The sequence below is a fragment of the Blastocatellia bacterium genome (assembly GCA_016713405.1).
Lineage (GTDB): Bacteria > Acidobacteriota > Blastocatellia > Chloracidobacteriales > JADJPF01 > JADJPF01.
The window spans coordinates 519042-576712 of the sequence record JADJPF010000020.1; the positions used below are offsets into that span (position 1 = coordinate 519042).

Annotated in this window: 51 protein-coding genes, 2 tRNA genes and 1 pseudogene (1 of these 54 only partly in view); 26 read left to right on the forward strand and 28 right to left on the reverse strand. The window is 34.0% G+C overall.

What is annotated here, in order from left to right:
* Nucleotides 1–38: 38 nt before the first annotated feature.
* Nucleotides 39–296 carry a hypothetical protein gene (locus IPK14_20565; protein ID MBK7995679.1) on the forward strand — a complete coding sequence of 86 codons (258 nt, stop codon included), beginning with the start codon at nucleotides 39–41 and terminating at the stop codon, nucleotides 294–296.
* Between the two features lie 85 nt (nucleotides 297–381).
* Here the strand turns inward: IPK14_20565 and IPK14_20570 are convergent, their stop codons facing one another.
* From IPK14_20570 to IPK14_20605, 8 genes are all read right to left on the reverse strand, one after another.
* Nucleotides 382–1086, reverse strand: a complete 705-nt coding sequence (locus IPK14_20570) for a lipid-binding SYLF domain-containing protein (protein MBK7995680.1) — start codon at nucleotides 1084–1086, stop codon at nucleotides 382–384.
* Between the two features lie 157 nt (nucleotides 1087–1243).
* Complete coding sequence (locus IPK14_20575) at nucleotides 1244–1795, reverse strand: HEAT repeat domain-containing protein (protein MBK7995681.1); 552 nt, start codon at nucleotides 1793–1795, stop codon at nucleotides 1244–1246.
* 22 nt (nucleotides 1796–1817) lie between these two features.
* Nucleotides 1818–2639, reverse strand: a complete 822-nt coding sequence (locus IPK14_20580) for a HEAT repeat domain-containing protein (protein MBK7995682.1) — start codon at nucleotides 2637–2639, stop codon at nucleotides 1818–1820.
* Nucleotides 2640–2641: 2 nt separating this feature from the next.
* Nucleotides 2642–4459, reverse strand: a complete 1818-nt coding sequence (locus IPK14_20585) for a protein kinase (GenBank protein MBK7995683.1) — start codon at nucleotides 4457–4459, stop codon at nucleotides 2642–2644.
* A gap of 147 nt (nucleotides 4460–4606) precedes the next feature.
* Nucleotides 4607–4840, reverse strand: a complete 234-nt coding sequence (locus IPK14_20590; protein ID MBK7995684.1) for a hypothetical protein — start codon at nucleotides 4838–4840, stop codon at nucleotides 4607–4609.
* 124 nt (nucleotides 4841–4964) lie between these two features.
* A complete protein-coding gene (locus tag IPK14_20595; GenBank protein ID MBK7995685.1) occupies nucleotides 4965–5555 on the reverse strand; it encodes a TlpA family protein disulfide reductase in 591 nt (196 codons plus the stop codon).
* A gap of 68 nt (nucleotides 5556–5623) precedes the next feature.
* Nucleotides 5624–6769: a hypothetical protein gene (locus tag IPK14_20600; protein ID MBK7995686.1), complete on the reverse strand. Its 1146-nt coding sequence runs from the start codon at nucleotides 6767–6769 to the stop codon at nucleotides 5624–5626.
* Between the two features lie 56 nt (nucleotides 6770–6825).
* Nucleotides 6826–10194 carry a protein kinase gene (locus tag IPK14_20605; protein MBK7995687.1) on the reverse strand — a complete coding sequence of 1123 codons (3369 nt, stop codon included), beginning with the start codon at nucleotides 10192–10194 and terminating at the stop codon, nucleotides 6826–6828.
* A gap of 171 nt (nucleotides 10195–10365) precedes the next feature.
* On the opposite strand from IPK14_20605, the gene IPK14_20610 reads away from it, so the two are divergent.
* Genes IPK14_20610 through clpA form a run of 3 tightly spaced genes read left to right on the forward strand, consistent with a single transcriptional unit; the run spans nucleotide 10366 to nucleotide 13353 of the window.
* Nucleotides 10366–10686 carry an ATP-dependent Clp protease adaptor ClpS gene (locus tag IPK14_20610; GenBank protein ID MBK7995688.1) on the forward strand — a complete coding sequence of 107 codons (321 nt, stop codon included), beginning with the start codon at nucleotides 10366–10368 and terminating at the stop codon, nucleotides 10684–10686.
* Nucleotides 10687–10688: 2 nt separating this feature from the next.
* A complete protein-coding gene (locus IPK14_20615; protein MBK7995689.1) occupies nucleotides 10689–10973 on the forward strand; it encodes an ATP-dependent Clp protease adaptor ClpS in 285 nt (94 codons plus the stop codon).
* Nucleotides 10974–11025: 52 nt separating this feature from the next.
* Complete coding sequence (clpA, locus tag IPK14_20620) at nucleotides 11026–13353, forward strand: ATP-dependent Clp protease ATP-binding subunit ClpA (GenBank protein MBK7995690.1); 2328 nt, start codon at nucleotides 11026–11028, stop codon at nucleotides 13351–13353.
* A 2-nt stretch (nucleotides 13354–13355) separates the two neighbouring features.
* Here the strand turns inward: clpA and IPK14_20625 are convergent, their stop codons facing one another.
* The gene (locus tag IPK14_20625; protein ID MBK7995691.1) at nucleotides 13356–14057 is read right to left on the reverse strand and encodes a hypothetical protein; all 702 of its coding nucleotides are present in this window, start codon (nucleotides 14055–14057) and stop codon (nucleotides 13356–13358) included.
* 94 nt (nucleotides 14058–14151) lie between these two features.
* Here IPK14_20625 and IPK14_20630 point away from each other — a divergent pair, with 94 nt between their 5' ends.
* Nucleotides 14152–15210 carry a substrate-binding domain-containing protein gene (locus IPK14_20630; protein MBK7995692.1) on the forward strand — a complete coding sequence of 353 codons (1059 nt, stop codon included), beginning with the start codon at nucleotides 14152–14154 and terminating at the stop codon, nucleotides 15208–15210.
* Nucleotides 15211–15268: 58 nt separating this feature from the next.
* On the opposite strand, the gene IPK14_20635 is transcribed toward IPK14_20630, so the two are convergent.
* The 7 genes from IPK14_20635 to hpt all read right to left on the reverse strand — a co-directional run bounded on the left by IPK14_20635 (nucleotide 15269) and on the right by hpt (nucleotide 20541).
* Nucleotides 15269–15637, reverse strand: a complete 369-nt coding sequence (locus IPK14_20635) for a hypothetical protein (protein ID MBK7995693.1) — start codon at nucleotides 15635–15637, stop codon at nucleotides 15269–15271.
* Nucleotides 15638–15681: 44 nt separating this feature from the next.
* Nucleotides 15682–16068: a tetratricopeptide repeat protein gene (locus IPK14_20640; protein ID MBK7995694.1), complete on the reverse strand. Its 387-nt coding sequence runs from the start codon at nucleotides 16066–16068 to the stop codon at nucleotides 15682–15684.
* 25 nt (nucleotides 16069–16093) lie between these two features.
* Nucleotides 16094–16459: a hypothetical protein gene (locus IPK14_20645; protein MBK7995695.1), complete on the reverse strand. Its 366-nt coding sequence runs from the start codon at nucleotides 16457–16459 to the stop codon at nucleotides 16094–16096.
* A gap of 133 nt (nucleotides 16460–16592) precedes the next feature.
* Nucleotides 16593–16910: a hypothetical protein gene (locus IPK14_20650; protein MBK7995696.1), complete on the reverse strand. Its 318-nt coding sequence runs from the start codon at nucleotides 16908–16910 to the stop codon at nucleotides 16593–16595.
* An 88-nt stretch (nucleotides 16911–16998) separates the two neighbouring features.
* Nucleotides 16999–18615, reverse strand: coding sequence for a hypothetical protein (locus tag IPK14_20655; GenBank protein MBK7995697.1), 1617 nt, complete (start codon nucleotides 18613–18615; stop codon nucleotides 16999–17001).
* Between the two features lie 106 nt (nucleotides 18616–18721).
* A complete protein-coding gene (locus IPK14_20660) occupies nucleotides 18722–19816 on the reverse strand; it encodes a hypothetical protein (GenBank protein ID MBK7995698.1) in 1095 nt (364 codons plus the stop codon).
* A 161-nt stretch (nucleotides 19817–19977) separates the two neighbouring features.
* Nucleotides 19978–20541 (reverse strand): hypoxanthine phosphoribosyltransferase, encoded by a 564-nt coding sequence (hpt, locus tag IPK14_20665; protein ID MBK7995699.1) that lies wholly within the window; start codon nucleotides 20539–20541, stop codon nucleotides 19978–19980.
* A 134-nt stretch (nucleotides 20542–20675) separates the two neighbouring features.
* Here hpt and IPK14_20670 point away from each other — a divergent pair, with 134 nt between their 5' ends.
* From IPK14_20670 to IPK14_20685, 4 genes are all read left to right on the forward strand, one after another.
* Entirely contained in the window at nucleotides 20676–21296 is a 621-nt protein-coding gene (locus IPK14_20670; GenBank protein ID MBK7995700.1) for an RpiB/LacA/LacB family sugar-phosphate isomerase, read from the forward strand.
* A 130-nt stretch (nucleotides 21297–21426) separates the two neighbouring features.
* Nucleotides 21427–22167 (forward strand): deoxyribose-phosphate aldolase, encoded by a 741-nt coding sequence (gene deoC / locus IPK14_20675; protein MBK7995701.1) that lies wholly within the window; start codon nucleotides 21427–21429, stop codon nucleotides 22165–22167.
* Nucleotides 22168–22397: 230 nt separating this feature from the next.
* On the forward strand, nucleotides 22398–23762 hold the full coding sequence (locus IPK14_20680; GenBank protein ID MBK7995702.1) for a M20/M25/M40 family metallo-hydrolase: 1365 nt from the start codon (nucleotides 22398–22400) through the stop codon (nucleotides 23760–23762).
* 199 nt (nucleotides 23763–23961) lie between these two features.
* Entirely contained in the window at nucleotides 23962–24330 is a 369-nt protein-coding gene (locus IPK14_20685) for a hypothetical protein (GenBank protein MBK7995703.1), read from the forward strand.
* 244 nt (nucleotides 24331–24574) lie between these two features.
* Here the strand turns inward: IPK14_20685 and gyrA are convergent, their stop codons facing one another.
* The 4 genes from gyrA to IPK14_20705 all read right to left on the reverse strand — a co-directional run bounded on the left by gyrA (nucleotide 24575) and on the right by IPK14_20705 (nucleotide 30252).
* The gene (gyrA, locus tag IPK14_20690) at nucleotides 24575–27031 is read right to left on the reverse strand and encodes a DNA gyrase subunit A (GenBank protein MBK7995704.1); all 2457 of its coding nucleotides are present in this window, start codon (nucleotides 27029–27031) and stop codon (nucleotides 24575–24577) included.
* Between the two features lie 151 nt (nucleotides 27032–27182).
* Nucleotides 27183–27872 (reverse strand): BON domain-containing protein, encoded by a 690-nt coding sequence (locus tag IPK14_20695; GenBank protein ID MBK7995705.1) that lies wholly within the window; start codon nucleotides 27870–27872, stop codon nucleotides 27183–27185.
* 205 nt (nucleotides 27873–28077) lie between these two features.
* The gene (locus IPK14_20700) at nucleotides 28078–28506 is read right to left on the reverse strand and encodes a CBS domain-containing protein (protein MBK7995706.1); all 429 of its coding nucleotides are present in this window, start codon (nucleotides 28504–28506) and stop codon (nucleotides 28078–28080) included.
* A 321-nt stretch (nucleotides 28507–28827) separates the two neighbouring features.
* Nucleotides 28828–30252 (reverse strand): aldehyde dehydrogenase family protein, encoded by a 1425-nt coding sequence (locus IPK14_20705; protein ID MBK7995707.1) that lies wholly within the window; start codon nucleotides 30250–30252, stop codon nucleotides 28828–28830.
* A 237-nt stretch (nucleotides 30253–30489) separates the two neighbouring features.
* Between IPK14_20705 and IPK14_20710 the strand changes: the two genes are divergently transcribed.
* The 6 genes from IPK14_20710 to IPK14_20735 all read left to right on the forward strand — a co-directional run bounded on the left by IPK14_20710 (nucleotide 30490) and on the right by IPK14_20735 (nucleotide 37312).
* Nucleotides 30490–31938, forward strand: a complete 1449-nt coding sequence (locus IPK14_20710; GenBank protein ID MBK7995708.1) for an SEC-C domain-containing protein — start codon at nucleotides 30490–30492, stop codon at nucleotides 31936–31938.
* A gap of 166 nt (nucleotides 31939–32104) precedes the next feature.
* The gene (locus IPK14_20715) at nucleotides 32105–32731 is read left to right on the forward strand and encodes an RNA polymerase sigma factor (protein MBK7995709.1); all 627 of its coding nucleotides are present in this window, start codon (nucleotides 32105–32107) and stop codon (nucleotides 32729–32731) included.
* Between the two features lie 34 nt (nucleotides 32732–32765).
* Complete coding sequence (locus tag IPK14_20720) at nucleotides 32766–33200, forward strand: hypothetical protein (GenBank protein ID MBK7995710.1); 435 nt, start codon at nucleotides 32766–32768, stop codon at nucleotides 33198–33200.
* Nucleotides 33193–33588 carry a hypothetical protein gene (locus tag IPK14_20725; protein ID MBK7995711.1) on the forward strand — a complete coding sequence of 132 codons (396 nt, stop codon included), beginning with the start codon at nucleotides 33193–33195 and terminating at the stop codon, nucleotides 33586–33588. Before IPK14_20720 ends, IPK14_20725 begins: the two co-directional genes overlap by 8 nt.
* A 282-nt stretch (nucleotides 33589–33870) precedes the next feature.
* Complete coding sequence (locus IPK14_20730) at nucleotides 33871–34443, forward strand: sigma-70 family RNA polymerase sigma factor (GenBank protein MBK7995712.1); 573 nt, start codon at nucleotides 33871–33873, stop codon at nucleotides 34441–34443.
* 58 nt (nucleotides 34444–34501) lie between these two features.
* The gene (locus IPK14_20735) at nucleotides 34502–37312 is read left to right on the forward strand and encodes a protein kinase (protein MBK7995713.1); all 2811 of its coding nucleotides are present in this window, start codon (nucleotides 34502–34504) and stop codon (nucleotides 37310–37312) included.
* Nucleotides 37313–37414: 102 nt separating this feature from the next.
* On the opposite strand, the pseudogene IPK14_20740 reads toward IPK14_20735, so the two are convergent.
* Nucleotides 37415–39434 (reverse strand): annotated as a pseudogene (locus IPK14_20740) (LON peptidase substrate-binding domain-containing protein).
* Between the two features lie 284 nt (nucleotides 39435–39718).
* Between IPK14_20740 and IPK14_20745 the strand changes: the two are divergent.
* The 4 genes from IPK14_20745 (at nucleotide 39719) to hisH (ending at nucleotide 44106) form a co-directional block, all read left to right on the forward strand.
* Nucleotides 39719–40153, forward strand: a complete 435-nt coding sequence (locus IPK14_20745) for an Hsp20/alpha crystallin family protein (GenBank protein ID MBK7995714.1) — start codon at nucleotides 39719–39721, stop codon at nucleotides 40151–40153.
* 46 nt (nucleotides 40154–40199) lie between these two features.
* Nucleotides 40200–40646 (forward strand): Hsp20/alpha crystallin family protein, encoded by a 447-nt coding sequence (locus IPK14_20750; protein ID MBK7995715.1) that lies wholly within the window; start codon nucleotides 40200–40202, stop codon nucleotides 40644–40646.
* A 58-nt stretch (nucleotides 40647–40704) separates the two neighbouring features.
* Nucleotides 40705–43362 (forward strand): ATP-dependent chaperone ClpB, encoded by a 2658-nt coding sequence (gene clpB / locus IPK14_20755; protein ID MBK7995716.1) that lies wholly within the window; start codon nucleotides 40705–40707, stop codon nucleotides 43360–43362.
* Nucleotides 43363–43497: 135 nt separating this feature from the next.
* Nucleotides 43498–44106, forward strand: a complete 609-nt coding sequence (hisH, locus tag IPK14_20760) for an imidazole glycerol phosphate synthase subunit HisH (protein ID MBK7995717.1) — start codon at nucleotides 43498–43500, stop codon at nucleotides 44104–44106.
* A 291-nt stretch (nucleotides 44107–44397) separates the two neighbouring features.
* On the opposite strand, the gene IPK14_20765 is transcribed toward hisH, so the two are convergent.
* From IPK14_20765 to IPK14_20795, 7 genes are all read right to left on the reverse strand, one after another.
* Nucleotides 44398–44973 (reverse strand): Uma2 family endonuclease, encoded by a 576-nt coding sequence (locus IPK14_20765; protein MBK7995718.1) that lies wholly within the window; start codon nucleotides 44971–44973, stop codon nucleotides 44398–44400.
* 73 nt (nucleotides 44974–45046) lie between these two features.
* Nucleotides 45047–45484: a flippase-like domain-containing protein gene (locus tag IPK14_20770; GenBank protein MBK7995719.1), complete on the reverse strand. Its 438-nt coding sequence runs from the start codon at nucleotides 45482–45484 to the stop codon at nucleotides 45047–45049.
* Nucleotides 45426–45959 (reverse strand): flippase-like domain-containing protein, encoded by a 534-nt coding sequence (locus IPK14_20775; GenBank protein MBK7995720.1) that lies wholly within the window; start codon nucleotides 45957–45959, stop codon nucleotides 45426–45428. The genes IPK14_20770 and IPK14_20775 overlap by 59 nt, the downstream gene beginning before the upstream one ends.
* Nucleotides 45960–45975: 16 nt before the next feature.
* Nucleotides 45976–47016, reverse strand: coding sequence for a glycosyltransferase family 2 protein (locus tag IPK14_20780; GenBank protein ID MBK7995721.1), 1041 nt, complete (start codon nucleotides 47014–47016; stop codon nucleotides 45976–45978).
* 98 nt (nucleotides 47017–47114) lie between these two features.
* Nucleotides 47115–48005, reverse strand: a complete 891-nt coding sequence (locus IPK14_20785; GenBank protein MBK7995722.1) for a ChbG/HpnK family deacetylase — start codon at nucleotides 48003–48005, stop codon at nucleotides 47115–47117.
* On the reverse strand, nucleotides 48002–49636 hold the full coding sequence (locus tag IPK14_20790; protein MBK7995723.1) for a glycosyltransferase family 39 protein: 1635 nt from the start codon (nucleotides 49634–49636) through the stop codon (nucleotides 48002–48004). The genes IPK14_20785 and IPK14_20790 overlap by 4 nt, the downstream gene beginning before the upstream one ends.
* 238 nt (nucleotides 49637–49874) lie before the next feature.
* Entirely contained in the window at nucleotides 49875–52406 is a 2532-nt protein-coding gene (locus IPK14_20795) for a TonB-dependent receptor (GenBank protein ID MBK7995724.1), read from the reverse strand.
* A 389-nt stretch (nucleotides 52407–52795) separates the two neighbouring features.
* Between IPK14_20795 and IPK14_20800 the strand changes: the two genes are divergently transcribed.
* From IPK14_20800 to prfB, 7 genes are all read left to right on the forward strand, one after another.
* Nucleotides 52796–52868, forward strand: a tRNA-Lys gene (locus tag IPK14_20800).
* Nucleotides 52869–52887: 19 nt separating this feature from the next.
* Nucleotides 52888–52962 (forward strand) — tRNA-Glu (locus IPK14_20805).
* Between the two features lie 221 nt (nucleotides 52963–53183).
* Nucleotides 53184–54866 carry a tetratricopeptide repeat protein gene (locus IPK14_20810; protein ID MBK7995725.1) on the forward strand — a complete coding sequence of 561 codons (1683 nt, stop codon included), beginning with the start codon at nucleotides 53184–53186 and terminating at the stop codon, nucleotides 54864–54866.
* Nucleotides 54863–55165: a hypothetical protein gene (locus tag IPK14_20815; protein MBK7995726.1), complete on the forward strand. Its 303-nt coding sequence runs from the start codon at nucleotides 54863–54865 to the stop codon at nucleotides 55163–55165. Before IPK14_20810 ends, IPK14_20815 begins: the two co-directional genes overlap by 4 nt.
* Before the next feature lie 99 nt (nucleotides 55166–55264).
* Nucleotides 55265–55807, forward strand: a complete 543-nt coding sequence (locus IPK14_20820) for an SPOR domain-containing protein (protein ID MBK7995727.1) — start codon at nucleotides 55265–55267, stop codon at nucleotides 55805–55807.
* An 83-nt stretch (nucleotides 55808–55890) separates the two neighbouring features.
* On the forward strand, nucleotides 55891–57456 hold the full coding sequence (lnt, locus tag IPK14_20825) for an apolipoprotein N-acyltransferase (protein ID MBK7995728.1): 1566 nt from the start codon (nucleotides 55891–55893) through the stop codon (nucleotides 57454–57456).
* 2 nt (nucleotides 57457–57458) lie between these two features.
* A protein-coding gene (gene prfB, locus IPK14_20830) for a peptide chain release factor 2 (protein ID MBK7995729.1) occupies nucleotides 57459–57671 on the forward strand; the annotation gives its coding sequence in 2 pieces (ribosomal slippage) (nucleotides 57459–57518 and nucleotides 57520–57671; 1128 coding nt in all) (it continues 916 nt past the right edge of the window).

The following is a 57671-nucleotide window of genomic DNA, read 5'->3' on the forward strand; positions in this document are numbered from 1 at the left end:
TCAGCAAAATATTCCAAAAATTCTTTTAGGAGAAAGTTATGATAGCTACAAATCTTAATTCTTATAGTGGCACAAATATTTATCCAATAAATAATGCAAATGTAAACTTAGATAAAAGCCAAGATAAAAATATTAATGAAAGTATAAAGGTTGATATGCCATCTCCACCAATTTCATTAATTTCTGATTATCAAAATTCAGGGAACTTTATTGCTTATAAAATTTCCCAACAATTAAATAATTCACCTGTGATTAACCTTCAACTTAATTTATCAGGCTATGGAATAGGTGGTTAAAACATACTTAATTAAAACTAACTAAGCAAATAAAAAAGGCAGCTATAAATTTATAGCTGCCTTTTTATTTTTAGGAACAAGATGATTAATCTTTTTTAGGAGATCGTTTATTAAGAGCTTCAATAAATAAGTTAGTATCTTCTGGATATCCAACTAAATTACTAATTAGTGCGTCTTTTGCAGCTATTTTCTTTCCATATAAACCTAAATTAGCCTCTTGGTCTGGTTTTAGAGAAGAGCCTTTAAGAGAAATTCCAGCAAAAACACCTTGAGTACGTGAATAAGCTAGGATTTCTGCTTTTAGTGCAGCATCAGTTTCTGCACTGCTAGCACGGCCAACCGGCCCGGCAGCAACAGAAGCATCTGCACCTAAAGTAAATTTATCTTTTAGCAGTGAATTAATTCCTTTGTCATTCATAATGACTAATACTAAATCAATTGATTGTCCGCCAATTTGAAGACCAAAACTCCCACCTTTAAGGGAGAAAAATAGCGGCGCACTCCAACCATCTGGAGATCTACGACAGCTTGCTAGTCCCTTTCCATATTGACCACCAAAGACAAAAGCTCCTTTTTTTACCGATGGAATTACCATAATACATTCACATTTACCTAAAATGTCTTTTGGGACGCTTTTATCAGGAGTGTCTAGTAGTTGGGTTAAAACATCTACTGCATTTGTAATTCTTTCTTTTTCTGCTTGGCTGATTTTGGCCGCAGTTGAAATAACAAAAGAAAAAACAAAAACTACTAAAACTAAAAATCGAGTAAAGAAAAGACGGTTTTTCATAAATTTACAATATCTATTTTTAGAAGTACCTAAAAATAATGCTAACTCCTTTTACCTATAAATCCTAGGTCTTACGACTTAGTCTACAATTACATAGCCCTTGTAAGGCTTTATACTTATGATTTTATCTTATACTTAATCTTTTAGACATAAGTAGCTAATTAGATTCAAAACCTCTTGTTTGATGATTGGAAATATTTTTAGAGCTAATAATTTTTTCTATAGCTGATTTTATAGAGTCAGCAAGAAAAGGATCTGATATATCATTAAGTTTGTTTTCTAGCGGCTTAATTGCAAATTCATCTCCTATTTCTTCTAAAGCTTGAATTACGCTATAAAAAACTGTTTCGTCAGAGTCCGATAACATATTGATCAGTAACTGTGTTACTTTTGGAGTTTTAATTCTAGATAAAGCTTTAATAGTTACATTTCTAATTGTTGGATCTAAATCTGTTAGGTAGATAGTAAGAAGGTCTAAAACAGTTTCTTGACCAACTTGGCCTAAAGCTTGGATAGCAAAGTATTTAACATTTACATCAGGATCATTTAAGGCAAAAATTAAAGGATTAATTGCTAAGTTTGTACCTATGCTTCCAATTGCCTGGACAGCTTTTTGGCGTAAATCAGCCGGTTCATCAGTTAAAAGATTGCTAAGGGGCTTAATAGCTTGTGGATCAGCTAGAATTTCCAGGGATGAATAGCAAACCATTGAACTTCTATATCTATGTCTGTTAGGCTTTAAATAAGGCAGAAATAGCGGTTTTGCTGCTAATATGGCCTAGGGCCCAGGCTGACAGCCTTCGTTTAGCTATATTTGTATCAGCTAGTAAATTAATTAGTAAATCTATAGTTTCTTCACTTGGAATTTGAGCTAAAGCTAAAATAATTTGTTCTTTGATTTGGTTTAAGGTTTCGTTTTCTTCTGTATCGGCAATACTTTCTAATATATTAAATAAAGGTCTTACCGCTTTTGGATTAGCTATTTTTCCTAAAGCTTCTATTATAGTAGTGTAAATTGTTATATTTGGATCATTTAAGCAATCTAATAAGCAATCAAGAGCTTCAGCAGCTTTAATTTCTCCTAACCAATAAGCTGCTAGATTACGATAAGGTGAGCTAGGATCTTGGAGCAGGTAAATTAAATTTTTTACCAATAATTCCTGAGAGAGACTAGATAAAGTTACTAAAGCTGTGCGTCCAAGTAAATTTTCTGGATCTCGTTCTAAGTCTTCTAAAAAAATAATCTTAAATAGAGGTTCAAATGCTTCAAGACTGCCAATTTGCTCAAATGCAACACAAGTTTGTATTTGTACAAAAAGATCTTCGTCTGATAATAAAGGTAGTAAATCTTCAGCAAGATTTTCTTCTGTAATTTCGGCTATTTCTCCCAAAATACGTACAACAGCAGCACGAGTTGATGCACTTTGGCTTTTAAGCATTCCTAACAAAGGAAAGATACTTGTAGGATCTTTTAGCGCAATTATTTGTTCAATAGCATTTTCTCTAACATCTATATCATCATCTGAAAGTTCTGTTAGTAGGCTATTGAGCATTTTTAATAGCTCCCAGATTCATCATTTAAGCTAATTTGGCCTGTTGATTCTAATAAATTGACAATACGATAAGTTTTTGCATTACAACTAGGTGAGCGAGCTAAAAGCTGAGCTAAATTCATTTCAGATTGTTGAACTAAATACCAAATAGTTTCTGCTAGGGTTAGGTTAGTTTTATCTTGCCAATTTAGCCTATTTGAATAGATTTCAAAACCAGCAAGTAAGTCAGGAAAGATTTCTTTATATTCTTGTAACTCATTTTTTAGGGATATTGCTTCATTCCAAAGATCTTCCCCAGATTCAATAATAGGTTCAAGATTTCTTAATTCATCTAAATAAAGTGCAGGTCTGAAAATATAGCTACCTTCAACAGGCATTTGGAAAAGTTGGAAGAAAGCTTCTTTACCAACACGAACGCCAAGTTTAGTGGAAACAACATTTCCTTGTTCAAAATAAAGGCTACAAAAAGGTGGAGGAGGCAAATCAGTAGTTTTATTTTTAGCTATTTCGTGGGCTGCTCCTTTATTAGTATAGACTAGTAGAGAGCCTGTAACTTGAAGTCCAATTAGGGTATGTATAACAGAAGCTAAGTCACATTCTGGAAAATATCCGTGTAAAAATTCTTGATCAACAGCAATAAATTCTGATGAAGAAACAATATTTGACTTAGGTGTTTCTGATTGAGGCAGAGTTACTACAGAAAGAGGCTCTGTTTCACTACTAGGGTTATTTACTTTGCTACGTGGTTCAGGTCTATTACGTCCAGCAGAATAATCTAAAGAATAACCAGAAGGATCAAGGCTCAATAACACGGCTGCCTCCAAATCCTGATCAGTTGCAGAGCTAAAAGCATTTCTAAAATCCTGGTCTGTAATGGTTTGCACAACTGCTGATAGTTCTCTAGCAAAAGTAGTGATATCTTTTGGTCGTCTATCAGGGTCTTTTTCTAAAGCATGCATTACAACCGCATTAATAAGAGGTGGGATGTCAGGACAGATTTCATTAATTGGTTGAGGCATTTCTGTCACCTGTTTATAAATTACAGCAATAGAATTAGGCCCTTCAAAAGGTAACTTACCAGTAAGAATGCGATACAGTATAATACCGACAGAATAGATATCAGATCTTGGGTCAACTGCTCTAGCTGTACATTGTTCGGGGGAAATATAATGAGGTGTACCAATTACAGAACCCATGCCAGTAAGATCACTAGCACTCATTCCATCTAAAACTTGTATAAGTTTAGCAATTCCAAAATCTACAACTTTAACAATTTCTTGTCCATCTTCTTTGTGGATAAAAATATTATCTGGTTTTAAGTCTCGGTGGACTATACCTCGTTTATGAGCAACATTAAGAACAGCACAAATTTGCTGAATAACATTATTAGCTTCTATAACGCTAAATCGGCCTTTTTCCTTAAGTCGTTCTGAAAGCGAACAACCAACCAAAAATTCCATTACTACATAAACAAGTTCATCAGAGGTTATGCCGAAATCCATAACGGCAATAGCATTTGGATGGCGTATTTTCATTGCTGCATAAGCTTCACGACGAAATCGCTCTACAGCAGTAGGGTTATTTACTAGGTCACGGCGCATTAATTTTACAGCTACAGGAGCTTGTAGTTGTAGGTGAGTAGCTTTATAGATAGTGCCAGTAGTTCCTTCACCAATTTTTTCATCTATTTGATATTTACTATCAATTTGAAAACTAACAAAATCTGTTTGTGAGGCATTAGCCAGCGCGCTGCCATCATAGGGACAAAAACTCTTCTCTGAGGGAAAAGCTTTTTTGCATTTAGGGCATTGCATTAACATAAGGTTTTCTACTGGTCGTTACAGAAAATTTTAGGATTAAAATTACAAAAATTATTACAAAAATGTTTGGTGGGTAGCAAAACCCCAAAATAGCTATTTGTAAGGCAACTAAAATAATAACGTTTGGCTATTAGCTTTACTTAAAACTTAGCGTGTTATCATATGGATAATTTCTTGTATTAAGTTACGTTGCTCTTTTATTTTGGCACGTGCGCGCCAAAGGGGCTTATCGCTTAAATGGCTAATATGGTCTCTCCAACTATCAATAAATACTTCTGCACCAGGGTTTTTTCTTTTGTAATCTTCAGATGCACGTTCTACTTCGCTACGATCTTCAGATTGTAAAATTAAAGTAAAGTATGGTTTTGCTTGTCCTAACATTTTGTTCCTTGTGTTTTTTTTGGTGTAAAGTAATTATAAGGAGCATTTAACATATCTAGAATCTTTTCTCAAGGAATAAAAACGGAAAAACTTTCCAGTAAAGCTAGATATTTTCTGCTTGTCCTTATTTTATTTGTGAAACAGTTTTTAGAAAATTAATAGTAGTTTCACTATCCCATTTAGCCGCACCTAAATGATCAAAAACTATCTTACCATTAGCTGCAATTATAAGCGTTCTAGGTATTGCGTCACCTCTATATATTTGAGGCAAATTTTCTACCGTATAAACAGGCAAGGAAAATTTCCTTTTTTGAATAAATTGGTTAACTGTTTCCTGGTCTTCATCTGAAACTAAGGCAAAGACAATATCATCATTTTTGGTTTTTTCGTAGAGGCTTTCTAAGCTAGGCATTTCTGCTATACAAGGGCCACACCAAGTAGCCCACATATTAAGCACTAATACTTTATTTTTCCAATCTCCTGCATTAACAGTTTTTCCACTTAAGTCTTTTACTGACCAATTATATTCTGCATCCATAGTGTTAATAATGGACTCAGGAAATCTTGGGGATGGAAGACTAGCAGAAGCCTTTTTTACTTCTTCTTCATTAGGAACAGGACTAGTTGTTTTTACTGATACACTCTCACACGCAGTTAGAGAAAGTAAAAAGATAAAAAGTAATGAAAAAACCAGTCGGTAATAGGATTTTTGCATTTTATACATCCATTAAGTTAATAAGTTAAAAGCTAATTATTTCCTTAAAGCAAACTAGCATTATGATTTTAAGTTTTCTTTTCTACAATGTTACGATGCGAAAAAAATGCTGTTGCTTGTGTTAAAACAAAACCTAGGGCAAAAGTAATAGGTAAAGTAGCTATTTTTATAAAAGAACCACTAGGACGAGTTAATTGGTTTTCACCTACAAGGAATTTTAGATGATCTTGGTCATAAGTCATAGAAAAATATATTGATAAAGCCCAAATAGCTCCCAAACAAATAGAAATTGGTATAGATAAAACTAAAGTCTGTTTATATTGGTAAAGTAATTTACCTATTAAGTTTCCTAGCATAAGGCAAAGTATTGGACTAAGAATCCAGGCTAATAAACTAGTCTTAAAAAACCTTGGAATAGGGGCTTGTACGGTTAATGCTAGAGAGTTTGATGGAGGTGTTAGCCAGGTAGCAGTTAGTTTTCCATCTTCATTATTTAATTTATTGTTGCTAGCAAATTGCCAACCTTTAGGAATATAAATAGTTGCATCTAAAGACTTAAAGCCTACCCAGTCTCTAGTTTGCGTTAAACTATAAACAAGTTGCCAAGGAATAGTTTCATCCCCTTGTAAGTATGTAGTAGGTTGTGCTAGGTAAGAAACCTTGATTTTATGAGTACCTGAAGGTATAGACAAATTAAAACGAATATTTCCACTTTTGAGTTGAGGCCGATAAGCAACTAGCCAAGTCCCATCAATAGAAGGAGTATTATTTGGGATTCCCCAATTAATAGGGAGATCTTTTTCTGTTGGGTCAAAAGAAAAATCTGTAATAGCTTGATCATTTAACCAAACGCCTGTATTAGTACCAGTAAAACTCATTGCATCAGCAAAAAAAGTTAGACTAATTGCTTGTTCTTGCTTGTAATTACGCACTTGATAAATAGTTTCAACGGTGACTAAACGTTGGGAATGTTCGCCAGTAAATTCTAGTAGCTGATTTCTATGAAAATTAGTTAAGCCTCGTAAATCCAGGGTTAAGTTTTCTTTTTCAATGACAACTGAGCTTAGATCTGCTATTGGCTCACCAATAGGGTTTCCAGAAAGAAAAGGGTTAAAGATTCTTATTTCATTTGCGGCATTTGTGGTGTAAGTGCTAGCAAAAAAAACAGTTAAAAATATAAAGACAAATAGGCTCTTAAACATAAGTTTAAGCATAAAAGTAGTTCCTTGATTAATAAAAATTAGCTTAATTATGATGGAGAAGTGGTTTTCTATAAATGTGTGATTCCTGCCTCTATTAACTCCTCTAGTGCAGCAATTAGCTGGACAAAGCTCTTAAAGTGTATTTTATAATCTATAATATTATCGGCTCTAAGCTGTAAGTTAATAGCTTTTAATAAAAAGCTTTCTAACATTGGATGTATATCTTTTTGATAAGTAGAAGGGCGTTTAATGTACAAAAAGGCCGACTTAAAATATTGTCCAACTAGTTCAGAACTATAAACCCAGTCAAAAAGATTTTCTCCAATGTATGTTAAATCTATAAATTCTGAAGACCCTCTTTGCATTACAAGCGGATGTTGTTGACAGGCTATTTCCCATAAAATTAACCCAAAAGCAAACATGTCATCAGACTCTAACATTGGGTAATATGCTGGAGTAGTAATCATAGTTTGAGCATCTCGTTTTTCTTTACTTCCAAAATAACCAGGGTCAATTAACTTAACTGAGTTACTAGTTACTAAAATGTTTTCAGGCTTTAGATCTCCATGATAGTGAAAATTAGGGTTTTGTGAGAGCCTATCTAAGGCAACTGCAATTTCTATCATTACACGAATAGAAATTGTACGAGTTTTCATTGTTTCTCTTAGTGTTTTACCTACAATATAATTCATTTGGTAATAACATATATTATGTTGAGAGTAAAGCTTATCTACTTTTACTAAAGCAGGGTCACTAGTTTTTTGTAACTTTTCTGCTTGAAAAGAAAGAAACTGCTCTATATCTGGGATTTTACTACCAACACAACCAAGCGTAATGTTTATTTCCTGGGTTCTAATACTAGAATGATCCGGTAAGCTTACTAATTGACGAGGTTTGGCAATCTTAAAAGCTTTTTGTGTAAGGTTATTTGGTTCAACCCCTCGATGAACCCAAGAAAAATTTCCTTCCCCAATTAAATCTGTTAGCAAATACTTATCCACTGATAAATAATTAGAAATAAATCTAAAATTATTAAGTAGTAGTTCTTCTGTAAGATCTCTAGTTGTAGAATTTTGAAAGCATTCTTTTAAGGCATTGATGAAATCATTAGCTGTTTGATAACGTTGGTTTAGATCTGAGGAAAGAGCTTTCTTAAAAACTATATTTAATGTTGTTGGTAAAGACTGATCAAGTGTTTCTACATCAAGGATATTACAGTTAAATTTTTTTCTTAACAATATTTCTATAGAATCACAATTTTCAAATGGGTGATGCCCTGTTAAACAAAGATAGGCTATTTCTGCTAGTGCATATATATCAGAGCTAGGAAGCAACAAATTATTTTGTAGTTGTTCTATTGCTAAATATAAAGGGTTGCCAACAATTTTCTCTTTCATATCAGGGTTTTCACCAAAAAAACTAGTTAAAAAAACTTGATCATCTGGAGAAATAAGTATTTTTTGAGGAGAAAGATTTCCATGTAAAATCTGCCTTTTATGTGTATATTCTAAAATATTAGCTATTTGTTTAAGTATTAGTAATAGATGCGTTGAAGAAATTTTCTTTCTTAAGATATATTCAGATAGAGTTATTCCTGGTATATACTGAAAAACACTAAAGTAATATTCTTTAGTAATACCAACCTGATATAGTTTAGGTATATTTGTATGGTTTAACTTAGAGTGTAATTTAGCTATTTTAAGGAAACTTTCTATATAATTAGGAGAAGAGTTTTTTATCTCAAGAGTTTTTAAGAAAACTATTCGGTTTCCTAGATTAATTTGCTCAGCTAAGTAATTAACATGAGGAGAAGTTTCACCAAGTTTTTTGTTTAGCTGGTAATTATCTATTATATTTGGGTTTAAGCTAACAAGATTAGTCTTAGTTATAGCTTTATTTAATGCTCCTGTTATTTTAGTTGTTAAAGGTTTTGTAATAGGTTTTGAGCTAAACTCAATATTATTAGTAGATGATAAAGAGTTTAGTAAAGATAAAATTTCAACAATGCTAGTTGCTACAATAGAATTTTTGTTATTTTCATAAATGCTAGAAATTTTACTTAGTTCTTCATTAGATAAAGTTATAAGAGTTTTGTTATTTTGAATTTTTAGGACAAATTTATCTTGGCTATTAAGCTGAGAAGGTGGTTCTAAAATTATGTAATACCAAAAGTTAAAGGAAAAAATAGATTCTACTAGTAAAGTGGAAAGATCTAATTTTTTAGAAATACTTTGGTTTTGCTGAGTTGAAAAACTTAAGCTTAAGTAAAGCCTATTAGAAATACGCCAACGTTTATTTATAGTTAGCTGTTGGTTGGTTTCTGCTACTTTAAATGAATCTTGAAAATTATCATTTTCATCCAAGATTTTTATGGGAATTAAGTTAGTAAATTTTGTTTTAGTTAAAGAAGAGTTTTCTACAGCAAATTCGCCTGAACTAGTAAAACTCGGCTGATTAACAGATAAATAATTAAGTAAAAAATCTACTTCTTGTGCAGAAATAGTTCCTAGAGGTCTAAAATTATTACCCTTAGAATTTCCTTCTAGTCTATCAATAAAGGCATTAGCAGTTTCTTGAAATTCTTGGTCATCTGTTAGACTAAAAATAGAATTTCCTTCTAGTCTAACTAAAAAAGCTTGCCATTTTTCTCCTGCAATCAAAGTTCTTTCAGCTTGTAAAATTAAATAATGTCTTTCTTTTAAGCCTAGGTATTCTTTTATAAAAAAATCTTCATTGCTTGTAGGGTCTGAAGGTATTGGCAAGGAAATAGACAAATTTTCTGGTAAAGGACGTTGCCATTTACGAATAGAAATAGATTTTCCAGCAGAAATTATGTCCCATCTAACCTTAAAAGTCCTGCTAATAGAACGCTCCTTAATGCAATCTGCGTAATATTCAATTGAAAATTTATCATTGATTTGGCCTAAAAAAGATGTGATTTCTGAAGTAGAAATAGTAGGGTAGTAGTCCACCTGACTTCTTAAAATGCTAGTTAATTTACTTAATTCTGTTATTCCAATTATAGAAACTGATTGAGGATTATTTAATTTTACAACATATTGGGTAAAGCTCTCATCATCTAAGTCAAAAGGGGTTTCTTCTAAAATTAAATAAGTAGTACTGCCGATTTGACCAAGCCACATAATTTCTAAGTCTGGGCGATGTTGATAAAACATTTGCACAGAGCTAAAAGAAATATTTGGCGAGTATTTTTCATAAACTCGGTATTCTGGTGGTTGAAGGCGTAGAAAAACCCTTTTAGGTAGTTGTCTAGTATAGTTATCAATAGATTCAACTTGCCAACAACGAACAATTTTAACTATTTCACCTGTCGCACCTAATTCAGGAGGAAAAAAAGGTAGACCTGCAACTAAGGTTCGTTGATGTGTTGGGAATTGTCGGTGTGGAAATATAAATGGGTTTGGGTTAATGGGCATCTAAGCTTTTCCTAATTTGCAAACTAATAACTTATTATAAAGAAAAAATTTATTTTAAGCTTTTTAGTAAAAGTAAACAAAGACAAATAGAAATTGCTCTTATCCAGATATCGTTGCAAAATATAGCTATCTAAAACATAGTTATCAAAAATTAGTAACATGGAAATTGCTATGTCTAAATATGATCCTGAAAGTGATGAAGCAGTATTAACCAAGAATGATAAAAAAGAAAAGCTTGACGAACCTCCTAAGTATAAGGTCTTGCTTCATAATGATGATTTTACTACACAGGATTTTGTAGTTTTTGTCTTACAAAAAATCTTTAATCATCCTTTAGAAGAAGCAATTCATCGAATGTATCAAGTACATTTTCAAGGGCTTACAATTGGTGGAGTTTATCCTTATGAAATTGCAGAGACAAAAGCCAATAAAGTAATTAGATTGGCTCGGGAAAGAGATTTTCCTTTTATGTGTAGTCTGGAGAAAGAATAAATATGTCTAAGTATGATCCAGACCAGGCAACGATTACAAAAAATAAAGAAGAAGTAACGGAACCTCCAAAATATAAAGTAATTTTACATAATGATGATTTTACTCCAATGGACTTTGTTACTTTGGTACTAGAAAAAGTTTTTCGATATTCTTATCGTCAAGCTGAAAGCTTAATGCTAAAGGTTCATTACTCTGGTAGTGGAATAGTGGGTATTTACCCTTATGAAATTGCAGAATTAAAGCTAGTAAAAGCTACTAGATGGCACAAGAAGAAGGTTATCCTTTAATGCTAACTTTAGAACAAGAGTCATAGTAGAACTTCGAGGAATAAATAAATTTATGTTGACCAAAGATTTACAAATCACGTTGCAATATGCTTTAAGCCTAACTATAAGTAGACGGCATGAGTCTTTAACATTAGAACATTTACTACTAGCTTTGCTTGCAGATAAATTAGCTAGCGATATATTAAGAAAATGTGGGGCAGATCTAAAAGTTTTGGAAAAAGAACTAGAAAAATTTTTAGAAGAAAACTTTGATCCCATTTCAGAAAAAGAATACCATTCTCCAGAACAAACACCTTCTTTTAACCGAGTGCTAGAATATGCTATTCGTCAGGCACAAGGCGCAGGAAAATATGAAATAGATGCTGGTAATGTCCTTGCAGCACTTTATCAGGAAAGCCATTCACATGCAGTATATTTATTAAAAAAACAAGGTGTTACTAAGCTAGATATATTAAATTATATTTCTCATGGCGTTGCTAAAGTTGAACAAGATTATGAACCAGTTAAAGTTAATGAAGAAACAGATGATGAAGAACATAGCCCAGCACTAGAAAAAGCTTTAGAGTCTTTTACTAGTAATTTAGTAGCAAAAGCTGCTAAAGGAATGATAGATCCATTAATTGGACGAGATGCAGAGTTAACGCGCACTATTCAAGTGCTTTGTCGACGACGTAAAAATAATCCAGTTTATGTTGGAGATCCTGGAGTTGGTAAAACTGCGTTAGCTGAAGGATTGGCTAGAAAAATTCATTTAGGAGAAGTTCCAAGCGTACTTAAAACAGCCGAAGTTTACCAATTAGATATGGGTGCGTTACTTGCAGGAACAAAATTCCGAGGACAATTTGAAGAAAGATTAAAAGCAGTTATTAATTCACTAAAGAAACGTCCTGGAGCAATACTAGTAATAGATGAAATCCATACAATTGTTGGTGCTGGTTCGGTTAGTGGTGGAACGATGGATGCGTCTAATATTCTTAAACCTGTGCTAGCATCAGGTGAAATACGTTGTATTGGGTCAACTACTTATTCCGAATATAAAGCTTCTTTTGAACGAGATAGAGCTTTAGCTAGAAGATTTCAAAAAATTGAAATTGGCGAACCTACCTTAAGCGAAACAATAGAAATTCTACAAGGCTTAAAGACCTATTATGAGAATCATCATGAGGTTAGTTATACAGATGAAGCTATAAAATCTGCTGTAGAGCTTTCTGCTAAGTATATTAATGACCGTTGTTTACCAGATAAAGCAATTGATGTTATAGATGAAGCTGGTGCGGCAGTAAAACTACTAGAAATAGATAAACGTCCTAAGCATATTGATACTGATCAAATAGAATTAGTTGTTGCTCGTATGGCAAAGATTCCGCCTAAAACAGTTTCTGTATCTGATAAAGAACGGCTTCAGAGTTTAGAAAAAGACTTAAAAGAAGTAATTTTTGGTCAAGATCCAGCAATTCACCAAGTAGCAAGAACAATTAAGCTATCACGTGCTGGGCTTGGGAATCCTGATAAGCCTATTGGTTCATTTCTTTTTGCTGGCCCAACTGGAGTAGGAAAAACAGAGTTAGCTAAACAGCTTGCTTTAGCTTTAGGTGTCGAGTTTTTAAGATTTGATATGAGCGAATATATGGAAAAACATACTGTTTCCCGTTTAATTGGTGCGCCTCCTGGTTATGTTGGATTTGATCAAGGTGGACTTTTAACAGATGCAGTTAATAAAACGCCTTATTCAGTCCTGGTTTTAGATGAAATTGAAAAAGCTCATCCAGATTTATTTAATATTTTGCTTCAAGTGATGGATCATGCTAGTTTAACTGATAACAATGGCAAAAAAGCAGATTTTCGTAATGTAATTTTAATTATGACTACTAATGCTGGAGCTAGAGAAATAAATAAAGAAACCATTGGCTTTAATGAAGGTTTTCCTGTTAATCAAAGTAAACAAGCAATAGAAAAACCTTTTAGTCCAGAATTTCGCAACCGTCTTGATGCAACAATTATTTTTAGCCCATTAACACCAGAAATAATTAAACACGTAGTTGAAAAATTTGTTAATGAGCTAAGAGATCAATTAGTTGAAAAAAATGTTAGTTTAGAATTAACTACAGCAGCAAAAGAATGGTTTGCTAAACGTGGATTTGATCGACTTTATGGAGCGCGGCCTATGGCGCGTTTAATACAATCTCAAATTAAAGAACAACTAGCTGAAGAACTTTTATTTGGTTGTTTACAAAATGGAGGTAGTGCAGTAATAGATGCCGAGAATGATAAAGTTATTATAACTCCTAAGAATAAAATAGAAGAAACAGATAAAAAGAAAAGTAATACTGTAAATAAAAAAAGTAAATCTTTAGTAAAAGAAGTAGAGTTAGAAAAATAACTCTACTTTGTTGTGTTTTTTAGTCTAGTGCTTGGATCAAGGCTACTAGGGGTCGCATCAGGGCTAGGAGTAGCTGTAGGCATATCTTGTAGGTTTTTAAGAGCTTCTTTTTTAGCTTCTCTAGCGGCTTTAGCTTCAGCAGTAACTTCATCTTTTAATCTTCTGGTTGCTCGTTCAATATGATTGTTGGCTGAACGAAGAGCTTCGTGTAATATAGGGTCTATATAATAATAAGTGTGCGAGGCTGTTTGTAGCTCAGGCCCGAGTTTATATCTTTGTTTAACACGTTCAAAAAGTTTTGAGTCAGTATTAGCAAAAAGCTTATTATTAAAAAAGTTATTACCAACAGAAGACTTTTTTCTTTCCATTAGTTCTACAACTATGGAAAAATCTTCTAAAGCGTCTTTTATTTCTGTGTGAGATTTTCTTGGTGGTTCAGATTTATTATTTTGTAGAAAGTTTTCAACTTTAATAGCGGTTTCTTGCAAAGTTTTTTTGTAAGATTCTATGTCGTCTGTTGCTGCAAATTCTTGCTCCTGTAAACTTTTTAGAGCTTCCAGAGCCGTTTGAGCATTGTTTTGATAAACTACCCAGCTAGGAGATTCTTTTTTCTCCTTAAGTGGGCAAGCTGTAAATCCAAATGTTAATAGTAAAATTACTGGTAAAGATAAATATTTCATAACTTTAATAAAAGTTGAAAGCAAGATTAAAGCACATCTATTTTGTATGATGCAAAGCTTTTAGGCAGAGATAGGTTGAATAGAGAGATTAAATAGTAAATTTTTATTTTATATAATAATGAGTACAAGCAATAAAAAAGATAAACTTGATGATCCTATTAAAGATGACTCTCTTAAGGATGATCCCTTAGAAACATCTTTTATCAGTAATATAACTATAGATGTTTCTGCTTCACCAGATGGTAAAACTAGATCTAACAAAGAAAATTTATCATCAGGACGAACATCTACTAACAGAGAAAGTCTTTCTACTGCGCAACGTGCTTCTGCTCGTACAACTACATTAGCTTTAGATCCAAGACCATATAAGAAAAGAGAAAGAGTTTATACAACGATAATTATTATTTTATCTAGCGTAATATTAGCTCAAGCCTTATTATTATGGTTAGCATACTTTGGGAATAATGTTAATGATAAACAATTAATTATTACAGGGGCTAAAGTTAACCAAAGTCTTTTAATAGAGTTAACAGAAGCATTTATGACTAAAAATTTAGGTATGGCAATATCAGTAATGCCAAAAAGTGAAAGAGTAGCCTTAGCAGAACTAACTCAAGGAAAAGCTCATCTTGTACAAACAACTTTTCAATTATCGCAAGAAGAAAGAAAGCAATTAACTTTACTTACAGGTAGGGAAGTTAAAGAAATTCTTGCTCCTAAATGGGCATTAGCCTTTTATGTTCATAAAGATAATCCAATAGACGCACTTACTTTAATTCAACTACAAAGTATTTTTAAGGGTGAAGTTAATAACTGGCAAGCTTTTGGTGGAATGGACTCAGCTATTGGTATTCAAGCTTTTTATGATAATCATTTTATTAATGAATTTATCCAAAAGAGAATAATAAATAATCCTCAAACTAAGGTTTCTCCTAAAATAATTTCAACAGTTATAGATAATCCTAGTAATATTGCTTATGGAGAAGTAAAAGAAATATTACCTAGTAATGTTAAATTATTAAAAATAAAAGTAAGTGATATAGAAGAAGGAAAATTACCTATTTTAGAAGGAAAATTAAATAAAGATTATCCTCTAGCTTATAATACTTATTGGTATACTACAGATTTAAGTAAAGATTTAGCAGATTTTTTAAGACAAGAAGTAGAAAAACAGTAAAAATAAAAAAGCCTGTAACTTAAATTACAGGCTTTTTTATTTATTGATTAAAAAATTGTTATGACAATCTAACTAAAAGTCTTTGCAACTTTTGGCTCATAATAGGATCATTTTGAGCAAAATCTGACATAGCAGAAAGAAGCGAGTCCATATTAATTTTTTCACTTAATTCAGGACTAATTAAGTTACTTACAAAAGAGCGAGCCGCTTTGTCTATAGCTACCCGGCTAGAAATTGAGTTATTAAAATCTGTAGATTGTGCAATACTAGTTAAGTCACTTTTCAAAGGAGAGCTTGTATTATCAGGGCGAACACTAATACCATCTAATTGAGCTTCAAAACTATTATTTTTAACTTCTGAACGATTAATATTTTTTGTTTCATTAAAAGAATTAAAATCGGGTATGTTAAATCTATCAATTTTCATAATTATTTACCTCACAGAAAAAACTTTCTGTAGTCCACTTAATCCTATTCAATAACCTCTAATATAGACTTAGCCATTTGTCCATGAGGGCCATCTGAGCTAAGTTCTATAGCACGTGTTAGGTGTTCACGTGCTATAGAAAAATCTTTTTTCATAAAGTATGCTTCACCTAAATGTACATAAGCATAAGCACTAGCAGAGTTTTTTTCTATTGCAGACTTATAATATTCAATTGCTTCATCGAAATTATTTTCTGCAAAAAGAATTGTTCCATAAGTAACTAGTGGAATGTCAGATTCAGGTCTAAGAGCTATAAGGCCAAGAACTACTTCGCGGGCTTGTTGATATTTACCAGCATCACGATAAATAGTTGCTGCTTCCATTAAAAATGTTAACTCTTCTTGAGAAACTTCTACTGCTAAATTTGACATTAACTAGCCCCTTAAGCTTAATTATTTATTTTAAGTTACGAACTGCGTCTAAAGCTGTATCATGACGAGCTTTAAGAATATTGGTTAAAACTTCAGTAGTGCGTGATTGTGATTGAATTCGTTCTTGTAAATTAATCAATGCTAATTGACTCTTAAATTGTTGTTGGATAGCACTTTCACCAGCAACAGAATTTAATGCGTTTTCTACGTTTGGATCTTTTGTATTAACATCCCCAAGGCCCAAGTTACCTTCACCTAAAGAATTGCCTACACCAGCAGAACCACCACCTAAGCTAAATGAACCACCGCTATTAGTTGATGATGAAGTACGATTGGAAAGAGATTGGATACCACCTAAGTTAAAATTGTTATTTAATCCTTGAATTGCCATAAAGCCTCCCTATGCATATTATTCAAATAGAAGAATTTGATCACCCGTATTATCGGAGGTCAATATTAAAAGTTGCTCAGAGGTTAAGAAAATTTCCCTGCAAAGATTAAACAAACCCTACTTATCAACCATATTACCAACCACGAAATTTTGCTTTTAAGTCTAATAACTCATTAGCTAATTGAATAGATAAACCATAAGCATTAAGGGCCTGTTGTGCGGCTTCGGCTTGTTCTTTGTTAGCTGTACGAACTAAACGATCAAGCTCTGTACAAGTTTTTTCGCATTTTTGAAAAAGCTCATGGAAATTTTCTCTAGTAAGATACTGTTGGAAGGCAGGATAGGTTTTTTCAAATTTAATTTGCTCGTCATCTTTAGGTGTTGTAGTGCGGGGTTGGGATTGACGATTATACCAATCTCCTACTGTAAATGACTGAAATTTATCGCTCATTATCTTTCTCCTTAAAATTTTCTTACTAGTATAAAGGAAAACCGAGCAAATACGCTCGGTTTTTCTAACATGTAAATGAAGTCTGATTTTATTTTAATAACCATTCTAATTGGAAAGCTAGAGGTGTAGAAGTATCACTAGAATTTTCTATTTCTAATGTTGTTATATAGGAGTTGCTTTGAGATGGTGCTTCCATTAAACGAACCTCTGCATTACCACTTACTTTTCTTACCTTTACGCTAGCTTCCTGGGCAGGTAATGGATCACCTTGATAACTTACTTCCTTTGCTTCTTCGCCGCTAACTTGCTCAATATCAACAAACTTACCTTGTACCCGAACAATGATACGTCCATTTACTTGGCCTTGCCAACTAATCTGGCCTTGTCGTTTTAATTCCCATTCAATTTCAAAAGCAACATCTTTTGCTTTTTTAGTGTTTATAGAAAAAGTAGAAGTATAGTTATTATTAGTAGAAGGTTGATCTGCTATTTTGACTGTCACACCTCCACTAATGGCTTTAACACGTTTTATAGTATATCCTATTTCTGGAAGCCGTGAATTTATAGTACCTTCAGCATCTCCACTATAGGTAGTTTCTAGCCCTTTAATTTTTATATCTGTAGTACTTTTTATAGTACCTTTCCAAATACTTTTACCTCTTGCTGCTGTTGGTGGAGTAAGACGAATAGCTATTTCTGCTAAACGAGATTTAATCTTTTCGTCTTCAGGTAAAATTACTAGTGCTTCTTGATAGAGTTTTTCTGCGTCTGTATATTGTCTATTACGATAAAATTGTTCTGCTTTAAGTTTTTGATAATTACCTTCAGATATTTTTAGACCTGCTTTAGCTTGTTCATTTTCTGGATCAATTGACAAGGCTTCTTTAAACTTAATCATTGCATCTTCATAAGCTTCTGCCTTAAGTTTATTTTCTGCAAACTCAAGTAAGTTTTTTAGATCAAGTAAACGAAGTTTTTCTTGTGCTATTGAGTTTTTAGAATCTAGTTGTAATACTCGGCGAAAGCTATTTTGGGCAATACTATCTTGACCATTGCTTAATGCTGTTTCACCTTGTCCTAAAAGAGCAGGGATTAATTTTTCTTTTGTTTGACTATCACTGGGGTTTATACTAAGCAATTTATCAATATTTTCTATTGCACGATCATAATCTTTTTCATTTAAGGCATCTTCAACTAACTTAGCATAAAGCTGAGGTATTTCTTCTTTAGATTTTGGATCATTAGGTCTTAGTTTAAGTATTTCTAAATAATTACTTAAAGCTTTTTCTACATCATCACTGTCATCAGACTCTATATGCAATTTAGCAACTTGAATTTGTTTATCCAATAATTCTAATAATTCAGGGGTAGCATTGCGATCTTTACGTTTTTTATCTGCTTCTTGAAAGTATTCTGATGCTAATTCAAACTCACCTGTGTCTAATAGTTCAGAACCTTTAGTTATATAAAAATCTATTGATTTACCTTTAGGAACAGCCGTTGGGGAAACGGTTTTCGGATTGCGACGCGCTTTAGCTACTTTGCGAGGTGGGTTTGTTGCAGTATTAGTGTTTGTTGGTTTTGGAGGCGGATCCTCTTTAGGACGACCAATAACAGGGCCTTGAGCCAAAATTAATTGACTTGATAAGTCCAACCACAACAAAGCAATAAACAACGAGATGATTAATTTGCTTTTGATCTTCATATACTTTTTCAGACTTTTATAGTTATTTTTATAAAATACTAACAGTTTATTTATAGTTTGTTAAGCTAGGCACTAACTTTAGTCTTATTTTTACCAAAACTTATTTTTAAGCAAAGAGATTACCAAAGGAATTTATAGGTAAATAAGCAATCCCCAAAGGTCTTAAAACTAAAATCCAAACAAGAATACCTATTCCAATAAGTGCAATAAGCACAATAATTATTAAAATAATCTGTTCAATACGCTTTGTATTTTCTACTAGATTACCTGTTGGGCTATTAATAGAAAGCACCCCTGTTGTGCTATGTGAGGGAGTAACATTGCTAATAGTCCTAATAGTTCCAATAGTTTCAGTTGATTTAGAAAAACTTGTATTTACTTGAGGTTTTACAGTATTTGCTATAGGTAAAATACTAGCTACTACACCAGGTGCAGAATTAATAGGTTTTGCCGTAGATGCTGCATTTATGCTTCTTTCAGGTAAAATTGGAATGTCCTCAGTTTTTTCCATTAGTACAGGCATATCAGCCGTTCTTTCTGTTAATACAGGGATGTCGGCTGTTTTTTCTATTCCTCTATCTGACAAAGCTTCCATTTCTTCTGTAGTGTTAAACTCAGGATCGCCATAATCACTAAAATCAACAATAGGATTTGCTAAAGAACCATTACTAGATTTTTTTGCTACATTTGCTACAGAAGTGTTTAAAGATTCTAACTTAGCTTGTGAAAATGAGCCTACAGAACTAGACATATTGCTAATGTTACTATTTAAGCTAGTTGGGGTAGATTTTGAATAAACACTGATTGAGGATGGGGATTTAGGAACTTCAAAACCTACAGTGTCAGGTAACAATTGATGTGTAAATTGGTCAAGGGTCTGTTCAATTTCTGAAGAAGCAGCAAACCCTTCACTAGTTTTAGTTGCAATATCTGGTTGCCATTTAGCCGCAGATGGTACTTTAGCGGATTTATCAATGCTTTCTGAAAAACTACTATAAATGCTTTGATCAATTAAAGATATAGGGGGGGTATTATTTGGAGGAGTAGGATTTTCAAGCAAGTTTAATTCTTCAGCAAAAGTCTGGTAGTGAGATAAAGGGGTTGTTCCCACACTACTACGTGGTGGAGGCATAGTTCGACCACATTGGCGACAAAATTTCTTACCTTCCCGGTTTTGGTGGCCGCAGAAGGGACAAAACATCTTATGTCTCCCCTCTTTCAGTTAAAATTAGAAATTATTTTGGCAGAAAGCCGATTTTAGCAATGTGGACAAAAGCATTCTAACATTCCTAGAGAAAAACTTTCAAGTCTAGCTTCAGACAGAAAATAACTCGATTTTAGGAGATATTAAGAAATTTTACATTAAGTATTTTTTTCTTCTTTTAAGACACCAACAAAAGGTAAATTCCGGTAACGTTCTGCATAATCTAGTCCATAACCAACAACAAAAGCATTAGGAATTTCAAAACCAACATAGGCTACTTCTACTTGTCGAATACGTCTAGAGGGTTTATCTAGTAAAGCTACTACTGCTACAGAGTTAGCATCTCTACGGCGAAAAATATCTTGTAAATAATTTAGTGTTAAACCCGTATCAACAATATCTTCTACTACTAAAATATCTTTACCTTTTAGACTTGTATCTAAATCTTTAAGGATTCTTACTTCTCCAGATGATTTTGAATCTGCACCATAGCTAGAAACAGCCATAAAATCTAAAGATAAAGGTAGGTCAATATTTCGTACTAAATCACCTAAAAAAATACAAGCTCCTTTTAATACACAAATAAGTAAAAGATTTTTGCCTACATAATCTTGAGTGATCTTAGCTCCTAGTTCTTTAATTCGAGCTTGTATGTTTTCAGCACTAATTAGTACTTCTAAATTAGGCTGGCTAAATTCTGAAGGTTGTAGATTTGTAATCATAAATAACACCTTTTTAAGATTGGATAAATTCTTTATGGTAAAGTGACTTGGTTAAGATTTAAGGTTTAGCCTAAAATAGGTCACTATAAAAAACCATTACTTAACTGTCAAGCCATCTATCAATTTCAAACGCTATGATTGATCTATCAGAAAAACAAGTTATTACTGAAGAAGACTTAAAAAACATCTCTCACAAAGAAACGCTTCAATTAGCAGAGCAAGTTATAATCACGCCACTAGCTAGAGATTTAATCAACACTCGCAGCTTAGAAATTATCCGAAAACGTCGTGGTAAAAAAATTACTCGTCTAGCAATTGCTGCCGATCATGGCGGTTATGAAATGAAAGAAGACTTAAAAAAATACTTAGAAGAATTGGGTATAGATTATCAAGATTTTGGCTCTTATGACACAAAGGCAGTGGATTATCCAGATTATGCTTTTATAGTAGCTAGTAATGTGTCACAGGGTAATTTTTCATTAGGCATTATTATTGATGGTGCGGGAATAGGTTCTTGTATGGCTGCTAATAAAATACCAGGTATAAGAGCAGCAATGGCTAATACAGTTGCTTTAGCACGTAATAGCCGAGAACATAATGATGCTAATGTTTTAACATTAGGCGGAAAAGCTATTACATTTGAATTAATGCGTGAGATTGTAAAAGTTTGGTTAGAAACTACCATAACAGAGGAACGACACTTAAACCGAGTTGCTAAAATTATTGATATTGAGAAAAAATTTTTAAGAAAGTAATAAAAATATGGAGTCTTTAGAAACTTTTGTACAACAAATCATAGATGAAGTTTTAGATCGGCTAACTAATGAAACAAATGTTACTCTGGCTGCTTGTACAAATTGTTGTACAACGGGCTGTGTTCATCGTATGCAGGCGGCTGTTGCTGCTGGAGCATCACGCTTAGGGCTAGCTTCAATAGATTCACTTTCTGCCCGCGATATGGGCCAATATATTGACCATACTTTATTAAAAGCTGAAGCTACACGTGCAGAAATTAATAAACTTTGTTTAGAAGCTGCCGAGTATCATTTTGCTTCTGTTTGTGTTAACCCTATTTGGGTAAAAGAATCTGCTAAACAGCTTTGTGCAAGCGGGGTTGAAGTTTGTACTGTAGTTGGGTTTCCTCTAGGTGCTAATGCTTCTGATACTAAAGTTTATGAAGCGCGTAGGGCAATTTTTGAAGGTGCTAGAGAAATTGATATGGTGATTCAAATTGGAGCATTAAAGTCTCAAGACTATAACTTGGTTGAAGATGATATTGCTATGCTAGCAGATGCAGTTCATAGAGAAGATGCACTGCTAAAAGTAATTATTGAAACGGCTTTGCTAACAGATGAAGAAAAGATAAAAGCTTGTTTATTATCAAAATCTGCTGGTGCTGATTATGTAAAAACATCTACAGGTTTTTCTAAAGCTGGTGCTACTGTTAAGGATGTTTCTTTGATGCGGCGTGTGGTTGGTGCAGATATGGGTGTAAAAGCTGCTGGTGGAGTAAGGGATTTTACTGGCGCAAAAGAAATGCTAATGGCAGGTGCTACCCGAATTGGGGCTAGTGTTGGTGTAAAAATCGTCCAAAATATGTCAGCAAGTGCTAATACAAATTACTAAACTTCTAAGCAGGTTCTAAGCAGCTAATTTATTAACTATTTCAGATCAAAGTTAATAAATTAAGCTCGCTAAATCTCTATTTAACAAAGCTTAAAGAGTTATTTAAGCTTGCCAGTGTAAACAGTTTGTCATAAAACTGAATTAATGATATATAATCTTGATAATTTCTTTATATCTTTCCAGCCCCACATATAGCTTAAATCTAGTTAATAATATATTTGGTAATACTTATGAGTAGATCTTTTCCTAACTTAGATAAATATATTGATAGCGTTCGTGCAGAATTTGAAGATAAATTAGCAGAATTTGTTGAAATTCCTACTGTTAGCATGGAACCAGAACGACGTGCAGATATTGAACGTGGTGGAGATCTAGCAGTTGAATATTTACAGTCTGTTGGTGTAAAAGCAGAAAAAGCTCCTACGGCAGGTTATCCTTGTGTTATTGGTCATTTGGTTAGAAATGAGTCTTATCCAACTGTAACTATTTATAACCACTTAGATGTACAACCTGCTAATGCAGCAGAATGGCATAAACCTCCATTTACTTTTTTTAAGGAAGATGGGCGTTATGAAGGTCGAGGCACTACAGATGATAAAGGCCCTGCTCTAACTGCCCTTTATGCTGTACGCTATGCCTTAGAGCAAGATATACCTCTTAACTTTCGCTTTTTGTGGGAGTTAGAAGAAGAAATTGGTAGCCCTAATTTTGATGCTTTCCTAAAACCAAGAATAAGTGAATTTACTACAAACTCTGTATTAATTTCTGATACCATTTGGATTAACCGACAAAAACCAGCCGTTCCTTATGGGCTACGTGGACTTTTAACTTTTACCTTAACTTTGCAAACTGGAAGTAAAGATGTGCATTCTGGCCTTGTTGGTGGTGCAGCACGTAACCCTATTGGTGAACTCTGCAAAGTTATTGATAAGTGTTATGATGCTCAAACAGGACAAGTAAAAATAGATGGTTTTTATGATGATTTAATACCTACTACACAGCAACAATTAGATAGCTTTTTAGCTTCTGGTTTTAATGTTGAAAGATTTAAGCAAGTTTATGGGCTAAAGAATTTACGTTTTGCTGAAGCAGCAGGTGTTTTAACTGCAATTATGAGCCGCCCAACTTTTGAAGTTCATGGAATTACTGGGGGCTATAGCGGTGTAGGAGTAAAAACTATTGTTCCTCATCAAGCAGAAGCAAAAATTAGTGTTAGACTTGTTCCAAATATGGACGGAGTAAGGGTTTTTAACTTAATAAAAGATTTTGTTAAATCTATTAACTCAGATGTAGAAGTAAATTTTCAAGCTTCTGCTCCACCATATCTAGGCCACTTTACAGGGCCTTTTGCTGATGCTGCTCGCCATGCAATGAAATTTGCCTTTGGTGAAGAACCAGCATTTACTAGAGAAGGTGGAACTATTGGAGCTTGTGTTTCTATGCAAAAATACTTAAATGCTCCGCTGATCTTTCTGGGATTAAGTTTGCCAGAACATGGTTATCATGAACCTAATGAAAATTATGACTGGCAACAAGCTTCTGGCGGGATAAAAATGTTTGTGCGCTACTTTGATGAAATAAGCAAAATCAAATAAAGCAACACTTTGGATAAGAAAAGAATCTATTAAGCAAACTTTAGTTATATATTATTAGAATAGTTACTTGTTTTGCTAAACATAGCAGAATTAGCAAAATAAAGCCTTGCTAGCTTTGGGTTTTTATTTATAATTAGTTAGATAAATTCCTGATAAAAATAACGTTTTTTAATAGTTTTGGTTTAGGGAGAAATCCTTTATGATAAAAGCGAAAATTTTGGGATTTGCCCTTTTGCTTGTGCTGGTAAGTTTTAAAACATTTTTTAGCCAAGAGAAAACAGATACACCTCCTATAACAGTAGATTTTGAGCTTACTCAAGATGATGTATCAAAGTGGAATATGCCCGGTAGCAATATGTCAACTATGATGCCAGGTACTATGAATACTATTGGAAATGCTCCTAACTCATCACAGCTTGTAGATAAACAAGTCCAACTAAATGTAAAATGCAAAAATACTTCTAATAAAACAATTACTGCTATTTACTGGGAATCCCGCTTTTTGGATTCAGAAAATAAACCTATTGTTCTAGAATTCAAAGCAGATAAAAAAAATAGATCCTGGTAAAGAAAAGAAATTTGAACAAGAATGTAAAGTAGATGTAAAAAAATTACCGCCGGAAGTTCGTGTAGGTTTAAGAATAACTAAAATAGAGTTTGATAAAGATAAAAATAATAAGGAAAAAACCTTTTGGGAAACAACTACTGTTAGAGAAGATGAAAACGCATATGTCTTTCATACTTATAGACTAAACTAAGAATTTTTAAGTAAAAGTATTTTGTAGGAATAGGGGGCATCTAGCCCCCTATTTTTATTTGCTTTCAGTATTTTCTGGTATTGGATCATCTTGACGCTCAATCAATGAAGCCGATGCAACATAATCTCCATCTGCTGTATCAATAAGTTTTACTCCTTGCGCACTGCGTCCTGTTTCCCTAATACTACCAACATTTAAGCGAATGACTTTTCCATGAACACTTATAATCATGATCTCATCTTCGTCGCTAACAGGCATCACAGCCACAACAGCACCAGTTCGATCTGTTAGTTTCATATTTATTACTCCAACCCCACCACGAGATTGAAATCTATATTCAGATAATTCTGTACGTTTTCCTAAACCATACTCAGCTATAGTTAGCATTTTTTCTTCTCCCGTTACTACTGCAACTCCAACAACATAATCACTTTCTCTAAGATCAATTCCTCTTACACCATGAGCTTGTCTACCCATTGAACGTACATCAGATTCATCAAAATAAATCGCCATCCCATCATGTGTAGCAATGAAAACTTTTTTCTTTCCATCACTTATCTCTGTAGCAATTAATTCATCATCATCATCAACGCTAATTGCTAAAATTCCTCGTGAACGGCTATAGGCAAAGTCTGATAGTTGAGTTTTCTTGATTGTTCCTTTGCGTGTCACCATTACAACATATCGATCTTCAGAAAACTCTTTGATAGCTAACACACCAGCTACTTTTTCTGTGCCAGGTAAATTTATTAGATTAACAATAGCTTTACCCTTACCCGAAGCACTTACATCAGGAATTTCATGTACTTTTAATGTATAAGCTTGTCCTCTATCGCTAAAAATCAAAATATAAGAATGGCTAGAAGCAATAAAAATATGTGAAACAATATCCTCTGTCCTAGTCGTCATCCCTTTTTTACCTGTTCCACCACGACGTTGATTTCGGTAATTTGTTAAAGGAGTACGCTTAATATATCCACCATGAGTAACAGTAATTACCATGTCTTCATCAGGAATTAGATCCTCTAACTTTAAGTCTGCTTCAGCATCAATAATTTGTGTCCGACGTTCGGTACTGAAATCTTTTTGTACTTCTTTTAACTCTTTGATAATCAAATGTTTAAGCGTAGTTTCATTGCTTAAAATTTCTTCTAGCTCTGCAATTCTTTTTTCAAGTTCTTTTAGCTCATTAGCAATTTTTTCTCTTTCTAAACCTGTTAATTTTTGTAGTTGTAGGTCAAGAATTGCTTGAGCTTGTAATAGAGAAAACGCAAACTGATTTACTAAACCTTCTCGTGCTTCTACAACAGAACGTGCAGCACGAATTAGCTTGATAATAGCGTCTAAATGGTCTAAAGCCCTCATTAAACCTTGTAAAATATGTTGACGAGCCTTAGCTTTACGCAGTTCAAATTCTGTACGTCGTCTTACTACTTCTTTGCGGAAATTAATAAATAAACGTAGTGTTTCTATTAAGCTTAATACCTTGGGTTGACCAGCAACTATAGCTAAATTGATGATACCAAAAGAAGTTTGCATAGGAGTAAGCTTATATAAATTATTAAGCACCACTTGAGCAACAGCACCGCGTTTTAGCTCAATAACAATACGCATTCCTTCTCTGTCAGACTCATCCCGCAAATCAGAAATATCTTCAATTTTCTTTTCATTAATTAGCTCTGCAATTCTTTCTATTAGCTTTGCTTTGTTTACCTGGTAAGGAATTTGAGTAACTACAATTGCTTCTCGTGCTTCGTTACGAACAGAACGGTCTATAGCAGCACGCGCACGCATAATAATACTACCCCGGCCAGTTTCATAAGCTTGGCGTATTCCCTCACGACCTAAAATAAATCCGGCTGTAGGAAAATCTGGCCCTTGGACAATTTTTATTATATCTGCTAGTACAGCACTAGGATTTTGGATTAAGTAAATAGTTGCTTCAATAATTTCTGTTAAATTATGAGGAGGAATATTAGTAGCCATACCAACAGCAATACCAGATGCTCCATTGACCAACAAATTAGGAAATCTAGCTGGCAAAACTACAGGTTCTTCTAATGTCTCATCATAATTAGTATGAAAATCCACCGTTTCTTTTTCTATATCAGCTAACATCATCTCAGAAATCTTAGCCATTCTTACTTCAGTATATCTCATAGCAGCAGGTGCATCACCATCAACACTGCCAAAGTTGCCCTGTCCATCGATTAAAGGAACTCTCATAGAGAATTCTTGCACTAGGCGAACTATGGTATCATAAACAGCTACGTCACCATGCGGATGGTACTTGCCGATTGCGTCCCCGACCACACGAGCAGATTTTTTGTAAGGTTTGTTATAGTGGTTGCTTAGTTCGTTCATTGTCCATAGTACACGACGATGGACGGGTTTAAGGCCGTCGCGCACATCAGGCAATGCTCGGCCAATGATTACTGACATTGCGTAGTCTAAATAACTACGTTTCATTTCGTCTTCGATATTGACAGGAATTTTTTGTTCTTGTTCCATGATTTCCACCTATAGGGAATTATACAGCAAAATGTGAGCATAATTATAGCATAGTTCTTAGAAAAACAAGACTAATAATAGCTGCTAATTGCTAGAAAAAGCTGGTATTTTACTACTTTTTTATCTGTTTAGGAAAGGCAAGTACGGCTATTTAATTTTCTTTGACTTCTAGGGTGTTGGTAACGTTTTTGACTCCTATGGTTTCCTTGGCGATATGTTCGGCTAAAAGTTTTTCTGCTTGAGATCTAACTTCACCTGAAAGGATCACTAAACCATCTTTGGCAGATATTTTTATAGTTTTTAGGTTAAAAGCGTCTGTTTTATAACAAGCAAATTCTATTTCTTTGGCTAACTTTTCGTCACTAGATTCATTAATAGCAGACGTAGAGTTACTAGCAGAATTATTGATAGATGAAACTGTTAATTTGCTTGAAACAGTTTTAACACCTGTAGTAGTGTGGGCAAGCTGTTCTAATCCTGTTTGATGGGCTGCATCAATAATTTGTCCTGTTAATACTACCGTACCATTATTAACAGTTATTTCTAGTTCGTCTTTACGCCAATCAGAGTTTTTAAGAATAGCTTGGAGTAAGTTAGCTTTAATTTCTGCGTCTGATAACTGAATATTGTTGCTGATAGGCACATTAGCAGGGGTATTAATTGGGGTGTTAGCGGGGGTGCTAGTAGGATTACTAGTTGCTACATTATTTTGGCTACTGATTTGTTTCCGAACCCAATCACGCACTTTTGGAGATGAAAAGTAAAGATAAAGACTTCCAGACAAAATTAGTACAATAACAATACCACTAATAACAAGATAGCCTTTTTTTGTTAACTTCATAAAAACCTTTTATAAGCAATAATCTAATTATTTGATACCTTGTTATTAAACAAGAATAGAGAAGGCTTTTACAAGTCTTTGGAACTTAATAAAAGAAATTTTTTAAGAGAAAACTTTTTATAGGCTAGATTTTAGGTAGCAAATTACTTAATTTTACTAATAAACAGCTAAGAGTTTTACTTCTTAGCTGTTTATTTTTATCAAGTTAGCTAGCAATATACATTTCTAGTTGTTTAATTAAAAATTGTTGTTCTTCAATAATATCTTTAACAACATCTCCTATAGAAATTAGACCTAGAACTTTCTTATCTTTAATAACAGGTAAATGGCGTATCCTTTTTTCTGTCATTAAAACCATACATTCTTCTACAGTATTTTCTAAGCCTATAACAGAGATTTTACTAGTCATTATTTCTTCTACTAAGGTTTCTTTTGAAGATTTTCCTTTTAAGATAATTTTTCTAGCATAATCTCTTTCCGACATAATGCCTACTAGCTTTTCGTCTTCCATAACTATTACAGCACCAATATCTTTTTTTGCCATTAATGTTAAGGTGTCAAATACTGTTGTGTTAGGTGTAACTGAGTAAACTTCTTTTGGCTTTTGTTTTAAGAGTTGATTAACTGTTCTCATAATGTTAGCTCCTTAGTTTATATAAATTAAGCTAAATACTTAATTTATAATGGTTATTATTAGCTATAGTTACTAATAGATATAGCTAAAGGTTTGTTGGGGCATATTAAGAGTATTGTTATTAGCAAAACAAAAGAGTTGTAGTTAAGAACATTGTGCTAATTACTTGAAGTTAATTAAGTGGTTGAACTAAATCTTGTGTAGGTGCAAAAAAATAATAGCTTATTTTTTAGGCTAAAGTCTAGGTGACTTAGTAATTAAAATACCTAATATAAAATAGATACTGTTATAAAGCACTAATAAAGTTACTTAGACTTATAATTAATCTAAATTTAGGACTAGGGTTTTTAGCTCAGTCATTTCTTCAATAGCATAGCGTATTCCTTCACGACCAAAGCCGGAATCTTTAACCCCTCCATAGGGCATAGTTTCAGCACGATAAGTAGGAATATCTCTTACTATTAAACCACCTACTTCTAAACGCTCATAAGCTTGGAAAATGGCTTTAATATCTTGGGTAAAAATCCCTGCTTGTAGACCAAAGCTTGATTTATCAATCATTTCTATAGCTTCGTCAAATGTTTCATAAGGAGTAAGTGTAACAACAGGAGCAAAAATTTCTTGGGATTGAACTTTTAATTCAGGGTCAACATTTGTTAAAACAGTTGGTTGGAAAATATTGCCGCTACGACTACCGCCACAAAGAAGTTTTGCATTATGGTCAAGGGCTTCTTTAATCCAAGACTCTGCTCTAGTGGCTTCTTTTTCGCTAATCATTGGGCCAAGGTCAGTTTGTTCATCTAAGGGATTGCCTATTTTTAAGGTTTTTGTAAGGTTTAAGAATTTGTCTGTAAACTCTTGATAAATAGGGCTATGAACATAAATTCTTTGTACAGAAATACAAACTTGACCAGCATAACCAAAACCGCCTGCAACACAACGAGAGATAGCAAAGTCTAAATCTGCATCAGAATGTACAGCAACACCAGCATTTCCACCTAGCTCTAAAACAACCCGACGATCAAAAGCAGCCTTTTTTAATTGCCAACCAACCGCAACGCTACCAGTAAAGGAAAGAATTTTTACTCTAGGGTCAACTACTAGAGGGTTAGCGTCTTCATTGCGACAAGCTAAAACACTTAATGCTTGAGCAGGCCAACCTGCATTAAGTAAGATTTCTCCTAAAACTAAACCTGTTAAAGGTGTTTGTGGAGCAGGTTTTAAGATAAATGGACAACCAATAGCAACAGCAGGTGCAAGTTTATGGACTGCTAAATTTAGTGGAAAATTAAAAGGTGTAATAGCCGTCATCAGCCCTATAGGGAAACGTCGGACTATCGCCATACGACCTTGGGAGCTAGCATCTAGGTCTAAGGGCAATACTTCACCATTTAGGCGTTTAGCTTCCTCTGCTGCCAAAGTCAAAGTGTTAGCGGCGCGAGCAACTTCTATACGAGCCGCTTTTATTGGTTTACCTGCTTCTAAGGCAATTAACCTACTAATTTCTTCACTACGCTTTCTTACTTCAGCGGCTGCATTTAATAAAACTTCCACTCGTCTGTAGGTAGGAAGACGACGTGTTAGACGAAATGCTTCTGAGGCAAGCGCAATTGCTCTATTAATTTGATTAGGTGTAGCTTGATAGGTAGTTCCTATTAACTCACCATTAAAAGGCGAGCGAATTTCTATTTGTTCAGAGCTAGTTTCACGTTCTCCAGCAATCAATAAAGGGTAATCTTTGACCATAGTTTTTACTTAATCTTTGCTTAGTTATCATTAAATTTTTTAGATGATAGCTTAACAGACAAGTAAAGGAAACCTTTAGACCTAAAATATTTACCTAAGTTATTTATTAATTTTTTTTAATATCCTGCAAAAACGAGTAAATCCTAACAGGATTTTGTTATAAGATTCGTATTCTTTTTTATAATTTTTGCAATAATCTATAAATAATAAAAAATAATTTAGGAGGTTTACTGTTTAATGGCAGCGAAAATTGGCCGTAATGATCCTTGTCCTTGTGGTAGTGGAAAAAAATATAAAAAATGTCATGGTGATGGTGCTGCTGCTATGCCACAAACAGCAGAAAGAAATGTTGTTAGGCCACGCAATTTATTAGAAACTAACGTAGTTTTACTTTATGCTGTGGCTGATATCTTTGGCCTAAAACGAGGCTTTAGATGGAAGGATGTTAAACGTAATATTTCTGCTGAACAAATTTCCAATCTTTACCGTGTGATTGCGGAATTATATCCAGCTAACACAAATATACTTAGTTTATTACCAAAAGATGATAAACTTAGGGCTTTTTATGTTGGTGATATGGATCCACAACTTACTGGACATAATATGGCGAGAATGGGTCTTTATGTAGATGAAATGCTATTTATTGCACCCCTTTATAACCCACATTGTGCAGTAAATAAACTTAATCCTATTCATAATCCAGAATTATTTAAGATAGATACTTACAAACTAATTTACTTTCTCTATTTGCTAGGCCCGGCTCTAAATTCAGGCATTGTAAGATTTATACCTAATCCAGGAATTTTTGATAGTTCTTTACAACTAGATTTCTTAAGTGCTGCATATGCTAGAGCTAATGGAAAAGAAGTTAGTAAAGATAATATGGAAACTCTACGTTTAGACTATAGCAATGATTTACATAAAGTTATTCGTGCTGAGTCGGCAGAAGCTAGAGAAGCACAGTTAAGAAAAATGTACCCACACTTAACAGACCAAGAAATTAACTTAACTCTGCCATATCTTGAACAATTAGGTAAAGAACAGTCGTCTGTTGTTCTTACCAAAGAAGTTGAGCAAAGGTTAATAGAAACTGCTGCTCAAATATTAGCTGTACGTGCTGGAATAAATACAGATACAGCAATACATATTTGTCAATATACTGGAGCAATGCCTTATACAGGTACTTCCTGGCGTTGGCAAGAACTTTTAAGTACAGCAAATAATGATGCAGAAAAAGACAACTGGACAAGCTTAACCGAAGCTTTTCAATCACAAGAATTTGGTTTCTTAAATAATGTTGAACGTGGTTTTGTAGGAGAATTTCACTCAATGAAAAGGCTAGAAGGCACTCGTGATTATATGCGACGTGTTTGGCAAGCCGCAGATAGCAAATTAAATGCTGAAAGTGCAGAAAATTCTGTAGCTGATTTACAAAATGAATTAGTAACAGAACAACAAAAAGCTTCAGCAGAATGGGCGCGAATGCGTCAGGAAACTAAACAATGGATTGCTAGAGTATCAGATCCAGACAGCACTTTAGAACCTGTAGTTAATGGTAAATTTAACCTAAGTCTGCCAAATAATGGATTTACTACTATAGTTGGACAAGAAAAATTTGCTTCGCTTGCAAATGCTGAGACAATCAAAACAAAAGTACCAGCAGCGGTTTATATAGAACTCACTTAGTAATCTATTTTTAGCATTTTTCCTAAAATTGGGAACACAAATAAAAGTTGTGTTCCCAATTTTTTATGGCTTAGTTCTTTGCAATGTAACCAAAATAGTTTATAAAACGTTCCCATTAGTTAAGTATAATTTTATTAAAAGTTTAAGTTTATGGCTAGGCAGGCTGATGAAAAAAGCCGCACAAGAGGCAATTCTTACAACTACAGATACAAAGCCAAGTGCTACACAACTAACAGATGAATCTTTAGTTGTCAGTGCTAGTAATGGTGATGATGAAGCTTTTAAGCATCTTTTTGAGCGTCATCGGTTTTGGGTTAGTAGAACTGTTGGCAAGTTTTTTCATCGTCCTGAAAGAGTAGAAGAAATAGTACAAGAGGTTTTTACCAAGCTGTACTTTACTTTAAGCTATTTTTCGCCTCAGCCAGGTAAAACTTTTACTAATTGGTTAGCTAGTGTGGCAATTAATTTTTGTTATGATGAGCTAAGAAAAAGCCGTCGTAGACCAGAACATTCTATAAGCGAAGTAACAGAAAATGAACAAACTTGGCTAAAAGAAAAATTGATTGATAACAAAACAGCTAGCACAGAGCATCAAGTTATTGTTCGAGACTTAGCCAATAAATTACTTTCACAACTTAGTGCAGAAGATCGTTTAGTGCTAACTTTACTTGATGTAGAAGAACTTTCAGTAAATGAAATTGCTGAACTAACAGGCTGGTCAGTTTCAAAAGTAAAAGTTCGCGCTCATCGTGCGCGAATAGAATTACGCGGACTATTAAATAAATTTCTCTAAAACTTTTTTTATTAAGTTAGGAAAAATAAATGTTTTGGAAAAATATAAAGCATCAGACGAAAAATTAGACGAATTAGGCAAACAGCTTCTTAAGGCTTCAACACTTACAGATGAAGAGCTTAATAAATTAGCCAATTCACCATTTTTATATTCAAAAATACAAGCAAATATTAAAGCAAAGGGCCAAACTGAAAACTTAAATAATGGATTTGCTATTTTATTTTTAGCTAGATATGCAGTTCCAGCACTATTTTGTATAGCTTTATTTTCACTAACAGCTTTTTGGCTAAATGATTTGCCAGTACCACCCGTCAATGATACTTCAGATGATTTTCTAGCTACAGAGCTTATTTCTGCTCCTGTAACGGTTTGTAATATTTCAACAAAATCTGAATGTTCTGTTTCAAACAATGATGTTCTTTCAATAGTTTTTCAAGAACAACCATCGGAGAAGATAGAAAATGAATAGTCAAAATAGAGTTTGGTTAAAAGCTACAGCAGTCTTGATAGTAGTATTTTGCCTAGGCATAATTACAGGCGGAGCCTTAGATAGCCTCTACCGCTCACAAGCAAAAAGTGTTGCAAACAAAAATAATAAAATAGACACAGTTGATTACTTAAATAACTTAAAAAGAGAATTAAATCTATCCCCTGAGCAAGTTAGAGATATGCAGATAATCCTAAGTGATATGAGTAAAGACTATAAAATTTTATGTGCTGAAACCAGCCCACGTTACAGCGTTTTGCGTGAAAAAGGCCGGTCAAAAATGAAAGGGTTACTTTCCACTGATCAACAAAAATTATTTGATCAAGTCGTCACCCAAGAAGACTGTAATTGTCCTTATTTGAAGAAATAGAAAATTTAGTTTAAAAGTTCTAATAGTTTTTTTGCAAAAGACTTAATAGTATTTACTGCCTCCTTTGCTTTACAGCAAGCAAGAAGTCACCCTGCCTTTGTCAATCGTAGCGTTTGACACCACAATATAAAGTAGCGTATAAATAACTAGTAGGCAGCAAAAAACGTTATTTTTATTGGTTTTTATACCCTTTGATTTTACTAATTTACTTATTTTCAATAAATTACTCTATTCTTCAAAAACTTGAATATTAAGTAAAAGTTAGTAGTGTATTGGTAAATTATGTCTAAGCTTAACAATATCAGCCTTTTGCTAACAGAATGGAAAAACGGTAAAAAAGAAGCATTAGATGAAGTAATACCATTAATTTATAATGATTTACATTTACTAGCAAAAAAATATTTATCCAAAGAACTCCCTAACCATAGCTTACAAGCCACTGTTTTAGTAAATGAAGCGTATATTAGACTTCTTGAATGTCAACAAATAGACTGGGAAAATAGAATACATTTTTTAGTAGTAGCAGCAAAGTTAATGCGTAATATTTTAGTTGATCATGCTAGAAAATACATTGCTGCTAAAAGAGAAGGAGCTAGATATAAACTTTCTCTTTCTGCTATTGATAGGTTAACTAGTAAAGATCCTGATCTAGACTTATTAGCTTTAGATGATGCCTTATCCGCTTTAGCTATTGTTGACATTCAACAAAGCCGTATTGTTGAATTAAGATATTTTAGTGGCTTAAAAATTGAAGAAATTGCAGAAGTTCTTAACATCTCTACGGCCACCGTAAGCCGTGAATGGAAACTTGCTAAACTCTACTTACTTCACTATTTAAGTAAAAAAGAGTCTTAACATAAAAAGTTTTCCCGATTTTTGATAAAATTTTTCTAAATTATCCGCAATAAGTAATATGACACCTGAAAGATGGCAAAAAGTAAAAGGAATTTTGGATAAGATACTGCACAATGAGCCGGCAGAAATAGAGAAAATTCTTTTACAAACTTGTGGGGATGATTCTGTTCTTAAAGCTGAAGTGTTGGAAATATTAGCACTTAATAGCCAAGCTGATTCTTTTCTTTCATCTCCATTAGTAGACTTATTTGAACAATCAAATAACCCATCTGAAATAGAAACCTTAAACCAATTGAATTTAGAACAGGATTTATTACTTATGAAAAGCTTAATTGGAAAAACTTTAGATGGTAAATATTTAATTGAAAAGCAATTAGGCCAAGGTGGAATGGGCGCAGTTTATAAAGCTACCCATCTTGGAACTAACCGACCTGTAGCAGTAAAAGTAATAATGCCTCAATTTATGGCTAACCTTGAGTTTATAGAACGTTTCAGAGTTGAAGCAAAAGCTACAGGAAAGTTACAGCACCCAAATATAGTAAATATTACTGATTTTGGATTCACTCAGCTTGATTTAGATAATATGGCCTATTTAGTTATGGAATTTTTAGATGGCTATAATCTAGGAGATTTTCTAAAAAGTAGAGGCAAATTACCATTATATTTAGTAGTAGACATAGTAGAACAAATATGTTTAGCACTAAATGAAGCTCATAAACAAGGAATCATTCATCGAGATCTTAAGCCTGATAATATTTGGTTACAACCTAATGGTAGAGATGGTTACAATGTAAAAATATTAGATTTTGGATTAGCTAGGCTAAGAGATAATACTCTAAATCCTAGCCCTGTTAGTAAGCTCATAGGCAAATCCACTAATTTACCTACTAATCCACTAAATACACAAGTAGAAACAATAGCTCAACTCCCGAATCAACAAATAACTAAATTTTTTGTAGATGAAGAAGCATATACAAAAGTACTAGTTAATAGAAGTAGTAACAATGAAGTTAAGACATTAAAGATAAATAAAGTTGTTACTGTTGGAGATATAGATCCTAAGACCGTTCCTGAATGGTTAACTAGAGTTGGGATTATAATAGGTACTCCTCTTTATATGTCTCCTGAACAGTGTGCTGGTACTGAACTTGATGCTCGATCTGATATTTATAGTTTAGGTATTATCATTTATCAAATGCTTGCTGGGGAGACTCCTTTTTCTGGTAACACGTACCAGCTTATTGAAAAACATAAAAAGGAACAACCAGTTAATTTGAGAGAAAAAAGAAAAGAGCTTCCCAAAGATGTTACAGAATTAGTAATGTCCACATTGTCTAAAAAGCCAGAAGATAGGCCAAAAAGCTCTTTACTTATAGCTAAGGTACTTCGTTTGTGTGCAAAAGGCGTTGACCTTGCATTATTAGAATCGAAAGAATTTTTTTATACTCACTATTTCAAGTTTATTGTTCCATTAAGTATTGTTTCGCTTCCTTTTTTAATTCCTTATCTGTTTTTTTATGTAATTTTTCTTGTTAACCTTCATCAGTTAGCAGATAAGACATTATCTGTTTCTTTGGCAGAAAGTGTTTTTGATTTCTTATCTCAACCTTATACACTAACAGTAGTATTTCTTCTTTGGGGACAGATTATTTTTGGGACTTGCTTAATTATGATTGAGCAACTTCATAGTAATCCAAATAGCTCAATTAAACTTAAATTTATAGTAAAAACACTATTAGGACATTTTCCTGAAATAGTAGTTGCCCAAATTTTGTCTGTTGCTATGTTTGTTCTAAAATTTATACCATCAAATGTTTTAACAACCTTTAAGTTTAATCTATCTTGGAAAAAGCCTTGGCGAGGGCATTCGTTTAAGGTTGCAAGTATTTTGTTTGAGGAGAAGACTAGATATAGTGCTTTAGAAAGTTCTCAGTCAGTTGTTAAACTATTGTTTTCTTTTGTTAGATCGCTTAGATCTCGCCAAATAGGGTTTTGGCTCCAAGCATTTTTGGTTGGTGGTATCTATTTTGTAGTTGTTCTTCCAGCAACAGCCAATATTACGATGGGAGCAAAAGGAGAGTTTTCCCCAGGAGTGTTGGAAATGGTAAGCATAGGTTTTGCAGTTCTTATGTCTTTACTTATCACATTTTATCTTTTTTTAAACTATATAGTAATTGCTATTACTTTATCTAATCTATACTTAGAAATTAAGTTAGAGCCTAACAAAATACTAGAAAATATATCTAAAGATAGACAATCACGAAATAGATTTTCAAGATCTTTGTTCACTCAACATTTTTTTGCAATCTGGTCTAACATCAAGGAATTTAAGTTGCTAATAGGTTTAATGATTGCAATGTGGTTAATATCCATAAATGATTCATTTTTTTATGAATCTCATTTCATACCTGATGTTATAAGTATTTGGCATGGAATATCATATGTGCAGCCTAACTATGTTCCTGATACTAATCGCTTAGTAGTAGAGGCTGTATATATGGGTAAAGTTGAAACTGTAAGGTGGTTGTTGGAACAACCAAAATATGTTGATGTAAGGACTAAAAGTTCTACTGGAAAAAACTTACTATTTATTGCAGCGCAAAGCGGTAATTTAGAAATGGTACGTTTATTAGCAAAAACACGCAAGGGATTACTATTAGATTTACCAAATGATCAAGGAGATTCTCTTTTAATATATTTGGTAAAACAGCCTTTAAGTAATAATAGGAAACAGGTTATTGAAGAACTAATTTCTCTAGGAGCCAATACAGATCTTAAAAATAGAGAAGCAAAAACAGCCTTGGATGTTGCTCAAGAAACTAACCAAAATGAAATCATAGAAATACTAAAAAATGCAAAGAAGAAATAACTTTCTAAAAATAAATAGGATGGGAAATAAACTTCCCATCCTTGAAATTGCCTAACAAATGAGGTTAGAGGTTATAGCTACTAGAAAACGTTTCCTAAAAAATTAAGCTGCTGATGCAACGATACTAGGTATTACATAAGCACTAGCATCAAAGCCTTCTATTGCATTGTTTAGCACTTGCTCAATGGTTTTTACAGGTATAAATTCCATTTCTTGTTTTACTTCAACTGGTAATTTAACCAGGTCTTTTTCATTAGCTTTAGGCATAATGATTCGACGAATACCGGCCCGACGTGCTGCTAAGACTTTTTCTTTAAGCCCACCTATTGGTAAAACTAGTCCGGAAAGTGTAATTTCACCAGTCATTGCAGTATCGGCACGCATAGCTTTATTTAAGTAAAGCGAAGCAAGCGCGGTGGTCATTGTAATACCGGCTGATGGGCCATCTTTTGGAACTGCTCCAGCAGGCACATGCAAATGTAGTCCAGCATTCTTAAAGACCTCTCGATCTATACCAAAGCGATGAGAATTTGCCCAAAGATAACTCATTGCTGCCCGTGCGGATTCTTTCATTACATCGCCAAGTTGACCAGTTAGAGTTAGGTCTTTGCCTCCTGGTAGAAGTGTTGCTTCAATATAAAGAACATCGCCTCCTACAGGTGTCCAAGCTAGGCCGGTTGCTACACCTGGCTGTAATTCTGTTCGCATTTCTTCGGGTAAAAACTTATCTGGCCCAAGTAGATCATCTAGCATTGAAGGTTCAATTTTCATTTCAGCTACTTCACTTAGAGCAATTTTTACAGCTACTTTTCTGGCTAACTGTCCTAAGGTGCGCTCTAGTTGGCGTACTCCAGCTTCACGAGTATAAGAACTAATTAGCTCGCTAATAGTTTTTTCATCTATTTGAATTTGAGCATCTGTTAAGCCAGTTTCTTTTAGTTGTCTTGGTAAGAGATAGCGTTTAGAAATTTCTAGTTTTTCTTGTTCTGTGTAGCCAGATAGAGAAATTACTTCCATGCGGTCTAAAAGTGGCCCAGGAATAGTTTCTAAACTATTGGCTGTACAGATAAAAAACACTTTGGAAAGATCAAAAGGCAAGCTTTAACACTGCTAAATGCTCAATAATACGGTCTTTAATATCATTTAACCCATAGTGATCTTCTGCCAACACTTCACGAGCATGTTTTAAGTCTAAATTATCCGTTGTGGCTTTATGCCAAGGAAGTTCTAACACTACATCTAAATAAGTGCGGATTACTTGATGATCTGGTGCAGCAGGTGGAAGTTTTTCTAAACGTTTCATTTCACGATTAACTTCTTTTAGAACTTCTGCTGGCAGATTAGCTTCATCAATTTTTTGACGGAGCATTTCTAGTTCTGCTTTTTCTGGATCTTCTTCTCCTAATTCTTTTTGAATTTGTTTTAATTGCTGTCTAAGCACATATTCGCGTTGTGCTTTATGGATTTCTGCTTGAGCATCACCTTGAATTTTTTGACGTAATTCTAAGACTTGCACTTCATGTGTTAAATACTCATGCATTGTTTTAAGCAAATCTAGTTTAGTGTTAGCTTCTAAGAGCTTTTGTTCCTTGTCTATTTCCATATGAAATAGAGTTGCTAACATATAGCTTAATTTTACAGGGTCTTCGGTTGAAACTACGATGGATGTTAGATCTTCTGGTACGTTTTGCAACATTGATAAAGATTTTCCTACTAAATCATTAATTGCACGGTGTAGGGCTTCAGTTTCTGTTGAAGACTCTTTTAAGTCGGCTAATGGCTCAACTGTACCTAATAAATAGTTATTATCTGTTATATCAACACTATTTATTTTTACTCGCCCAATTCCTTGAACAATTAATTGTAGATTATTTTCATTCATACGAATTGAGCGTTTAATTACTGCTAATGTGCCAATATTATATAGATCATTTTGGCTTGGTTCTTCAGTTGCCACCTCCTTTTGTGTCACCAAAACAACTAGCTTTTCTTCTGTATTAGTAGCCGCTTCAGCCGCAGCTAGTGAGCGAGTTCGTCCAACAGAAAGTGGCAACACCATATAGGGAAATACTACTGTATTTTTTAAAGAAATTATTGGGTATTGAGTAGTAGACAAATTCATAGTTTTAACCTCCTGAACACTATCTCTTCTTTAGTTAGTGCTGTTTGTCCTTCTATTGGTGTGCCATCACCGCCGGAAGTTTGTTAAAGAAGTTGAGTGTTTAATTATCAAGTATTTTGCGTGACTGAATGAATCTTACAGAAAGCATTTTAATTTGTCCAAGGAAAATTTCTAAAAATTTCCTGGAAAAATATGCTTGACAAGTTAACACTCAACTTTTATGATGCAAACACAATCAAGTTAAATTAATACTTAATCATCGATAAAAATTTTTGGAGGTAATTATGACCAAACCAGTAGCTGCAAAAAGTCTTGCTAACTTAGAAAAACAATTAAATTCTTTATTTAACCCAGCCGCTTTTTCTGTAAGTGCTGAGGACTTAGGTTTTGCAGGTCACGGGCCAGCAATAGATATTTGTGAAGATGACAACAATCTATATCTAATTGCAGATTTGCCAGGCTTTCGCTCAGAAAATGTTCAAATCCGCTATGAAAACCGCACTTTAACGGTTTCTGGTGAGAAGGTACACGAAGAGTTACCTAATGTGCGCTATCACCGTACAGAAAGCTTTTCTGGACGTTTTCAACGCTCGTTTTCACTTCCATTAGATATAGATATAGAAAAGATAGGTGCTGAACTAAAAAACGGGTTGTTAACTATTACGTTACCAAAACAAGAAGTACATAAACCAAGACAAATTACCGTAAAAGTAAATTAGTTAGTAAAAATCTTAAATAAAGGAAATTAATTTTGGAGGCAAGATTATGAAAAATAATAAATCATTTACCAATCCTTATAGAGCAATGAGCGATTTAGGGCAACTGCAAAAGTTTTACCAAGAATTTTTTGGTATACCAACACGCACTAATAACAGTACAACAGAAGAATGGTCGCCAGTAGTTGATATTTATGAGACAAAAGATGAATTAGTCTTAGAAAGTCAATTGCCTGGTATGAGTGAAGCAGACTTTAAGCTTAGTGCAGAAAACAATATTTTAACATTAACAGGTGAACGCAAATTTGTTGATCAACCCAAATATAAACTTCATCGTCAAGAACGCCCTCAAGGGACATTTGAGCGTAGTTTTACTGTACCTAGCACATTTGATTTAGGAAAAGTTTCAGCTAGTTATAAAGAAGGTATCTTAAAAGTAAGTGTACCTAAAAGAGTAGAAGCAAAACCACGTCAGATTGAAGTAAAAATAGTTTAATAAAGTTTAACAAACATAGGGTTAATCCTTAGATTAACCCTATGAGTGAGGTGATGTTATGGATATAAATAAAATGACACAAAAAGCACAAGCAGCTATTTTGGCTGCTCGCACAATTGCAACCAAAAATGCCAATCCAGAAGTTGATGTTGAGCATTTGCTCTTAGCTCTTTTAGAACAAGAAAACGGTCTTGCTCCAGCTATTTTAGAAAAAGCAGGAATTGCATCAGACATTGTTCGTAACCACCTCGCAAAAGAAGTTGACAAGTTGCCAAAAGTAAGTGGTGGTAGCGTTAGCTTAGAGCAAATGTATATTACTCAGCGATTAAATAAAGTTTTTGTTGTAGCTGAGGATGAAGCTAAAAGACTTAAGGATGAGTATATTTCCGTAGAACATTTTCTTTTAGCAATTGTTAAAGAAGGAAAACGACATCCAGCAGGCAAGTTACTCCATGAAATGGGTTTAAGTGAAGACCGTTTAATGAAAACTTTGCAAGAAGTACGTGGTAAACAACGGGTGACATCTCAAAATCCAGAAGAAACCTATCAATCATTAGAAAAATATGGACGAGATCTTACAAAACTAGCTCGTCAAGGCAAAATTGACCCAGTAATTGGGCGAGATGATGAGATCCGTCGAGTTATTCAAGTCCTGTCCAGGCGTACTAAAAATAATCCTGTCTTAATTGGTGAGCCAGGCGTAGGTAAAACCGCTATTGTAGAAGGTTTAGCAACAAGAATTATTCGCGGTGATGTGCCAGAAGGCTTAAAAGATAAACTAATTGTTGCCCTAGATATGGGTGCTTTAATTGCTGGTGCTAAATATCGAGGTGAGTTTGAAGAACGCTTAAAGGCGGTTTTAACGGAAGTTTCAGAATCTCAGGGGAAAATCATTCTTTTTATTGATGAACTCCACACAATTGTAGGTGCAGGAAAAACAGAAGGCGCGATGGACGCAGGCAATTTATTAAAACCAATGCTAGCACGTGGTGAACTACATTGTATTGGTGCTACTACCTTAGATGAATATCGTAAATATGTTGAAAAGGATGCAGCACTTGAACGACGTTTTCAACCAGTGCTAGTTAATGAACCTACAGTAGAAGACACTATCTCTATACTTCGAGGCTTAAAAGAACGCTATGAAGTCCATCATGGAACTAGAATTAAGGATTCTGCTTTAGTTTCGGCTGCTGTACTTTCACAACGCTATATTTCAGACCGATTTTTGCCCGACAAAGCAATTGACTTAGTAGATGAGGCCGCAGCACGTTTAAGAACCGAAATTGATTCAATGCCTCAAGAATTAGACGAAATCTTGCGCCGTGGAATGCAATTAGAAATTGAAAAAGAAGGTCTAAAACGAGAGACTGATAACCCATCAAAAGATAGGTTACAAAAATTAGAAAAAGAATTGGCAGATCTTCGCGCTCAATCTGATTCCTTAAAAGCTCAATGGCAAGTTGAAAAGCAAGCTGTGTTAAGACTTCGCAAACTAAGAGAAGAAATTGAGCAAACCAAAATGGATATTGAACGAGCCGAGCGAGATTATGACTTAAATCGAGCAGCAGAACTTCGCTATGGTAAGCTTGCTACGCTAGAAAATAAGCTTAAGACAGAAGAAGAGCATTTATTTAAGAAGCAAGGTGTTAACCGGATGATTAAGGAAGAAGTGGACGAAGAAGACATTGCAGCAATTGTAAGTCGTTGGACACATATTCCTGTTAGCAAATTATTACAAGGTGAAATCGATAAGTTACTTAACCTTGATGAATGTTTGCATCATCGTGTAGTTGGTCAAGATGAGGCGGTTCAAGCTGTGTCAGATGCAATTGTCCGCGCTCGATCTGGGCTAAAAGATCCAAATCGTCCAATAGGCTCATTTATTTTCCTTGGCCCAACTGGTGTAGGGAAAACCGAACTTGCTCGCGCACTAGCAGAGTTTCTTTTTGATGATGAGCAAGCAATGGTTCGGCTGGACATGAGCGAATATATGGAAAAACATTCCGTTTCCCGCTTAATTGGCGCACCTCCTGGTTATGTTGGTTATGATGAAGGGGGCCAGTTGACGGAATCCGTTAGACGTAAGCCTTACTCAGTGATTTTATTTGATGAAATTGAAAAGGCTCATCCAGATGTTTTTAATGTGCTATTGCAAATACTTGATGACGGACGTTTAACTGATGGTCAAGGTCGTATGGTTGACTTTAAGCACACTGTAATAATTATGACATCTAACATAGGTAGCCAGCTAATTTTAGACTATAGCAGCAAGGGTAATGATGAAGCAGCTTATGAAAAAATGAAACGCGGTGTTTTAAGTGCAATGCGTGGAGCATTTAAGCCAGAATTTCTAAACCGTGTTGATGAAATAGTTGTTTTCCATGCTTTAGGCGTTGAACACTTAAAACAAATAGTTGATATTCAAATTGCACGTCTTCAAAAACGGCTTGATGAAAGAAATATCAAACTTGCAATGACAGATGAAGCAAAGGAATTTTTGGTAAAAAGTGGCTATGAAGCTAGCTATGGTGCTAGACCTTTGAAACGAGCCATTCAACGAGAAATTGAAACACCTTTAGGGCGTGATCTCTTGCGCGGTAAGGTCAAAGATAATCAAACGGTTGTAGTTAGTGTTGCAAATGAGGCCTTAAGTTTTATGGGTATATCTGAGGAAGCTTTCTTGTCTGGTAAACGGGGGGTTGCTACGGCATAAAAGCGCTTAAAAAAAGTGAGAAAGGCTAGCTTGATTTAATGGGCTAGCCTTTTTTGTATTTCCTGCCAACTTAATTTTTATCCTACTCACTTGTAACTTAAACTACCTATTTCACTAACAAACTAGGAATAACTGATGATCACAATAATAGACTATGGCGCAGGAAATTTACGTAGTGTAGAAAAAGCTTTTGCTGCTGTTGGTGTTGAGACAGAAATAGCTAGCAATAAAGATTTGTTGATGCAGGCTAAAGCACTAGTTCTACCTGGTGTTGGTGCATTTGGTGAAGCAATGGATTGTTTGCGAGCAAAGGAATTTGACCAAATAATTTTAAGTGCTGCTAAGATGGGTAAACCTATTTTAGGTGTTTGTCTAGGCTATCAACTATTATTTGAAGAAAGTGAAGAGTTTGGACTACATAAAGGATTAGGTTTATTGCCTGGGCGAGTAGTTCGCTTTCCAAAAAATGATTTGCATGTGCCGCATGTTGGTTGGAATCAAGTACATAAACATCAAGATCACCCAATTTTATTTAATATTGCTAATAATAGTTTTTTTTATTTTGTACATTCTTTTTATGTTGAGCCTAGTGTAAATAGTGATGTAATTGGGCTAACTGATTATGGAGTAAACTTTTGTGCTATTGCTGGGCGGGGTAATGTTGTTGGCGTGCAATTTCACCCAGAGAAAAGCCAACAAGCAGGGCTAACTTTATTAAAAAATTTTTATTCACAATTAAAATAAAAGATAGGTAATAAACAGTAAGTTCTGTCTTTTAAGCTCCCTAATAAAGAGTCCATAAAATTCCTGTCATATATTTTAATCAGGTTATGTTAAATCATACGTAGGGTTTCAACCCTATGCTACATATCTTTCGCCCCGTTGGGGCTTTAAGAAATAAAAACATCAGAAAACTTTGTTTACGCTGTATTTAGCTTATGGAAAAAATAAAGCTTAGCTAAAATCTAACACTTTTATTTGTGATTATCAGATTTATCTTAATGAACTATCTTCAATAAAATTAACTAGCAGATATTAGTTAAAAATAATATCTTGATAAATTTCACGTAAAGCTAAAGTAAAGTCAATTGAAGAAAGGTAAATAGAGCTTTCTAGTCCATTAATTTGACTTGATTGCCAAGTATTATCTTCAGATTTAACATAATGAATAATGCTAGCATTACTTTGTTCAACTAATAGATATTCTCTAAAGCTTTCAATTGATTGATATAATGTAAACTTAGCACCTTTATCATAAAACTGGCTAGTTGGGGAAAGAACTTCTGCTATTAATAATGGATTTACCAAAGTTGCAATTCCGCCAATAGTCTCAAACTCTAAGTTTCCACAAGCAACTAAAAGATCAGCATAACGAAAAGGAGGTGCTAGAGGTACTTTGATGGCAACTTCCCCACTCATTGCACGGCAAGGGTGGTTTTGTAACTGAATTTTCAAACTGGTTAAAAGGTTGTCTGCTATTAAAGTATGATTTTGACTTCCGCCAAACATCAAAAAAATTTGCCCATTCCAATATTCATACTTTTCTTCTGAAGTCTTAACTAATTGAAAATATTCTTCTAAAGTGTAAAAAGGTTTTAGTTTTGCTGACATTATTTAACCTTAGATTTTATTTAATATATTTTTAGAAAGTATAGCAGCCAGAGGAATTTAAGATAATTACTATTTAAGAATTTATGGTAACTTCTTTGTTTTCTCTGTTTAGCTCACGGAAGAAATATAGCCCAACTAAAGCAGGCACCAAAGAATTGATTATGTAGGCTAGAAATGTTGCATTAAAAGCTACTTCTTTAGCAATAGTAAATAAAGCAAATAATGCTACTGACGTGCTTTCACGTACTCGTAAACCACTAATTGTAATAGGAATTAGATTAGTTAACATTACTAGAGGATAAACAAAAACGACAGCTTTTAGATTATCTACACCTAAAGCGCGAACTAGAACATATAGAGAAATTACATCTAATAAATTAAGTAGGATTGTTAGAGAAAGATTAATTGCAAGTGCGGTTAGAGTAAGGCGTTTTAGCCCAATAGATGCAGCACTAGTGATTTCTTGGAGTTTTTTTAGTGGAATTAATTTTGCACCTAGTTGTAAAAAAATCTAACTTAAAAATTCCAATTAATAAGAAAATATTAGCAATTAGCAATAATGGTAAAGTATTTGTACCAAAAAAAACGGTTATTCCGATTGTGCCAAAAAATAGAACTACTGAAAGATCTAAAAAGCGATCAATTAAAACTAGTCCGCTAGCCTCGGCACGTTGTCCGTTTTTAAGAAACGCTACACGGCTTAAATCTCCTACTCTAGCCGGGGTTACTAGCGCAAAAGACATTCCACCTAAAAGTGAGGCAAATGTTTGTTGATAGTTAGCTTCTCCTAAACCTTTTTTTACTAGCAAATGCCAATTAAACCAACGAATTAGCAACATTAACATACTTAAAAAAGCTGCTAGTAACATCCACTCTAGTTTTACCTTTGCAAAAGCAGCAACTAGAGTTTGAATGTTAATTTGAGTAAATAATAATGCTAGTATTGCTAAAGTTAAGAGTAGTTTAATTGCGCGTTTAGCTGTCACGTTTAGTTAGAACCTCTTAAGCGCGTTCTTCTATATCAACAACAGGTAGTCTTTTACCGCGAATAACTTTATCAACTGTATAAATTGTTTGATTTTGTGACTCAAAGTAAGTTCTAGCCAGTAGTTCAGCAATCAAACCTGTAGAAACTAGTTGAACACCTGTTAAAAACAGCATCATAGCCAAAATCATTAATGGGCCGTGTTCAATAAAAAGGTCTGTTGCAAAAAAGATTTTCTTAAAAAGTAGAAAAAAGCTTAAAAATCCTCCTCCAACCATACCTATTAAGCCTATTGGCCCAAAGAAATGTAGCGGACGAGTAACATATTTAAGTAAGAAACGAACCGTAAGCAAATCAAACATTACTCTAAATGTCCGAGAAATGCCATAATGAGATTTTCCATTTTCCCGGTCAATATTTTTAATAGGGACTTCAACAATTCGCGCTCCATTCCAAGACGCTAGAGCAGGAATAAAGCGATGCAATTCACCATAAAGTTTTACTCGTTTGATTGTTTCTTTGCGGTAAACCTTAAATGTAGTGCCAAAGTCATGCAACTTTACACCAGAGAGTTTTTCCATCATTAAATTAGCAATACGTGATGGAATACGGCGAAGAATTAAATTATCTATTCGCTTTTTTCTCCAACCAGACACAAGATCATAGCCTTCATGTAGTTTTTCTACTAAATCAGGAATATCAGCCGGGTCATGCTGTAAATCGCCATCCATAGAGATAATTATTTCACCTTCAGCATAATGAAAACCTGCTGCTAAGGCAGGAGTTTGACCGTAATTGCGCTTTAATTTAATTACTGAAACTCGCTTATCACAAGATGCCAAGTCTTTAAGCAATCTATAAGTAGCGTCCCGACTATCATCATCTATAAAAACCATTTCAAATGGTTCATAACGTCCTTCCATCACTTCTACAATACGTTTATAAAGTTCAGGAATACTGTCTTCTTCATTATGAAATGGGACTACTACAGAATAAGTAATTAAGTTATCATCCTGTTTGGATGTGCTAAAAATAGATTTGCTTGCACTCTGACTCATAAAATCTCTGCTCCTAATACATAAGGGGTTAGCCTTACGCTAAAGTTATGCCAAGTCTTTGGCTATTTAAGTTTTCGAGACGAAAATAAGCTATTTGCTTATAAAGCTTGTTTTGATAGTTCGCGAAAAGATGTTAATTCTATAGACTGGGCTTTTAATGCAGCAAAAGCTTGCTCAGAAGTTACGGCTGCTAGTTCTTGTTCACGAGAATGTTTTAACCTTGTTACAGTTGTTTTTAACTCTTCATCTAAAACAGCCGGATGACACATTAATTCACTTAAACCTTCTTTTACCTGTGATAGTATCTTGCTAATTAATGATGGAGTTAAACATCCTGTAGCAATAAAACCTTGAAAATGATCAGGATAACAGAGTTTGCTGCTACGAATTTGTTTATGAAAATTCCATTTATAATAATCTAACATTCTGGTAAGTAAATATTTTTTCCCTATGTCTAACTTAGGCGATTCATTATAAACTTGGCGCAATTGCTTAATGTTGCACTGTTCAAAAGGTTTACGGATATAGCGAATTTTATATTCTTCTGCTACTTGAATTACTGCGTCTAAAACTTTTGGATGTGCATGTGAATGTTTGTGTGAATCACAATGAGAAATTGTTAAACCTTTAGAAAGCAGATAATCAAGCTGTGCTTTAAGTTCTGTAACTATCTCAGCATACTTGACTTGTCGGACTGTCATTAGCCAAATAAAATCCGTTAAAGTACGAGGTAACTTTCCCTTACTGTCTAATAATGATCGAATCTGTGATGCTTTTGCTATTGGTTCTTCACCAATTAACACTAAATGACAGCCTAAACTAAGCTTTGGAGCGTCTTTTAGACGAGAAAATCCGTCTGATAATGCTCGACCAGCAGCCATAATGGTTGTACTTGTAACAATTCCTTTTAGGTGAGCCTCAATAATTCCAATATTAATCCCTTTGGCTTGACCATAATCATCAGCATTTACAATTAATTGCTTTTTCATTGCTTATTAAACGATGGGTTTTCAGTTAAATTTTGATTAAGATCAGTAACATTTAAGTTATTGATTTTATAGATTTTTACAGCCACAGCACCTAAAGCTTTTATTTCTTTTATAGGCGCATAGTTAGCTTCAATAAAGTTTAAGAGCTTTTCATTCTCAAAATAACGTCTTCCATCTTGAAACATTACATAAGTAGTTTGAGTGTCAGAAAATTGAAATTTAGGATCCGACATTGTTTCTGACTTAATATCAAGGCGGCCAAATGCTTTACAATAATAGTTAATTACTCCTGGTGCTTCACTTGCAATAATTGAATTGGGTTCAGCTTCTTTAGCTACATAATTTATTGCCTCACGTAGTCCTAAGTCATAAAACTCATCATGTGGGAAGTAATAGCCTACCTTATCTTTACCTGCTAATGGGTTTAGATAAAGTGAGTAAAACGGAGCAGCATTAATTACTATTAATGTTGGTATAACAAGAAAAACTATTGATACTAAGCTAGTTAATACAAATTTTGTTTTAGAACTAAGTTGAGGATATCTTCCTTCACACCAAGTTTTTAAATGTTCGTAGCCAAAACTTAAACCTATAGCCATAATTGCGCATACTTGCGGCATACAAGCCAAAATATAGCGTAGCCATTTAGCTCCAAATATTGAGTATGGAATTATCCAGACTAAAAACATAAATCTTAGGAAAAAATACCCTTCTTCATTGTTGCGACGAAAAGTTACTATTAGCCCAAGTATAAAAGCTAAAAGTATTGGTAAAGGTGTTTTAACTAGTAAAGCTAATAAATAGAAGTAAATAGGTAGTCCGCTAAGTGGAATTGCTGCATCAGTTTGATAAAGTTCACCCATCATATAATAACCATGATGAGTAACTGTTAAAGTACGTGAATATTGAGCCATATATTTAATTATACCAGGCATTAATACTGCCGGATTAGCAATTAAAAAGACGACTCCCATCATAATAAAAAATAGTAAAACGTGTTTACCTTTAATTTTTGTATTCCATTTATTAGGCCCAAGTAAATGATAATAAAGAAAATTTAAGCCAAAGAAATGAGGGAAATACTTAGACGCTAGCATTAAACCAAAGCTTGCTCCACTGCTAGCCCAATAACCTAGTTTAGCAAAACTTTCTGTCTCGGTAGCTTGTTTAGCTTTTCTGGCTAAATAGTAGGCTAGCCAAAGGAAAAATACCATTAGCGTATCTTCTTTAGCTACACGATTTATTAAAATTGTATGGATATTTATTGCCCACATTAGAGCCGTTAAAATGCCTATGCGGAAGTTAAATAGATTGGAAAAAAACAAGTATAAAATTATACAAGTGAGTGAGCCAAAAATTACATTAGGAAGACGCAAAGCACTTTCAGTAGCAATAGGATTACCTAGTTGATCATTTGCTGCAATGCAAACTGCTCCAAGGACTTTCATCAACATAGGATGTTCTGCATTAGCAGTATAATCACCTTGTTTGTAAGCTTCTATTGCATCAGTTTTATGGGTTTCATCCTCACTTAAACCTGCTATATCTAGTTGATAAAACCTAAGCACAAAAGCAAGTAAAGTGATTAGCAATAAAAGAACAACTCTACGTTTATAAAGTGCTTCTATCATTACAACTCTACAACTCTGGACGTTAAAGCAAAATGAATTTTTATTATTTAAGCTATAAAAGCAAACATTATTGGATTTATAAAAAAAAAGTACAAATCTAATATCCGAAATTTCAGCAGATTTTGAACTTATTTTTTAGATAAATTTAAGCCAAGAATGCTTTTGAAAGAAAAACTTGCAAAACCTTAGGAAGGTTTTTTGGGAGTGGAGATTTTTGCACTCCCAAAAAGCTATGAGTTTAAAAATCAAACTCAAATTTTCCTCTAAATGTTCTGCTTACACTGTTATAAAAAGTGCCAAAGTTAACACTATCAATATTTGCTTGTACATCTCTAGGGTTAAAATTGTTGGTGATATTAAAGATTTTTACTCCAACCCTAGTTTTATATTTTTTACCTAAAACAGGAATATTTATTCCTTTAGTAACTTGCATATCCAAGGAAACAAAACGAGGAAAACGATCTCGATTGCGTAGTCCAACAAAGTCTTGGTTTGCATCAATACGGGAAAAAGGAAATCCAGTACGTAAATCTAAAACAGGAAATGCCATTAAGTCAAAAGGAAGCTTAATACTACTAGTTACTAGCAATCTGTTTGGTGTGTCAAATGCTAGTCGAGAGCGTTGATTTTCACGAATTATAGGATTACGGAAATTACCAAAATAAGTGTTAAAGTCGTTTAAGTCACCTGTTGCACGAGAACGAACATAAGAAACAGTAACCTCATTATCCTGATTAACTTTATAGCGGCTTGTAAATTGAAATTCTTGATAGCGAGAACGTCCACCATTTGAAAGCAGTAGGGAAGAACCTTTTACAGGGTCAGTTGAAGGATTGACGATAAATTCATCCCGGCCTTCACGACGTTGATAACCAAAGCGGAAAAATACGCCTTTAGCTAATTGTCTATCTACTTCAAATGTAGTTGAAATACTGTAAGGAATGCGTAATTCATTAGCAAAAGTATTACGAAATAGCCGATCTTTATCAATAATACTACCATCATTAGCAAAAGTAGTGACGCTACGGCTTTGGAGTTGTTCAAATGCTCCTACACCAAGTGCAACTTTGTCATAAAATCGGCCCACACCACCGCGAAAAACTGTTTTACCATCGCTAAAAGGTACAAAAAGAAATCCAAACCTAGGTGCAAAGTTTGCTCCTCCAGCAATTTCATCATGGTCATAACGTAGGCCAATATCAAAAATTAACTTAGAGTTAACACTATATTTATCTTGAATATAAAGGGTTTGCTCTGGATTATCCCTATCAATTTGACCACTACCAACAAAATTAATTTGCTGGAGAGTATTTGTTATTACAGGGGTGTTAACTACAGGAGACATAGGATCGTTAGTATTATTAAAAGTTTTTACTACATTTATTGGAGAATTTTGATCCCGCCCATTGTAATTATTAAAACTAATTAGTGCTCCAACTTTTAAGGCATGACTACCCTTAAACCTAAAAGATGGAAGGCTATAGTTTATTTGTGTGTCATAGCGATCTGTAAAACGAGATTGACGATTAAAGAAACTACCAAAATTATTTTCCTGAGAAACAAACATTGATTTGCCGTCTTGAGGAAAAATAAAAGCATCAAAGCTCTTTGCACCAAAAATTGCTTCTAAAAATCCACCATTGTCAAATGCTACACGTTCTGCAACCGCTAGAAAAAAGCCTCGTTGACGGAAATTAGGGCTAACATCCATTGCATTAAAAGTATTTAGGTTAACAAATGACAAGTTTTGAGGGAAAAATGAAAAGTTAAAAGTAATATGATTACGATCATTTACTGAATAATCAACTTGTGTAAATATATCAAAAGTTTCTAGTTTAGTGTCATTTCTAAAATTAGGTAGTGAGGGAATACGAGTACGGATAAAACGATATTCTAATGATTGAGAAAACGTTAATTTCTTTTTAATAATAGGGCCTGTAATAATAAATCGAGGTGTAAAAGATTCTAGGCCAACAATTTTACTTTCACCTGTAACAGGGTCATTACGACGACGCAGGCGAGGAAAAAAGTTGGTAAATAAAAACTTATATTTATCTCCACCAGAACGAGTTCCAATTGAAGTAACTGCACCAGTAAATTTTCCATATTCGGCTGAATAAGGGCTGGAAAGTACTGCTACAGACTCAATTGCTTCAATTGGCAGACTGATAGCAAAATCTCCTGTAACTGGATCAGTTACATTAGTGCTGTTAACAAGTAGCCCACTTTGGCTAGAACGCGCACCTTTAATGTTTAGCAAGCCGTCTGGCCCACGAATTACACCTGGAAGTAAGGGTAATGCTTCTTGAAAACGTTCATTTGCTAGAGGTGCATTGCGGAGTTCTTTTTGTTTTACTTCACCAACATTAGTTGTATTGTCAGTATTTATTTTGTTGTCATCATTAGCTATTACTTCTACATCAACTCCAACGCTTGCTATTTTAAGCACAACATCCAGATCGCCAACTGCACCAGGTAAAAGTTTATAAGTTTTTGTAAAAGGTTCAAACCCAGGGGTTTCTACTGAAATAGTATAATCGCCAGGTGAGAGATCTAAAATAGCAAATCTGCCTTCTTCATCTGAAATAGCTTCTAACTGTTTTACAATACCGGCACCAGAAAGCATTACAGTTGCACCAGATAAAGGAGTTTTAACCCCATCTGTTGCTAATGTATGTACTACACCTTTTAACTTTGCTGCTTGTGGCATTGCTAAAGCTAAAAAGCTATAGGAAAGAATAAATACTAAAGAAACTAGTATTTTATACATAATTGGATTCCTTGGCAAAAAGCTAGGTTTAAAGTAGGGTTTTGTTAACATTTTAATTAGCCTTAAACAGCTATAATCATTTTATGCCATAAGCAAATTTATAATCTTAAAGAGTTATAATCCTGCTTAGATATAAATTATTTCTTAAATTAGTTTTAGTTTACTTGAGCGTTTTTACTAAAACTTAGATATTACAATAGCTTTTTAATGATCTTCAAGTCAGAGAAAAAGATGTTTAGGAGAAATCAAACTAAAGGAAAATGCTTATTTATGGATGAGCCTGGAATTTCTTACCAAGAAAAGCTTGACTTTGTTAAAAGGCAAAGTTAATAATATCGCTTTCCAAAACGAAAAAGTTTTTGAAATCTTTTTGAAAATAAAAGCTTTGTGGGCCGTTAGCTCAGCCGGTAGAGCATTTGGCTTTTAACCAAAGGGTCGGTGGTTCGAGCCCACCACGGCTCACTTCTACAAAGTTTTATTTGTCTCGGTCGTCTAGTCAGGCTCAGGACACCGCCCTTTCACGGCGGCGACACGGGTTCGAATCCCGTCCGAGACGTTTTAACTTCTTCTTAAATTACTTGCTTAAATTTTTTCAAAACAATCTCTACTTTATTTGTCTAACTTTATCCTATTTTATTTTAATAAACGTGCTGTCCTAATTGTGCATCTTCTTAAGGTAATGTTTTATCGCTTAGGAATGCTTTGTTGGACGGCTTTTTTGTTTTGCGCTTTAATTAAAGTTTGCCTGCCTCAGAAATCCTTTTGGGAGAGATCAAAATGTTAAACAAGTTATATTTTGTTTTACAGTTGCTTATAAGCTTTTTTGTTTTGTCTCAATTTAATTTAGTTTTTGCTAATTCTTTTGCTAGTTCTAATGAGACTGTTTTAACTCTACCTTTTGAAAATGTTTCTAATAAAACAGAATATAACTGGATTGGTGAAGGTTTTTCTTTAGGTATTACTAATTTATTAACAAATTCTGGCTTGGTTGCTTTAGATGTAGAGGAAAGAAACCTAGCTTATGAGCGTTTAGGACTTGCTCCTACAGCAATACTCACCCGCGCTAGTGCTATAAAGATAGGAGAAAAAGCTGGAGCAGATATTTTAGTAATAGGAACTTATAGCATTGTTGGGGAAGGAAAAAATCGTACTCTTACAGTCACATCTAGGATGATTGACCTACGTGAGGGCCGTGCAATAGGAAATGATTATACTTTTAGTGGAACAATTACAGATCTTCAAGTAATTCAAGGCAAATTGGCTTGGGAAATTCTTTATAACCGCATCCCAGGTTTTGCTTTTTCTCGTGAACAACTAGTTAACAAAGCAACATTGATTCCTTCTAGTGCCTTTGAAAGCTATGTTAAAGCACTTTTGACAGCTAACAGAGATGACAAAGTTAAATTTTTATTTCGTGCCTTGTCAGAATATCAACAAAATAACAGCGGCCAATATTCGCAAGCCGTATTTACACTAGGGCATCTTTATTATGATGAAGCTAACTATAAAGATGCTCTTAACTGGCTGACAAAAGTAGATCTTAAAGATCCTTCTTATCTGGAATCAGAATTTTACAAAGCTGTTGCTTATATTCAAACTAATGATAATGAAAAGGCTGGAACAATCCTAAAAATTTTAACAAATGATTTGCCGCTTTATGAGGTTTTTAATAATGCCGCAATTATTGAGGTCAGAAACAATAACTTTAATGAAGCAATTCGCCTTTTTGGACTCGCCTTACAAGCTGCTCCACGAGACAATAATCTATTATTTAATTATGGCTATGCCTTTTGGCGAGCAGGGCAATATTCATCAGCCGCTAATCAATTAAATCAATTAGTTAGACGTGAAACTAAAGATGGACAAGCTTACTATATACTTGCAAAAAGTCTTGAAAAAATGGATCAAAAACTAGAAGCTGCAAATGCTTTAGATGAAGCTAAAAAATATCTGCCAGATTTTGCTAAATGGGAAACAGATGGCAAAATACCTAATCTAACACGAGTAAAAGATCATTTTAGCCGTAGTGCTTACCTAAGAGTTATTAGAGGAAAAGATAAGGCTGCTACCACTTTAGCAAAAAGATCTGAAGAAATAGAAACTCTTCTAGCAAAAGCTCAAGGATTTTTTATTGCTGGTCGAGATCAAGAAGCAATTAGTAGCTTAAATGAAGTTTTTAAGCTAGCCTCAGATAATGCAGATGCTCATTTGCTTATGGGAAGGCTTCAAGAACGACGTGCAAATATAGACGGCGCAATCACTTCACTTAAAGCAGCCATATTTTGGAACCCTAAATTAATTGCTGGACATATTTTATTAGGACGGATTTATTTCCAGAAAAACGAGTTAGTACAAGCTAGAAATTACTTAAGACAAGCTCTAGCACTTAACCCTGAAGATAGAGATGCTTTAGCCCTAAAACGCTTAATAGATTCAGAAAATAAATTAGAAAATAAATGAAAATAGTATTTTTCATATTAGTATTTCTAATAGTTCTAGTTACAAGTTTAATCCTATATATTGTCTATGCTTCTCGAAAACATAAGTTAGATAGTAGTTATAAATCTGTACTTGGAGCAAAAGTCTTAGCTCAAACAGATCTAAATCCCAAAGGTGTAATTTTAATTAATGGTCAAGCATGGATTGTAATTTCTAGTAAAATAGTTAAAAAAGGGACTTTGGTAGAAGTTATTGAAACTGACGATGTTTTTCTTAGGGTAAAACCTGTGTTTTCTACTACTTTTTCGGCAAATGAATAGCATTGTTTTTTCTTGATATGCTAAGATTAGCCACTATTTTAACTCTACAAAAAATCTATCAAATTAAATAATTTTAATAAATAAAAGAGGTCTACTAAAGTGGATAAAGAAGGGGCCAAAACTCGTGAAAAAGAGCTTTCTCCTTGGACTGAACGCCAAGGGGTAGTAAGTTTTGTTATTTTAATAGTTCTTTGTTTAAGCTTTTATACATTAGGTATTTTTGTAGGTCGGTGGTCTAGTAATACTACTACTACCCAAGCTACAAATAATCCTGCTATGGCTGCAAGTATGCGTTATAGCGGGGCAAGTGCAGACACAAACGAAGTTATAAAAGATAAAGCAGAAGAAAAATCAATTGTTGAGCCAAAAAATAGTTTTTTACCTTCTAATAGTGAAAAATACTCTGTTCAAGTTGCATCTCCTAATAGCCAAGAAGAAGCAGATAAAATTGTAGAGAAATTACGTAAGATTGGACTTGATAGCGTTCATGTCATAGCACCACAACCAAATTCAGTAGCCCAATTTTATATTGTTAGAGTAGGCCCTTATGATGTAGACACAGCCCGCCAAGTAGCAGAAGAATTACAAAACGATCATAATTTTCGTGGCGTGCAGGTAATGCCAAAACAAACAAAACAATAAAATCACCTAATTAGTTTGTTGTAGAGAAGGTTAAATTCCTAAGATCTATTGGGATTTTTAACTTCTCTGCTAAACTTATTTGCATGTCTACAGCTAAAAACACCACAAAAACTACTTATTTAATAAATATTTCTTTAGCAATTTTGTCTGCTTTAACATTAGTTTTATCATTTCCTAATTTTGAACTCTACTTTTTAGCTTGGTTTTCGCTAATACCGCTACTTTATGCTTTAGTAAGAACTACAAAAACAAGTTTTGCTTTCCTATTAGGGGAGATATTTGGCATAGGTTATTTTTATGGCACCTGCTATTGGATCACCTACTCAATGATTAATTATGGTGAACTACATCCATTAGTTGCTTATTTTCTTGCATTTATACTTGTTGCAATAGTTTCGTTATTTCCTGCGTTATTTTCAGCAATATTTAATTACTCAGTTAAAAGATTTGGATTTGAAGCAATTTTATTTGCTCCTTTTATTTGGGTAGCAACTGAGTTTTTACGGCTAAATGTTGCTGGAGTTGGTTGGAATGCTTTGGGATATTCACAAGGGTTTCAGCCAATGTTGATTTGGCCTGCTCGCTATGGAGGAGTTTCCTTAATTTCAGCATTAATTGTTTTATCTAGTTCGGCCATAGTCCTAATTCTTTACAAACGAAGTCGATTAACTATTGCTATATCTAGCCTATCATTACTTTTATGCTTGCTTGTGCCAATAATTGGAAAACTAACCATTAAGGAAATCCCAATTCCCAAAGAAGCAATAGATGTGGTTGCTGTGCAAGTAGTAGCACCTGTTGGTGTTCCTCAAAATGAGCTTGTAGGAAGCTTAAATCGTCAAATAGGCATGAGTTTATTAGCTGTAAAAGAGTTAAGAGAAGAAAAAAAAGAACAACAAGACCAAATAATTTTAGTCGCCTGGCCCGAAGCACCTTTTAGTTTTAATTATGATGAAGATGAAAACTGGCCTAGAATTTTTGGGCAATTTACTCAGGAAAATAAAATTTATCTTTTAATTAATGCTGTAACTGCTACTAAAGATAAAACAGATGATTATAATAGCGTAGTGTTAATTAATCCTAATGGGGAGCGTGTAGGACAATATAATAAAATTCATCTACTTCCATTTGGTGAATATGTTCCTATGCGGGGCTATTTACCTTTAATAGATAGGATTCCAGCCTTAGCTGGAGATTATAAGTCAGATAATAAATACACAACCATTGATCTAGCTGGTGTAACTATTGGAACATCGATTTGTTTTGAGTCCGTATTTCCTGATATTACTCGTGAAATGTCTAGGGCAGGGGCGCAAACCTTTATTAATGTTGCTAATGATGGTTGGTTTGGACAAACTCCAATTTCCCGGCAACACTTAACCCATTTAGTTATGCGTGCAGTAGAAACTAACCGTCCAACACTTAGAGTAACTAATGTTGGGATTTCTGCTTATATTGCTGCTAATGGACAGATCAAGGATGAAACTCCAATTTTTGAGCCTGCTGTAAGAAAATGGAAGATTGATAAAGCTGCACAAAAACAGCCTTTAACTTTTTATTCAAGATTTGGAGATTTGTTTGCATTTGCTTGTTTGCTAACTAGCTTGCTGTTAATATTAGCCGGTTTTAGAAAAAATAGGAGTAAGTAGTAATGTTAGACGACTTAAGAGAAAAACTAGAAAATCTTAAAAATAAGGTAGTAGAGCTAAGGAGGTTCCTTTGATGTTGATAGCAAACGCCTTGAATTAGCAGAAATTGAAACTCAAGCCTCAGCCGTAGATTTTTGGGCTAATCAAGCTCAAGCTCAAAAAGTTTTACAAAAACGCCGCCGATTAGAAACACATATACAACAAGCAGAAAAATT

Bases quoted from the DNA above. Each gene is read 5' to 3' on its own strand.
- IPK14_20810 (MBK7995725.1), top strand. From the start codon at position 53,184: ATGTTAAACAAGTTATATTTTGTTTTACAGTTGCTTATAAGCTTTTTT.
- IPK14_20580 (MBK7995682.1), bottom strand. From the start codon at position 2,639: ATGCTCAATAGCCTACTAACAGAACTTTCAGATGATGATATAGATGTT.
- IPK14_20795 (MBK7995724.1), bottom strand. From the start codon at position 52,406: ATGTATAAAATACTAGTTTCTTTAGTATTTATTCTTTCCTATAGCTTT.
- IPK14_20745 (MBK7995714.1), top strand. From the start codon at position 39,719: ATGACCAAACCAGTAGCTGCAAAAAGTCTTGCTAACTTAGAAAAACAA.
- IPK14_20685 (MBK7995703.1), top strand. From the start codon at position 23,962: ATGATAAAAGCGAAAATTTTGGGATTTGCCCTTTTGCTTGTGCTGGTA.
- IPK14_20570 (MBK7995680.1), bottom strand. From the start codon at position 1,086: ATGAAAAACCGTCTTTTCTTTACTCGATTTTTAGTTTTAGTAGTTTTT.
- IPK14_20670 (MBK7995700.1), top strand. From the start codon at position 20,676: ATGATTGATCTATCAGAAAAACAAGTTATTACTGAAGAAGACTTAAAA.
- IPK14_20815 (MBK7995726.1), top strand. From the start codon at position 54,863: ATGAAAATAGTATTTTTCATATTAGTATTTCTAATAGTTCTAGTTACA.
- IPK14_20705 (MBK7995707.1), bottom strand. From the start codon at position 30,252: ATGGTCAAAGATTACCCTTTATTGATTGCTGGAGAACGTGAAACTAGC.
- IPK14_20780 (MBK7995721.1), bottom strand. From the start codon at position 47,016: ATGAGTCAGAGTGCAAGCAAATCTATTTTTAGCACATCCAAACAGGAT.
- clpB (MBK7995716.1), top strand. From the start codon at position 40,705: ATGGATATAAATAAAATGACACAAAAAGCACAAGCAGCTATTTTGGCT.
- IPK14_20585 (MBK7995683.1), bottom strand. From the start codon at position 4,459: ATGTTAATGCAATGCCCTAAATGCAAAAAAGCTTTTCCCTCAGAGAAG.
- IPK14_20655 (MBK7995697.1), bottom strand. From the start codon at position 18,615: ATGAAGATCAAAAGCAAATTAATCATCTCGTTGTTTATTGCTTTGTTG.
- IPK14_20695 (MBK7995705.1), bottom strand. From the start codon at position 27,872: ATGAAGTTAACAAAAAAAGGCTATCTTGTTATTAGTGGTATTGTTATT.
- IPK14_20640 (MBK7995694.1), bottom strand. From the start codon at position 16,068: ATGTCAAATTTAGCAGTAGAAGTTTCTCAAGAAGAGTTAACATTTTTA.
- IPK14_20615 (MBK7995689.1), top strand. From the start codon at position 10,689: ATGTCTAAGTATGATCCAGACCAGGCAACGATTACAAAAAATAAAGAA.
- IPK14_20700 (MBK7995706.1), bottom strand. From the start codon at position 28,506: ATGAGAACAGTTAATCAACTCTTAAAACAAAAGCCAAAAGAAGTTTAC.
- IPK14_20730 (MBK7995712.1), top strand. From the start codon at position 33,871: ATGTCTAAGCTTAACAATATCAGCCTTTTGCTAACAGAATGGAAAAAC.
- IPK14_20595 (MBK7995685.1), bottom strand. From the start codon at position 5,555: ATGCAAAAATCCTATTACCGACTGGTTTTTTCATTACTTTTTATCTTT.
- hisH (MBK7995717.1), top strand. From the start codon at position 43,498: ATGATCACAATAATAGACTATGGCGCAGGAAATTTACGTAGTGTAGAA.
- IPK14_20710 (MBK7995708.1), top strand. From the start codon at position 30,490: ATGGCAGCGAAAATTGGCCGTAATGATCCTTGTCCTTGTGGTAGTGGA.
- IPK14_20650 (MBK7995696.1), bottom strand. From the start codon at position 16,910: ATGAGCGATAAATTTCAGTCATTTACAGTAGGAGATTGGTATAATCGT.
- IPK14_20635 (MBK7995693.1), bottom strand. From the start codon at position 15,637: ATGAAAATTGATAGATTTAACATACCCGATTTTAATTCTTTTAATGAA.
- IPK14_20630 (MBK7995692.1), top strand. From the start codon at position 14,152: ATGAGTACAAGCAATAAAAAAGATAAACTTGATGATCCTATTAAAGAT.
- IPK14_20725 (MBK7995711.1), top strand. From the start codon at position 33,193: ATGAATAGTCAAAATAGAGTTTGGTTAAAAGCTACAGCAGTCTTGATA.
- IPK14_20785 (MBK7995722.1), bottom strand. From the start codon at position 48,005: ATGAAAAAGCAATTAATTGTAAATGCTGATGATTATGGTCAAGCCAAA.
- IPK14_20575 (MBK7995681.1), bottom strand. From the start codon at position 1,795: ATGGTTTGCTATTCATCCCTGGAAATTCTAGCTGATCCACAAGCTATT.
- hpt (MBK7995699.1), bottom strand. From the start codon at position 20,541: ATGATTACAAATCTACAACCTTCAGAATTTAGCCAGCCTAATTTAGAA.
- IPK14_20565 (MBK7995679.1), top strand. From the start codon at position 39: ATGATAGCTACAAATCTTAATTCTTATAGTGGCACAAATATTTATCCA.
- IPK14_20590 (MBK7995684.1), bottom strand. From the start codon at position 4,840: ATGTTAGGACAAGCAAAACCATACTTTACTTTAATTTTACAATCTGAA.
- gyrA (MBK7995704.1), bottom strand. From the start codon at position 27,031: ATGGAACAAGAACAAAAAATTCCTGTCAATATCGAAGACGAAATGAAA.
- IPK14_20680 (MBK7995702.1), top strand. From the start codon at position 22,398: ATGAGTAGATCTTTTCCTAACTTAGATAAATATATTGATAGCGTTCGT.
- IPK14_20715 (MBK7995709.1), top strand. From the start codon at position 32,105: ATGAAAAAAGCCGCACAAGAGGCAATTCTTACAACTACAGATACAAAG.
- clpA (MBK7995690.1), top strand. From the start codon at position 11,026: ATGTTGACCAAAGATTTACAAATCACGTTGCAATATGCTTTAAGCCTA.
- IPK14_20600 (MBK7995686.1), bottom strand. From the start codon at position 6,769: ATGCTTAAACTTATGTTTAAGAGCCTATTTGTCTTTATATTTTTAACT.
- IPK14_20660 (MBK7995698.1), bottom strand. From the start codon at position 19,816: ATGTTTTGTCCCTTCTGCGGCCACCAAAACCGGGAAGGTAAGAAATTT.
- IPK14_20610 (MBK7995688.1), top strand. From the start codon at position 10,366: ATGTCTAAATATGATCCTGAAAGTGATGAAGCAGTATTAACCAAGAAT.
- IPK14_20605 (MBK7995687.1), bottom strand. From the start codon at position 10,194: ATGCCCATTAACCCAAACCCATTTATATTTCCACACCGACAATTCCCA.
- deoC (MBK7995701.1), top strand. From the start codon at position 21,427: ATGCAGGCGGCTGTTGCTGCTGGAGCATCACGCTTAGGGCTAGCTTCA.
- IPK14_20765 (MBK7995718.1), bottom strand. From the start codon at position 44,973: ATGTCAGCAAAACTAAAACCTTTTTACACTTTAGAAGAATATTTTCAA.
- lnt (MBK7995728.1), top strand. From the start codon at position 55,891: ATGTCTACAGCTAAAAACACCACAAAAACTACTTATTTAATAAATATT.
- IPK14_20645 (MBK7995695.1), bottom strand. From the start codon at position 16,459: ATGGCAATTCAAGGATTAAATAACAATTTTAACTTAGGTGGTATCCAA.
- IPK14_20750 (MBK7995715.1), top strand. From the start codon at position 40,200: ATGAAAAATAATAAATCATTTACCAATCCTTATAGAGCAATGAGCGAT.
- IPK14_20790 (MBK7995723.1), bottom strand. From the start codon at position 49,636: ATGATAGAAGCACTTTATAAACGTAGAGTTGTTCTTTTATTGCTAATC.
- IPK14_20735 (MBK7995713.1), top strand. From the start codon at position 34,502: ATGACACCTGAAAGATGGCAAAAAGTAAAAGGAATTTTGGATAAGATA.